The organism is Halobacillus litoralis (assembly GCF_020524085.2).
GTDB classification, from domain to species: Bacteria; Bacillota; Bacilli; order Bacillales; family Halobacillaceae; genus Halobacillus; species Halobacillus litoralis_E.
On the sequence record NZ_CP129016.1, the window covers coordinates 490,001 to 547,115 of the forward strand.

Annotated in this window: 56 protein-coding genes, 12 tRNA genes, 2 rRNA genes and 2 pseudogenes (2 of these 72 cut by a window edge); 19 read left to right on the forward strand and 53 right to left on the reverse strand. The window is 44.7% G+C overall.

Annotated features, from left to right (window positions below; translation table 11 throughout):
- The 15 genes from LC065_RS02510 to LC065_RS02580 all read right to left on the reverse strand — a co-directional run.
- A 23S ribosomal RNA gene (locus tag LC065_RS02510) occupies positions 1-75 on the reverse strand; it reaches 2,840 nt to the left of the window's first position.
- A 170-nt stretch (positions 76-245) separates the two neighbouring features.
- A 16S ribosomal RNA gene (locus LC065_RS02515) occupies positions 246-1,810 on the reverse strand.
- The 16S and 23S rRNA genes sit together here with 12 tRNA genes alongside, the layout of an rRNA operon.
- A 120-nt stretch (positions 1,811-1,930) precedes the next feature.
- Positions 1,931-2,007 (reverse strand) — tRNA-Ile (locus LC065_RS02520).
- 18 nt (positions 2,008-2,025) lie between these two features.
- Positions 2,026-2,099 (reverse strand) — tRNA-Gly (locus tag LC065_RS02525).
- A 31-nt stretch (positions 2,100-2,130) separates the two neighbouring features.
- Positions 2,131-2,207 (reverse strand) — tRNA-Pro (locus tag LC065_RS02530).
- Positions 2,208-2,211: 4 nt separating this feature from the next.
- Positions 2,212-2,288, reverse strand: a tRNA-Arg gene (locus LC065_RS02535).
- Positions 2,289-2,356: 68 nt separating this feature from the next.
- Positions 2,357-2,444: transfer RNA gene (locus tag LC065_RS02540), tRNA-Leu, on the reverse strand.
- A gap of 48 nt (positions 2,445-2,492) precedes the next feature.
- A tRNA-Leu gene (locus LC065_RS02545) sits at positions 2,493-2,575 on the reverse strand.
- Positions 2,576-2,583: 8 nt separating this feature from the next.
- Positions 2,584-2,659 (reverse strand) — tRNA-Lys (locus LC065_RS02550).
- 105 nt (positions 2,660-2,764) lie between these two features.
- Positions 2,765-2,839: transfer RNA gene (locus LC065_RS02555), tRNA-Gln, on the reverse strand.
- A gap of 7 nt (positions 2,840-2,846) precedes the next feature.
- Positions 2,847-2,923, reverse strand: a tRNA-Asp gene (locus LC065_RS02560).
- Between the two features lie 14 nt (positions 2,924-2,937).
- A tRNA-Glu gene (locus LC065_RS02565) sits at positions 2,938-3,009 on the reverse strand.
- A gap of 9 nt (positions 3,010-3,018) precedes the next feature.
- Positions 3,019-3,109 (reverse strand) — tRNA-Ser (locus tag LC065_RS02570).
- 4 nt (positions 3,110-3,113) lie between these two features.
- A tRNA-Asn gene (locus tag LC065_RS02575) sits at positions 3,114-3,188 on the reverse strand.
- Between the two features lie 174 nt (positions 3,189-3,362).
- Positions 3,363-3,806 (reverse strand): SprT family protein, encoded by a 444-nt coding sequence (locus LC065_RS02580; protein ID WP_226594150.1) that lies wholly within the window; start codon positions 3,804-3,806, stop codon positions 3,363-3,365.
- 75 nt (positions 3,807-3,881) lie between these two features.
- Between LC065_RS02580 and cmpA the strand changes: the two genes are divergently transcribed.
- Positions 3,882-3,992: a cortex morphogenetic protein CmpA gene (cmpA, locus tag LC065_RS02585; RefSeq protein WP_226594153.1), complete on the forward strand. Its 111-nt coding sequence runs from the start codon at positions 3,882-3,884 to the stop codon at positions 3,990-3,992.
- A 44-nt stretch (positions 3,993-4,036) separates the two neighbouring features.
- On the opposite strand, the gene LC065_RS02590 is transcribed toward cmpA, so the two are convergent.
- From LC065_RS02590 to acpS, 16 genes are all read right to left on the reverse strand, one after another.
- On the reverse strand, positions 4,037-6,178 hold the full coding sequence (locus LC065_RS02590) for a Tex family protein (RefSeq protein WP_306163936.1): 2,142 nt from the start codon (positions 6,176-6,178) through the stop codon (positions 4,037-4,039).
- A gap of 751 nt (positions 6,179-6,929) precedes the next feature.
- Positions 6,930-7,505, reverse strand: a complete 576-nt coding sequence (locus LC065_RS02595; protein WP_226594155.1) for a PP2C family serine/threonine-protein phosphatase — start codon at positions 7,503-7,505, stop codon at positions 6,930-6,932.
- 20 nt (positions 7,506-7,525) lie between these two features.
- Positions 7,526-8,305 (reverse strand): RNA polymerase sigma factor SigB, encoded by a 780-nt coding sequence (gene sigB, locus LC065_RS02600; RefSeq protein ID WP_226594158.1) that lies wholly within the window; start codon positions 8,303-8,305, stop codon positions 7,526-7,528.
- A complete protein-coding gene (gene rsbW, locus LC065_RS02605) occupies positions 8,277-8,753 on the reverse strand; it encodes an anti-sigma B factor RsbW (RefSeq protein ID WP_115825019.1) in 477 nt (158 codons plus the stop codon). The genes sigB and rsbW overlap by 29 nt, the downstream gene beginning before the upstream one ends.
- A gap of 2 nt (positions 8,754-8,755) precedes the next feature.
- On the reverse strand, positions 8,756-9,085 hold the full coding sequence (locus LC065_RS02610) for an STAS domain-containing protein (protein ID WP_089654564.1): 330 nt from the start codon (positions 9,083-9,085) through the stop codon (positions 8,756-8,758).
- Positions 9,086-9,149: 64 nt separating this feature from the next.
- Positions 9,150-10,160 carry a PP2C family protein-serine/threonine phosphatase gene (locus LC065_RS02615; RefSeq protein WP_226594160.1) on the reverse strand — a complete coding sequence of 337 codons (1,011 nt, stop codon included), beginning with the start codon at positions 10,158-10,160 and terminating at the stop codon, positions 9,150-9,152.
- Positions 10,161-10,176: 16 nt separating this feature from the next.
- The gene (locus LC065_RS02620; protein ID WP_226594163.1) at positions 10,177-10,578 is read right to left on the reverse strand and encodes an anti-sigma regulatory factor; all 402 of its coding nucleotides are present in this window, start codon (positions 10,576-10,578) and stop codon (positions 10,177-10,179) included.
- A gap of 2 nt (positions 10,579-10,580) precedes the next feature.
- Positions 10,581-10,937, reverse strand: coding sequence for an STAS domain-containing protein (locus LC065_RS02625; protein ID WP_306163737.1), 357 nt, complete (start codon positions 10,935-10,937; stop codon positions 10,581-10,583).
- Between the two features lie 4 nt (positions 10,938-10,941).
- A complete protein-coding gene (locus tag LC065_RS02630; RefSeq protein WP_089654560.1) occupies positions 10,942-11,811 on the reverse strand; it encodes an RsbT co-antagonist protein RsbRA in 870 nt (289 codons plus the stop codon).
- 298 nt (positions 11,812-12,109) lie between these two features.
- A complete protein-coding gene (locus LC065_RS02635; RefSeq protein ID WP_035511328.1) occupies positions 12,110-12,460 on the reverse strand; it encodes a type II toxin-antitoxin system PemK/MazF family toxin in 351 nt (116 codons plus the stop codon).
- A 5-nt stretch (positions 12,461-12,465) separates the two neighbouring features.
- On the reverse strand, positions 12,466-12,747 hold the full coding sequence (locus LC065_RS02640; protein ID WP_027956786.1) for a CopG family ribbon-helix-helix protein: 282 nt from the start codon (positions 12,745-12,747) through the stop codon (positions 12,466-12,468).
- A 159-nt stretch (positions 12,748-12,906) separates the two neighbouring features.
- The gene (alr, locus tag LC065_RS02645; protein WP_226594164.1) at positions 12,907-14,067 is read right to left on the reverse strand and encodes an alanine racemase; all 1,161 of its coding nucleotides are present in this window, start codon (positions 14,065-14,067) and stop codon (positions 12,907-12,909) included.
- A 211-nt stretch (positions 14,068-14,278) separates the two neighbouring features.
- Positions 14,279-15,301, reverse strand: coding sequence for a LolA family protein (locus tag LC065_RS02650; RefSeq protein WP_306163738.1), 1,023 nt, complete (start codon positions 15,299-15,301; stop codon positions 14,279-14,281).
- 53 nt (positions 15,302-15,354) lie between these two features.
- Positions 15,355-16,086, reverse strand: coding sequence for an NAD(P)H-hydrate dehydratase (locus tag LC065_RS02655; protein ID WP_306163739.1), 732 nt, complete (start codon positions 16,084-16,086; stop codon positions 15,355-15,357).
- A complete protein-coding gene (locus LC065_RS02660; protein WP_306163740.1) occupies positions 16,007-16,852 on the reverse strand; it encodes an NAD(P)H-hydrate epimerase in 846 nt (281 codons plus the stop codon). The genes LC065_RS02655 and LC065_RS02660 overlap by 80 nt, the downstream gene beginning before the upstream one ends.
- A gap of 75 nt (positions 16,853-16,927) precedes the next feature.
- On the reverse strand, positions 16,928-17,284 hold the full coding sequence (acpS, locus tag LC065_RS02665; protein WP_226594169.1) for a holo-ACP synthase: 357 nt from the start codon (positions 17,282-17,284) through the stop codon (positions 16,928-16,930).
- Positions 17,285-17,510: 226 nt separating this feature from the next.
- Here acpS and LC065_RS02670 point away from each other — a divergent pair, with 226 nt between their 5' ends.
- The gene (locus LC065_RS02670) at positions 17,511-18,278 is read left to right on the forward strand and encodes a rhomboid family intramembrane serine protease (protein WP_226594172.1); all 768 of its coding nucleotides are present in this window, start codon (positions 17,511-17,513) and stop codon (positions 18,276-18,278) included.
- Between the two features lie 197 nt (positions 18,279-18,475).
- Here the strand turns inward: LC065_RS02670 and LC065_RS02675 are convergent, their stop codons facing one another.
- On the reverse strand, positions 18,476-19,954 hold the full coding sequence (locus LC065_RS02675) for a degradosome RNA helicase CshA (RefSeq protein ID WP_206948338.1): 1,479 nt from the start codon (positions 19,952-19,954) through the stop codon (positions 18,476-18,478).
- 220 nt (positions 19,955-20,174) lie between these two features.
- Between LC065_RS02675 and LC065_RS02680 the strand changes: the two genes are divergently transcribed.
- Positions 20,175-21,089, forward strand: a complete 915-nt coding sequence (locus tag LC065_RS02680) for a DMT family transporter (RefSeq protein WP_226594174.1) — start codon at positions 20,175-20,177, stop codon at positions 21,087-21,089.
- A gap of 79 nt (positions 21,090-21,168) precedes the next feature.
- Positions 21,169-22,026 (forward strand): DegV family protein, encoded by an 858-nt coding sequence (locus tag LC065_RS02685; RefSeq protein WP_226594177.1) that lies wholly within the window; start codon positions 21,169-21,171, stop codon positions 22,024-22,026.
- Between the two features lie 36 nt (positions 22,027-22,062).
- Here the strand turns inward: LC065_RS02685 and LC065_RS02690 are convergent, their stop codons facing one another.
- The 5 genes from LC065_RS02690 to LC065_RS02710 all read right to left on the reverse strand — a co-directional run bounded on the left by LC065_RS02690 (position 22,063) and on the right by LC065_RS02710 (position 26,135).
- Positions 22,063-23,337: an MFS transporter gene (locus LC065_RS02690; RefSeq protein ID WP_306163741.1), complete on the reverse strand. Its 1,275-nt coding sequence runs from the start codon at positions 23,335-23,337 to the stop codon at positions 22,063-22,065.
- Positions 23,338-23,350: 13 nt separating this feature from the next.
- A complete protein-coding gene (locus tag LC065_RS02695; protein WP_226594183.1) occupies positions 23,351-24,043 on the reverse strand; it encodes an alpha/beta hydrolase in 693 nt (230 codons plus the stop codon).
- 241 nt (positions 24,044-24,284) lie between these two features.
- Positions 24,285-24,671: a YppG family protein gene (locus tag LC065_RS02700; RefSeq protein WP_226594186.1), complete on the reverse strand. Its 387-nt coding sequence runs from the start codon at positions 24,669-24,671 to the stop codon at positions 24,285-24,287.
- 137 nt (positions 24,672-24,808) lie between these two features.
- Positions 24,809-25,090, reverse strand: a complete 282-nt coding sequence (locus LC065_RS02705; protein ID WP_226594187.1) for a glutaredoxin family protein — start codon at positions 25,088-25,090, stop codon at positions 24,809-24,811.
- A 424-nt stretch (positions 25,091-25,514) separates the two neighbouring features.
- On the reverse strand, positions 25,515-26,135 hold the full coding sequence (locus LC065_RS02710) for an SDR family oxidoreductase (protein WP_226594189.1): 621 nt from the start codon (positions 26,133-26,135) through the stop codon (positions 25,515-25,517).
- Between the two features lie 140 nt (positions 26,136-26,275).
- Here LC065_RS02710 and LC065_RS02715 point away from each other — a divergent pair, with 140 nt between their 5' ends.
- Entirely contained in the window at positions 26,276-27,373 is a 1,098-nt protein-coding gene (locus LC065_RS02715; RefSeq protein ID WP_226594190.1) for an SDR family oxidoreductase, read from the forward strand.
- 78 nt (positions 27,374-27,451) lie between these two features.
- Here LC065_RS02715 and abc-f read toward each other — a convergent pair whose 3' ends face one another.
- The 5 genes from abc-f to LC065_RS02740 all read right to left on the reverse strand — a co-directional run bounded on the left by abc-f (position 27,452) and on the right by LC065_RS02740 (position 32,189).
- Positions 27,452-29,320 (reverse strand): ribosomal protection-like ABC-F family protein, encoded by a 1,869-nt coding sequence (gene abc-f / locus LC065_RS02720; RefSeq protein ID WP_226594191.1) that lies wholly within the window; start codon positions 29,318-29,320, stop codon positions 27,452-27,454.
- Between the two features lie 107 nt (positions 29,321-29,427).
- Entirely contained in the window at positions 29,428-29,535 is a 108-nt protein-coding gene (locus LC065_RS02725; RefSeq protein WP_306163742.1) for an RAxF-45 family protein, read from the reverse strand.
- A gap of 60 nt (positions 29,536-29,595) precedes the next feature.
- On the reverse strand, positions 29,596-30,060 hold the full coding sequence (locus LC065_RS02730; RefSeq protein WP_226594371.1) for a MarR family winged helix-turn-helix transcriptional regulator: 465 nt from the start codon (positions 30,058-30,060) through the stop codon (positions 29,596-29,598).
- Between the two features lie 94 nt (positions 30,061-30,154).
- Positions 30,155-31,078, reverse strand: a complete 924-nt coding sequence (locus LC065_RS02735) for a YegS/Rv2252/BmrU family lipid kinase (RefSeq protein ID WP_226594193.1) — start codon at positions 31,076-31,078, stop codon at positions 30,155-30,157.
- Positions 31,079-31,109: 31 nt separating this feature from the next.
- The gene (locus LC065_RS02740) at positions 31,110-32,189 is read right to left on the reverse strand and encodes a hypothetical protein (protein ID WP_226594194.1); all 1,080 of its coding nucleotides are present in this window, start codon (positions 32,187-32,189) and stop codon (positions 31,110-31,112) included.
- 190 nt (positions 32,190-32,379) lie between these two features.
- On the opposite strand from LC065_RS02740, the gene LC065_RS02745 reads away from it, so the two are divergent.
- The 7 genes and pseudogenes from LC065_RS02745 (at position 32,380) to LC065_RS02775 (ending at position 41,098) form a co-directional block, all read left to right on the forward strand.
- Entirely contained in the window at positions 32,380-32,832 is a 453-nt protein-coding gene (locus LC065_RS02745) for a MarR family winged helix-turn-helix transcriptional regulator (RefSeq protein ID WP_226594196.1), read from the forward strand.
- Positions 32,829-34,211, forward strand: coding sequence for an MATE family efflux transporter (locus LC065_RS02750; RefSeq protein ID WP_226594198.1), 1,383 nt, complete (start codon positions 32,829-32,831; stop codon positions 34,209-34,211). Before LC065_RS02745 ends, LC065_RS02750 begins: the two co-directional genes overlap by 4 nt.
- 343 nt (positions 34,212-34,554) lie before the next feature.
- Complete coding sequence (locus LC065_RS02755; protein WP_226594201.1) at positions 34,555-35,226, forward strand: hypothetical protein; 672 nt, start codon at positions 34,555-34,557, stop codon at positions 35,224-35,226.
- Positions 35,227-35,249: 23 nt separating this feature from the next.
- A complete protein-coding gene (locus tag LC065_RS02760) occupies positions 35,250-36,503 on the forward strand; it encodes an efflux RND transporter periplasmic adaptor subunit (protein ID WP_226594202.1) in 1,254 nt (417 codons plus the stop codon).
- A 185-nt stretch (positions 36,504-36,688) separates the two neighbouring features.
- A pseudogene (locus tag LC065_RS02765) lies at positions 36,689-37,702 on the forward strand (LLM class flavin-dependent oxidoreductase).
- Positions 37,703-38,401: 699 nt separating this feature from the next.
- Positions 38,402-39,349, forward strand: coding sequence for a BMP family lipoprotein (locus LC065_RS02770; protein WP_226594207.1), 948 nt, complete (start codon positions 38,402-38,404; stop codon positions 39,347-39,349).
- A 12-nt stretch (positions 39,350-39,361) separates the two neighbouring features.
- Positions 39,362-41,098: a methyl-accepting chemotaxis protein gene (locus LC065_RS02775; RefSeq protein WP_306163743.1), complete on the forward strand. Its 1,737-nt coding sequence runs from the start codon at positions 39,362-39,364 to the stop codon at positions 41,096-41,098.
- A gap of 16 nt (positions 41,099-41,114) precedes the next feature.
- Here the strand turns inward: LC065_RS02775 and LC065_RS02780 are convergent, their stop codons facing one another.
- Together LC065_RS02780 and LC065_RS02785 are read right to left on the reverse strand one after the other, a co-directional pair.
- Positions 41,115-41,366, reverse strand: a complete 252-nt coding sequence (locus LC065_RS02780; protein ID WP_226594210.1) for a DUF2164 domain-containing protein — start codon at positions 41,364-41,366, stop codon at positions 41,115-41,117.
- 21 nt (positions 41,367-41,387) lie between these two features.
- The gene (locus LC065_RS02785) at positions 41,388-41,990 is read right to left on the reverse strand and encodes a class I SAM-dependent methyltransferase (RefSeq protein WP_226594213.1); all 603 of its coding nucleotides are present in this window, start codon (positions 41,988-41,990) and stop codon (positions 41,388-41,390) included.
- 157 nt (positions 41,991-42,147) lie between these two features.
- Between LC065_RS02785 and LC065_RS02790 the strand changes: the two genes are divergently transcribed.
- The 5 genes from LC065_RS02790 to LC065_RS02810 are packed head-to-tail and all read left to right on the forward strand — an operon-like array spanning position 42,148 to position 46,606.
- Positions 42,148-43,374: an ABC transporter substrate-binding protein gene (locus LC065_RS02790; protein WP_306163744.1), complete on the forward strand. Its 1,227-nt coding sequence runs from the start codon at positions 42,148-42,150 to the stop codon at positions 43,372-43,374.
- Positions 43,355-44,206: an ABC transporter permease subunit gene (locus LC065_RS02795; RefSeq protein ID WP_226594217.1), complete on the forward strand. Its 852-nt coding sequence runs from the start codon at positions 43,355-43,357 to the stop codon at positions 44,204-44,206. Before LC065_RS02790 ends, LC065_RS02795 begins: the two co-directional genes overlap by 20 nt.
- Positions 44,203-45,003 (forward strand): ABC transporter permease, encoded by an 801-nt coding sequence (locus LC065_RS02800; RefSeq protein WP_226594219.1) that lies wholly within the window; start codon positions 44,203-44,205, stop codon positions 45,001-45,003. Before LC065_RS02795 ends, LC065_RS02800 begins: the two co-directional genes overlap by 4 nt.
- A complete protein-coding gene (locus tag LC065_RS02805; RefSeq protein ID WP_306163745.1) occupies positions 45,000-45,965 on the forward strand; it encodes an ABC transporter ATP-binding protein in 966 nt (321 codons plus the stop codon). The genes LC065_RS02800 and LC065_RS02805 overlap by 4 nt, the downstream gene beginning before the upstream one ends.
- Complete coding sequence (locus LC065_RS02810; protein WP_226594223.1) at positions 45,962-46,606, forward strand: TVP38/TMEM64 family protein; 645 nt, start codon at positions 45,962-45,964, stop codon at positions 46,604-46,606. Before LC065_RS02805 ends, LC065_RS02810 begins: the two co-directional genes overlap by 4 nt.
- Positions 46,607-47,224: 618 nt before the next feature.
- On the opposite strand, the gene LC065_RS02815 is transcribed toward LC065_RS02810, so the two are convergent.
- From LC065_RS02815 to LC065_RS02835, 5 genes and pseudogenes are all read right to left on the reverse strand, one after another.
- Complete coding sequence (locus LC065_RS02815; RefSeq protein WP_226594226.1) at positions 47,225-48,310, reverse strand: FAD-dependent oxidoreductase; 1,086 nt, start codon at positions 48,308-48,310, stop codon at positions 47,225-47,227.
- Positions 48,311-48,365: 55 nt separating this feature from the next.
- Positions 48,366-48,683, reverse strand: a complete 318-nt coding sequence (locus LC065_RS02820; protein ID WP_226594229.1) for a thioredoxin family protein — start codon at positions 48,681-48,683, stop codon at positions 48,366-48,368.
- Positions 48,684-48,755: 72 nt separating this feature from the next.
- Positions 48,756-49,572: pseudogene (locus LC065_RS02825) on the reverse strand (DUF368 domain-containing protein).
- A 253-nt stretch (positions 49,573-49,825) separates the two neighbouring features.
- Positions 49,826-51,340 (reverse strand): glycine betaine uptake BCCT transporter, encoded by a 1,515-nt coding sequence (locus LC065_RS02830; RefSeq protein ID WP_226594233.1) that lies wholly within the window; start codon positions 51,338-51,340, stop codon positions 49,826-49,828.
- A 201-nt stretch (positions 51,341-51,541) separates the two neighbouring features.
- Positions 51,542-52,108 (reverse strand): nucleotidyltransferase domain-containing protein, encoded by a 567-nt coding sequence (locus LC065_RS02835; protein ID WP_226594234.1) that lies wholly within the window; start codon positions 52,106-52,108, stop codon positions 51,542-51,544.
- 125 nt (positions 52,109-52,233) lie between these two features.
- On the opposite strand from LC065_RS02835, the gene LC065_RS02840 reads away from it, so the two are divergent.
- The gene (locus LC065_RS02840; RefSeq protein WP_226594235.1) at positions 52,234-52,785 is read left to right on the forward strand and encodes a GNAT family N-acetyltransferase; all 552 of its coding nucleotides are present in this window, start codon (positions 52,234-52,236) and stop codon (positions 52,783-52,785) included.
- 90 nt (positions 52,786-52,875) lie between these two features.
- A complete protein-coding gene (locus tag LC065_RS02845; protein WP_306163746.1) occupies positions 52,876-54,384 on the forward strand; it encodes a BCCT family transporter in 1,509 nt (502 codons plus the stop codon).
- A gap of 63 nt (positions 54,385-54,447) precedes the next feature.
- Here the strand turns inward: LC065_RS02845 and LC065_RS02850 are convergent, their stop codons facing one another.
- The 4 genes from LC065_RS02850 to LC065_RS02865 form a co-directional block, all read right to left on the reverse strand.
- Entirely contained in the window at positions 54,448-54,579 is a 132-nt protein-coding gene (locus LC065_RS02850; protein ID WP_264187950.1) for a hypothetical protein, read from the reverse strand.
- A gap of 21 nt (positions 54,580-54,600) precedes the next feature.
- Entirely contained in the window at positions 54,601-55,617 is a 1,017-nt protein-coding gene (locus tag LC065_RS02855) for an AimR family lysis-lysogeny pheromone receptor (RefSeq protein WP_226594238.1), read from the reverse strand.
- 728 nt (positions 55,618-56,345) lie between these two features.
- On the reverse strand, positions 56,346-56,957 hold the full coding sequence (locus LC065_RS02860) for a metal-dependent hydrolase (protein WP_226594239.1): 612 nt from the start codon (positions 56,955-56,957) through the stop codon (positions 56,346-56,348).
- 105 nt (positions 56,958-57,062) lie between these two features.
- Positions 57,063-57,115 carry the final stretch of an iron-sulfur cluster assembly accessory protein gene (locus tag LC065_RS02865; RefSeq protein ID WP_226594240.1) on the reverse strand. It continues 232 nt past the right edge of the window, so the window shows 53 of its 285 coding nt (coding positions 233-285); its start codon lies off the right edge, out of view; the stop codon is at positions 57,063-57,065.

Genomic DNA, 57,115 nt, shown 5'->3' on the forward strand with positions numbered 1-57,115 from the left:
CATATCGGTGTTAGTCCCGTCCTTCATCGGCTCCTAGTACCAAGGCATCCACCGTGCGCCCTTATTCACTTAACTATCTTCGTGAAAAGACGTTTACAATTTCAATTAGATGTCTTGTCATCAATTGTCTCATCGTTAGATGAAACAATGATTCCTTATCCAGTTTTCAAGGTTCACAAGTTGAAAGATCGTTTGATCTCTCAAAACTGAACAACCAACACAGTACGTTTCCGTTATATCCTTAGAAAGGAGGTGATCCAGCCGCACCTTCCGATACGGCTACCTTGTTACGACTTCACCCCAATCATTGGCCCCACCTTCGGCGGCTGGCTCCAAAAAGGTTACCTCACCGACTTCGGGTGTTGCCAACTCTCGTGGTGTGACGGGCGGTGTGTACAAGGCCCGGGAACGTATTCACCGCGGCATGCTGATCCGCGATTACTAGCGATTCCGGCTTCATGCAGGCGAGTTGCAGCCTGCAATCCGAACTGAGAATGGTTTTATGGGATTTGCTACACCTCGCGGCTTCGCTGCCCTTTGTACCATCCATTGTAGCACGTGTGTAGCCCAGGTCATAAGGGGCATGATGATTTGACGTCATCCCCCGCCTTCCTCCGGTTTGTCACCGGCAGTCACCTTAGAGTGCCCAACTGAATGCTGGCAACTAAGATTAGGGGTTGCGCTCGTTGCGGGACTTAACCCAACATCTCACGACACGAGCTGACGACAACCATGCACCACCTGTCACTTGGTCCCCGAAGGGAAAGTCCTATCTCTAGGATTGTCCAAGGATGTCAAGACCTATAGTAAGGTTCTTCGCGTTGCTTCGAATTAAACCACATGCTCCACCGCTTGTGCGGGCCCCGTCAATTCCTTTGAGTTTCAGCCTTGCGGCCGTACTCCAAGGCGGAGTGCTTAATGCGTTAACTTCAGCACTAAGGGGTGGAAGCCCCTAACACCTAGCACTCATCGTTTACGGCGTGGACTACTGGGGTATCTAATCCTGTTTGCTACCCACGCTTTCGCACCTCAGCGTCAGAAACAGACCAGAGAGTCGCCTTCGCCACTGGTGTTCCTCCACATATCTACGCATTTCACCGCTACACGTGGAATTCCACTCTCCTCTTCTGTCCTCAAGTTCCCCAGTTTCCAATGACCCTCCACGGTTGAGCCGTGGGCTTTCACATCAGACTTAAGGAACCGCCTGCGCGCGCTTTACGCCCAATAATTCCGGACAACGCTTGCCCCCTACGTATTACCGCGGCTGCTGGCACGTAGTTAGCCGGGGCTTCCTCGTTAGGTACCGTCAAGGTACCGCTCTATTCGCACGGTACTTGTTCTTCCCTAACAACAGAACTTTACGATCCGAAGACCTTCATCGTTCACGCGGCGTTGCTCCGTCAGACTTTCGTCCATTGCGGAAGATTCCCTACTGCTGCCTCCCGTAGGAGTCTGGGCCGTGTCTCAGTCCCAGTGTGGCCGATCACCCTCTCAGGTCGGCTACGCATCGTCGCCTTGGTGAGCCGTTACCTCACCAACTAGCTAATGCGCCGCGGGCCCATCTGTAAGTGATAGCGAGAAGCCATCTTTCAACTTTCCTTCATGCGAAAGAAAGTATTACCCGGCATTAGCCCCGGTTTCCCGGGGTTATTCCGATCTTACAGGCAGGTTGCCCACGTGTTACTCACCCGTCCGCCGCTCGTTCCACGAGCTTCACCCCGAAGGGATCCACTCGCTTCCCGCGCTCGACTTGCATGTATTAGGCACGCCGCCAGCGTTCGTCCTGAGCCAGGATCAAACTCTCCATAAAAGTTAAGTTTGACTTGCTCATTTGCACACCGAATGTGCTTTGTTTCAAATCTCTTCTATAAAGAAGAAATATTTTGACGTACTGGTTGGTTCGTTCAGTTTTCAAAGATCAAATGAATCATGGTGGGCCTGAGTGGACTTGAACCACCGACCTCACGCTTATCAGGCGTGCGCTCTAACCAACTGAGCTACAGGCCCCGATGACATTCAATAAAATGGAGCGGGTGAAGGGAATCGAACCCTCATCATCAGCTTGGAAGGCTGAGGTTTTACCACTAAACTACACCCGCAAGTGTATCATATTGTTATTTAGGATTTCGATGGTCGGGAAGACAGGATTCGAACCTGCGACCCCTTGGTCCCAAACCAAGTGCTCTACCAAGCTGAGCTACTTCCCGTTAATGGCGCGCCCGAGAGGAGTCGAACCCCTAACCTTCTGATCCGTAGTCAGACGCTCTATCCAATTGAGCTACGGGCGCATTAAAAAAGCGACATTTAATATGTTAACATCTTTTGTGTTTTGACGCAAGCACTTTTTTAAAAAAGTTGGTGCGGCCGAGAGGACTTGAACCTCCACGGGATTACCTCCCACTAGGCCCTCAACCTAGCGCGTCTGCCGATTCCGCCACGACCGCAAAATTGCTGTAGTAAACAATGGGATGCTGATCATGATAATTGGATAATGCGGGTGGAGGGACTTGAACCCCCCACGCCGTGAAGCACTAGATCCTAAATCTAGCGTGTCTGCCAATTCCACCACACCCGCATAATAAATGGTGAGCCATGAAGGATTCGAACCTTCGACCCTCTGATTAAAAGTCAGATGCTCTACCAGCTGAGCTAATGGCTCCTATTAAAGGAATCTGTAACACTCAATGATGATGTTGTTTTTTGAAGCACAAGAAACATCATATAACTTATTCAGCTTTTTGTCAACTCTTTTTTGAAAAGAAAATGGCTGGGCCAGCTGGATTCGAACCAGCGCATGACGGTACCAAAAACCGTTGCCTTACCGCTTGGCTATGGCCCAAAAAGAGTGGCGGTCCGGACGGGACTCGAACCCGCGACCTCCTGCGTGACAGGCAGGCATTCTAACCAACTGAACTACCGGACCTTTATAAGGTTAAGTGACCCGTACGGGATTCGAACCCGTGTTACCGCCGTGAAAGGGCGGTGTCTTAACCACTTGACCAACGGGCCAAAAATAAATGGCGGAGAAGGAGGGATTTGAACCCTCGCGCCGCTTACGCGACCTACACCCTTAGCAGGGGCGCCTCTTCAGCCACTTGAGTACTTCTCCGTAATGGCTCCAACGGTAGGATTCGAACCTACGACCGATCGGTTAACAGCCGATTGCTCTACCACTGAGCTACGTTGGAATAATTCGCAATGTCCGTTGCTGTTTATCAGCGACGTTTTATATCTTATAACATTTCGTCCGTGGTGTCAAACCTTTTTTGATGAATTTCTAAGTTGTTTTCATGCGTTTTTTGGCTTGTTTTGTTAGGACTTAATTAATTTAACATGTGTCCCATCGTTCGTCAATGGAAAATTTACTTCTTTTTTATATTCCCTTTACATTTCCCACATCCGAAACGTTTCGTGTCCACCCGTCTTTTCCGCTTGTATGTTTGTCCGCATTTTGTACAAACATAGTGGTGGAAGTTCCCACTTTTTTCAGAAGGTAATGCTGAACAATGTCGTGGAGACCCTGTCTTTTTCAATAGTGCCTTGAACTCAGGATCACGATGCCCAAAACCTTTCCCTTCAATATGAAGGTGATAATGACAAAGTTCATGTTTAATAATGCCTTCTAATTCGACACCATCTAATTCTACAATATATTTCGGATTGATTTCAATCACTTTTTTAGAAGGAATGTACCTTCCTCCTGTCGTACGAAGACGAGAATTGAAGTATACATCATGAGCAAAAGGCTTGTCAAAGTATTTTTTCGATAATTCATTGGTCCATTGCTGCAATTCCTGATCTGTCATAGGAACACCTCCCTTGTCCTTTGCATACTGTATCATAAGAATGAAAAAAGTTGAATATGAAGGAGCTGGGTACTTATGCCTTCCTGGTTGAAGAGCCAAATGACAAAAGCATTCTTGAACAAAGACAAATACCAGATCAAAATGCTGAACCAATGCTGGTATTACTATCAGCATCTATATAAATAAAAACTACCCAGAAAGTATTACTATCCAGGCAGTTTCGTTTAATATTACCCTTGATTAATCATGGTCAAAGCGATCCTCTGTTTTTGTACATCCACTTGATCGACCCAAACGGTAACGACGTCCCCTACCGCCACCACGTCCATTGGGTGTTTGACGAATTTATTAGCAAGCTTCGAGATATGGACAAGCCCATCCTGTTTGACTCCAATATCCACAAATGCACCGAAGTCTACAACGTTTCTAACGGTTCCTTCCAGTTCCATCCCCTGTTCTAAATCTTCCATAGAAAGAACATTTGTTTTCAACAATGGCTTAGGAAGGTCATCCCTCGGGTCCCGTCCAGGCTGGACGAGAGATTTTATAATATCCTGAAGCGTCAACTCACCAATGTTCAGTTGTTCCGCTACTGATGATGTGTCGACACTTTTCAGTTCTTCTGCCAGCTTGTCCGTTCCAATATCTTCTGTGGTAAAACCGAACTTCCTCAACAGTTCCCGTGTCGCTTTATAACTTTCCGGGTGGATCGGTGTGCGATCAAGAGGTTCCTTTCCATCTAGTATTCTTAAAAAGCCGATACTTTGCTCAAATGTCTTTGCACCTAAGCGAGGAATATCTTTGAGTTCGGATCTTTTCGTAAACTTCCCTAACTCTTCTCTCTTTTTCACGACATTATTGGCAACCGTTTTACTTAACCCTGATACATACTGCAACAGAGATGAAGAAGCGGTGTTCACATTCACTCCCACTTGGTTTACCGCCGTCTCAACAACGAACGTCAGTGATTCGTTCAGTTTTTTCTGAGTGACATCGTGCTGGTATTGCCCAACCCCGATGGATTTAGGGTCAATCTTTACGAGTTCTGCTAATGGGTCATGGACACGACGAGCGATGGATACCGCACTACGCTCTTCTACTTGAAAGTCCGGGAATTCTTCACGTGCAAGCTTCGAAGCTGAGTACACACTCGCCCCTGCTTCATTCACAATCATATAAGAAGCCTTCAACTGATGTTTTTGGATCATATCTGCGATGAACTGTTCCGTTTCTCTGGAAGCTGTGCCATTCCCGATGGCCATCAGCTCAATGTCATACGCATCCATGAAGCCAAGAATCTTTTTCTCCGCCCCTGCCGTATCATTTCTTGGTGCTGTTGGATAGACGACGCCAATATCCAGCACTTTCCCTGTTTCGTCCACGACGGCAAGTTTACAACCGGTACGGTAGGCAGGGTCTACTCCAAGAACCACTTTTCCTTTCAATGGGGGTTGCAGCAAAAGGTTTCGCAAATTACTGGAGAAAACTTCAATCGCCTGTTCCTCAGCCTGTTCAGATAATGCTCCTCGGATCTCTCTTTCAACAGATGGCTGAATTAAACGCTTATAACTGTCCTGGATCGCTTCTTCCAAGATGGAACGGATCTTCCCGACCGTATGGCGTTTAATAACGCTCCTCTCCAAATATTGAACAATCGCCTCTTCAGGAGGCTGAACGGAAACTTTAATAATTTCTTCTTTTTCCCCACGGTTAAGTGCAAGAACACGGTGGGATACGATCGACCGAACGGGTTCTTGATAGTCATAATACATTTCAAAAATGCCTTTTTCATCTTGATCTGCTTTCTTTTCCGATGAAGCGATGACACCTTTATCGTGCGTCTGCTTTCTAATCTTTTCTCGATATGTAGGGTCATCTGAAATCCATTCGGCAATGATATCATTCACCCCTGCCCGGACATCTTCAACCGTATTCACCTCGTGTTCATCAGAAAAGAAGGCTTCCGCTTCCTTCTCAAAGTCGATGTTCTGCTGTTCCCAGACTTGAGTCGCGAGAGGTTCCAATCCTTTCTCTTTGGCTACCGTCGCTCTTGTGCGCCGCTTTTGTTTATAAGGGCGGTACAGGTCTTCCACCTTTTGAAGTTTTTCAGCGGATTCAATGTCGCGGCGTAAGTCTTCGGTCAGTTTGCCCTGTTCATCAATGAGGCGAATAACTTCTTCCTTACGCTGAACAAGGTTCGTTACATAGTTCCACTGATCTTCAATTTCTTTGATTTGCACTTCATCCAATCCGCCTGTCAGTTCTTTTCGATAACGGGCGATAAACGGTACTGTATTTCCTTCTTCGAGCAATTCAATGACTTGTTTGATTGTCTGATCCTTCAATTTCGTCTGTTTAGCTACGAGCTTCATAAGCTCTGTATTTTTATTGGTTTCACTCAACTAAATGACCTCCTTCAATGACGTCTCATCCATTGTATCAAATAATAAAAGAGAATACTTAAAGACTCCCGCGTACCAATTATGTATTAGCTCCCTTTTCTTGAAGACCCAGTTTCAAGATACCCGGGGTTCATTGCCCGAGTTGATCGTCAGGGGTGGCTGGGAAGCTACTCGCTTTCCTGTGGGGGAGTGCCGAGCTTCCTCGGGCTAACGCCCTGAGGGATCTCGCCTATCTCCTTTCTCCCACGGGAGTCTCGCAGCTTCCCAACCACCCCAATCGTTTAAGAGAGAAACGAACCCCTGTACCGAGAGTGATTGCCTCTTACCCTCTCTCCTAAGTAGGGATAAAGCGCTCTATATCAAGCTTTAATTTCTGGCTGTCTGTAAGTGGAAAAGTTTATATGATTCATTTCGCTTCATCATTCAAGCTGATCTTTTAGAAGTGGTTTCGAGAATCATCTTGGGCAAAGGGGCGGAGGGGAATGGCGAGACTCCTGCGGGAAAAAGTGCTTGGTGAGACCCCACAAGACGCAGTCCGAGGAGGCTCACCGCGCTCCCGCGGAAAGCGAGCTGTTCCCCGCAGCCCCCATCCACTTAACAAAAGTCTCGAAACTGAATCTTCAAGAAACCTGCCATATACTTCCATAAATAAAATTATGATAATGGTCCATATAAAAACAATAAAACCCTCCATTCTACCTCTCGGTTGGAATGAAGGGTTTTAATTATATGCCATGGCAATCAGGGTGATATCATCATCACGAGATTGACCGTATAATTCTTTGTAATGTTGAGTAATTTGCTCAACGTCTTTGGAATGAGTAAACTTTGAAGACAGACGACGGTCATTGACTCCGTCCGAGAACATAAGGAATACCATCCCTTCTTGCACAGTACCGTGAGAAATTCTCAGCCTTCGTGGATAACCTGATAAGTAACCAGCCAACGGAATGTTGCGGTTGCGCTTCCCATCCGGGTCCACGGTAATAACACCGATGTTACCTATCGATGAATAGGAATAAGTACGAGTGTTAAAGTCGATCCTTAAAATCCCCAGGACGACTCCACGTTTCCCTACCAATACCTCGTTGCATTTTTTTATGAGAGCTTCTAAAGTCAAATCTGGATGTTCCTCTATCACTTCCATCACTGCCTTGGATGACTCACGGGCCATTTCACCACTCCCGAGACCGTCGGCGAGGGCACAAAGGAATGCAGCCTCCGTTTCCTTGTAGAAATAGCTGTCACCGCAATAGTAATTCCCTTTTTTGGCTTTTTGGAAAATAGATAAATCCACCCGTTTATTCTCCTTTTCCACTAGAATACCTCGACAGATTCAGACTGCAAGGCTTCTCTCAGCTTCCTCAAGGCCCGTCTTTGCAAACGGGATACGTGCATCTGGGAGATTCCCAGTCGTTCGCCTGTATCTTTCTGACTCATGTTTTCAAAGTACGTACATTGTAAGATTTCCTGTTCACGTTCGCTAAGAATTGGAAGTATTTTTTCTAAGAGCATTCTCTGATCGATGTTGGAATATCCATCTTCCTGGTTTCCAATCAAATCAAGGATAGTGACGGTACTTCCGTCAGAATCTGCTTCGATCTTACGGTCCACAGACAGAGCTTTATAGCTTTTACCCATTTCCATCGTCTCAAGGATATCCTCTTCAGATACTTCCAACTCATCTGCGATTTCTTTCACGGATGGAGAACGTTGCAATGAATTCGTCAGCTCTTCTGAAACCTTTTTGATCTTCGGACCGAGCTCCTTGATTCTACGTGGGACATGGACGCTCCATGTTTTGTCACGAATGAAGCGTTTGATTTCCCCGATGATCGTTGGAATGGCAAATGACTCAAAAGACTTGCCGAACTCTGGGTCATACCTTCTGATTGCCGCTAACAGTCCAAGCATGCCAACTTGAACCAAGTCTTCATGAATGGTGCTGTTTTTTGAGTATTTACGCGCAATGGATTCTACAAGATCCTTATAAACGAGGACAACCTTCTCCTGGACTGCTTCATCTCGTGGATTTTCTTGTAGATAGGCGATCCATTCGTAAACTTCCTCATTGTGGTGTTGTGATTTGGTCGCCATCTTGACCCACCCCGGTTTCATGGAGATATTTTGTCATAAGGACAATGACTCCATATTTGCTATTGATTTCAACTTTGTCCATCAGAGCATCAATGAGAAACAGGCCAAAGCCTCCTTCGCGCAGTTCTTCGATATCATCATCTTGTTTATAAGGTCCGATATCTTCCTTGATTTCGCCAAGGTTAAAGCTTCCTCCATGGTCAGCAACCATAACTTCAAGCCTGTCCTGATAAACACCAAAACCGATCGTGATTTCGCCTTCACCCGTTTCTTTATACGCATGTTTCACCGCATTGGTGATCGCCTCTGAAATGGCTACCTTCAAATCTTCAATATCTTCATAAGTGAATCCCATTCGGTTGGCAATCCCTGAGATACTCAGACGGACGACACCGATGTATTCCGCTTTGGCAGGTACCTTCACTTCAACAAAATCAAATGGTTCCATGTTTACATACCACCTTGCACTGTAGACTCGATGTTAATAATTTCTGTTAATCCTGTAATCTTAAAGAGGCGGTAAACACGGTCCTGCATATGAACAAGGCGCATCTCAGATTCATGCTCCTTTGTTGATTTCAAAGCACTGATGAACACACCAAGACCTGTAGAATCCATGTAATTCACGTCCTGGAAATCCACTTCTACAACTTGGCCTTTTTCCTTCGTCAGCGGCAGCAATGTATCTTTTAACTTGGGTGCTGTGAATGCATCCACTTCTCCGGTAAGGACGACATTTGAAACACCTTCATTGTTCGTAACATCTATTGATAAATTCATCGTAATCCCTCCCAATGTTTCCTGAAAAACATACTACATGTTTAATACCCTGTATAAACAGTGGCTAAACGTTTCTTCGTAAAATAATTAATGTGAAGTCATCTCTCAACTGAAAGTCCTGCAGACGCTCGAAATGTTTATACACCTGGTCCACAATTCCCTGTGCCGGAAGGTGGGAATATTGTTTGATGACATGTAAAATTTCTTCCTGATCAATGAATCGGTCCCCTTGCCGACATTCGGTTACACCATCGGTCAGAAGGATGATCATATCTCCTTTTTCCACTCTCTTTTCATACTGCTTATACGTGACCTCAGGAGATACGCCGAGTACAAGTCCCGGGGCATCGATTTCCTCAAACTCATCCCGATCTTTATGGTAATAGTAACCTGGTTCATGGCCGGCGGAAGAAAAATTGAACGTATGCTCATTCGAATTATACAAGCCATAGAACATCGTAATAAACATGCTTGCATCCACGTTCCGCTCCACTACACGGTTCAAACTGCCCAGAATGACACTAGGGTCTGTTCGCATTCCTGAAAAACTGTCCATCGAGTATTTGATCATCGACATACAGAGAGCAGCAGGGACACCTTTACCTATGACATCGGCAACAGCGATCCCAAGACTTCCTTTTCCATCATGGACGAAGTGGTGATAGTCCCCGTTCATTTGCTTAGCAGGAACACTCAAAGCTCCAACATCAATCTCAGACAAATCCGGTTTCACTGTCGACAATAAAGTTTTTTGCATATTGGCAGCGACGGAAATTTCCGATTTGAGCTCAAGCTGCTTTTCCCGCAACGTCTGATACTCCTGATACGCCAATCCATAAGAGATCATAGTTTCTAGAAGAAAGTTCATTGATGCCTGAATATACTCAGGCATATCCGGGTATATTTCTTGTAGCGATTGGATGTGAACATTGATAATCTCTTCAGGAGATATGTTCTGCTGCATAGAGTGCTTACTGAACTGTTCCGCTTGATATAGAGCTTGCTCATCCTGGGTCTTAATATACTCTTGTAATAATTCTTTATAATTTTCTAAGTCGAGCTTCAATGTGTTCATCTCATAATTACCTCCTTTAACGGAGCCATTTGACGACAGTGATTTCCGTACCTTCACCTTCTGCTGATACAATATCAAAGTCATCCATTAACCGTTTCACCCCTGGAAGCCCTGCTCCGAGCCCTCCTGATGTGGTGAACCCATCTTCCATAACTTGGCTGATATCTTTTATACCAGGACCTTCATCTGTAGCTACGATCCGAATTCCCTTTTTGTTCATGTCCTCGAGAGCTTCGAAACAGACTCTACCTGTTCCTGCATATAAATAAATATTCCGTGCCAGTTCAGAAATGGCCGTGGCAATCCTTGCTTGATCGACAGTCCCGAAGCCGATCTTTCTGGATATATCTCGTCCAAGTTGCCTGGCTCCGACGATGTCCCATTCCTTCTTAATATTGACACAGGATTGGAAGTCCATATTCACTCCTCCAATTCATGGCGAAGTTTGATCAATCCTTGTTCTAGATCTAACGCTGTCGGGACATCTTGCATGTGTATACCTAGGTCAATAAGAGTCATCGCAACTGCCGGCTGGATCCCTGTCAAGACAACTTTGGCCCCCATTAAATCCGACATCGTCACAACGTCTCCCAACACTTTGGCAATGAAAGAATCGATAATATCAACTGATGTCAGATCAATGACGACACCTGTCGCTCCGCTTTCATGTATCTTGCTCAAAAGATCTTCATGGAACTGGATGGCGGTCTGATCATCCAAGTCGATTTGTATGGAAATGAGTAAATAGTTATGAAGCTTTAAAATAGGTATCCTCATGTTTTCACTCCCTATCTAGTGAATCAATTAATTTTTCGATGTCTTCATCGTTGTTCTGGGTTTCTTCAATACGACGATTTGTTAATTCTAATGCTGTTTGGAACCCTTTCCGCAATGAACTCTTCGTAGGGAACTTACCTAAATCGATTCCAAGGTTTACAATCGTCTGTGCAATTTCAGGACGGATTCCGACCAAAATGCACCGGGAACCGATCAGCCGTACAGCCTCAGCCGCCTGGATTATGTGATGGGCAACCATCGTATCCACAACCGGAACACCTGTAATATCGATCAAAACAACTTCGGCGTTATGTTTGATCACTCCATCCAGCAGGTTTTCCATGATTAACTTGGCCCGCTCAGTGTCGATGGTTCCGATCAGAGGCATGATCGTAATGTTCTCCATCACAGGGATCAAAGGGGCGGAAAGCTCTTGTAAAGCTACTCTCTGTAAGGAAACGATATGCTCCCAGCTTCCCGAATACTCGTTGACAAGACGGTTGATGATCGGGTCGACCCAGCCATCTACTTTCCGAAGAACCTCAGAAAAGTAATCCGAATCGATTTTATCCGATTGTTTGAGGATGAAATCCGTCACCACACGACGAAACACCTGCATCCCATCCGTTAAATAACTCAACGGCCAGCCGAGATTGATCAAGCGCTCAGAGAAATCGTCCAAGTCAGAGGATAATCCCTGCTTCTCAATACTGGAAAAAATCACATTGACAAATTCACGGTTCGTACTTTCGAACATTTCATCAGAAATCGTCGATGTATAATCATTCTTCTTATGTGTGTTAACTTCCTCCAACCACATTTTGACAATGTCATCACTATGTTCTACTACAACATTTTTCAGTCTTTCGTCCATTATCTAAACCTCCGCCTCATAACCCTCTATTGTTCGTCCTTATACTATTTAAATATAATTTTATCAGAAAAAGAGATCCTTTTACACCATTTGCCCTCGTTCTCATCGCAAGGACGCTTATCATGAGTATCTTTTCCCATATACTCTGTAAAATGACATGTCCACCTTTTAAAAAATCCGTTAATAAAAAACATGCCATCAACAATACCCTGTATAAGCCCATTATAAACTACAAAAGCAAAAAAATAAAGTTACCTGGAAAAGGTAACTTTATTTTCATTCACGACGCACTTTCCGATTAAAAGTCGATCAAACCGAGGCTGATCTGCAAGGCTTTGTTTACCTGCTGCATCATCGGTTCGTCAAGTTGTGTAATCTTATCGGTCAAACGCTGTTTGTCAATCGTTCTGATTTGTTCCAGTAGGATCACAGAATTTCGCTCGAACCCATATTTTTCTGCATTAATTTCGACATGTGTTGGAAGTTTGGCTTTTTGTATTTGCGCTGTAATCGCGGCTACGATCACGGTAGGGCTAAAACGATTACCAATATCATTTTGAAGGACGAGTACAGGACGAACCCCGCCTTGTTCTGATCCCACAACTGGGGACAAATCAGCGAAATAAACGTCACCTCGTTTGACTATCACTGGCTTCACACCCCGCTCACTAGTTGCTCCAGGGTGTGTTCGGCCTCCTCTTCAGCTTGAAACGCTTCTGAAGCGATATTTAAATTGATTTTCGCCATTTCCATGTAGCCTCTACGCATGGATTCTCTGATATGTCGCTGTTTCTTCTCACGCAAATACATTTTCGTTGCTTGACACATGAAATCGCTCCGATCACTGTTATCGAGTTGAATGAAGCCATCCACTTCATTGAGTAGGTTATCCGGAATCCGGATGACAATCTCCTGCATGCTATCGGACAAAACCATACACCTCCACCATCTTCTCTCAAAAGAAACCAGTCAATTAGTCCACTCTAATCTTATCAAACGGGAGTGTCCATTGCAAAGGAGTGTTGGAATTTTTTCGTGAATTATGAAAGCTTTTATCCTTACATCGGGAGAATTGTCCGAAAACGGGAAGCTTACTCACAACAAAGAGTTTCTCACCTCTACCGTTCTCCCATCTTCTTGAAAAACCCTCGGCACCCTTTGGCTGATCATGCAGGGTATCTCATAATTGATTGTTTCGAGATGCTCTGCTATTTCATCGGCTGAAATTTCTTGATCCCCTTGTTTACCAATTAAGGTAACCTTTGTCCCTATAGGATATTCCTGATCCAGCCGAATCATGAATTGATCCATGCAAATTCTTCCGACAATCGGCTGTCGTTTCCCGTCGACAAGAACCTCCGCACCTTGAAGCTTACGGATCCAGCCATCCGCATAACCAAGCGGTATAGTGCCGATCCACTCTTCTTTTTCCGATGTGTAGGTAGCCCCGTAACTAATGGATTCTCCGGCCTTTATTTTTTTGACATGGATCAGCCGGCTCGACAAGGAAAAAGCAGGCTTCAAGTCGATTGGTCGTTCCTTTTTGACATGGGGAGAAGGATAAAGTCCATACATGCTGATCCCGAAACGAACAAAATGATCCATCCGCTCAGGAACCCTCATACTTGTCGCACTGTTACTTGTATGAATTTCGACATCTTCTGCCCAATTCCTCTTAAAATAAGAAAACAATTCGTTCCAGCGCTTTTGTTGTTCATTAAAATACTCGGATTCTTCCTCATCCGCTGTAGCGAAGTGCGTGAACAAAGCTTCCAATTGAAACTGAGGAGTTTCAGCTAGAACAGCTAGAACCCCCTCTAGTTCTGTCACCGTTCTCACACCGATCCGCCCCATCCCTGTATCGATTTTCAAATGAAGTTTCAAAGGGTTAGAACTCCGTAGACCGGCCGCTTCCTTCAGCCAATCTTTTTGGAACACCGTCAAAGCAATGTTGTTCTCACCAGCGACGGCCGCATCCTGTGGACGTGTCCAGCCCATGACAAGAATCGGGGCCTCAATTCCTGCTCTTCTCAGTTTCAAAGCTTCATCCAAGAGTGCGACGGCAAGACTCTTCGCGCCCGCTTTCAAGGCAGCCCTTGCGACTTGTATATCCCCATGTCCATAGGCATCCGCTTTGACTACCGCGCAAATGTCTGTATTTTTTTCTAATCGTTGTTTTAATTGCTGTATATTATACTCAATTGCCGTCAATTCAACCTCTGCAATTGAATCTCTGTAATACGTATCCCATGCCACAATGACCGCTCCTCTCTCTATATCTTTTTATTATTGAATGAGGAAGAAGCCAGTGTCAAATATCATAGAAAAAGCAGGAATATTGAATAGATTTGATGATTGACTATAAAGAAAGCACATACTTTCGTGAGTCAGGGGGATAAATCTCGGGGCGGCCGAGTGGTGCAAGACCAAAAAATAAAGCAGACCGTTAAGCCTGCTCCTTCCAAGTTTATTTCACCATCGCAGCCGTGTTGATCGAGCTTGCGACAGCAACCATTTCATCCTGTGTCAGTTCGTTGCTTGCGAGTTGATAGGTCGTTCCATTATGATTCCATTCCAAACGGTTGTGTTCGAAGGCTGCAAAAACTCCATCCCAAAGCTGGACAGGTTCACCATTCACCTGTACAGAATATTGAGCGCTTGCCGCTTGAACTTCCGCTTTTTCCTGAACCAATGTGAAATCCTTATCACCTGCATAGGTCATAATGAATCGTTTTCCATCTTCGGTCTTCACTTCACGTTCGTCTGCAAGTTCAGCACCGAACGTCTCTTGTGGGTAGAGGACCTCTTCAAGCTCTTCCCCTTCCATGTTCGCAACGGGGGCTTCTGTCGGAGCCATGGCCATGTTCTTATCGACATCAAAGTCTTCTTTCTTCATTGAATCGTCTTTCGAGAAGTTAGCAAATTGAACTTCTACAAGAGCATTCATGTCCTGATCGAACACTTTCACCATAACAGGATGGTACGTCTTCTTATCAAAATAAATTTCATGGAACGGCAGGGTCTTATTATTTTGATAGTTTGTCTTCGTCTTGAATACAAAGTAGTTTTCGGAAGCATTGAATTCTGCATCCGGATCCGCTTTGATATCATTCAAGAGCGAAGCATAAAGATAAGGCTGGCTTGTGTTTTGAGGCCATTCGCTTTGGAACTTGAAGCTCTTGTTCAAGGCAGGTGTCAAAACATATACGCCGCTGTCATTTTTCAAGATGATCTGGCTTCCTTTTTCATCCTGATCATTTTGAAGTTTCACGCGGTAAAAATCATCTTTTTTATGCCACACTTGAATGTTGTATTTCTGTTCTTCCTTCCCTGTACGCATCTTCATATTCGCTTCGGTCTTATATCCAGCCATTTCTTCCGACTGTTTTTCAAGCTTTTTGACGACATCTTCTTTCGACTGTGAGCCACAAGCTGTCAAAGCACCTAAGACGAACAGGCTGAACAACAGGATCAGAAAACGTCTTTGCATAAGACTCAACTCCTTTGTCTCTACTTAAGGACAAAGGGAACGTATGATATGGATCAAGAAGAAAATGTACGGAACGTCCGGGATAAACCTTCAATGACGTCAGAGGCGAGTAGGTCAACCTTCGAATGTCCATCCTGCACGAGTAAATCAGCCGTCATTCCATGAAGGAAACAGCCATTGCTTAAAGCATCCATCACTTCTACCTGCATCAGCATGCTTAGCAGAATACCAGAGAGAACATCACCGCTCCCACCTTTGGCGAGGCCTGCATTGCCTGAGATATCCACCCGCTGTTCACCATCAGGACCTGTAATGATCGTCGAAGGTCCTTTCAGAACGAGGTACACACCGTGCTTTTCAGCGAATTCTTTTGAATGGGAAAAAGGAGAGTTTAAGACCTCTTTGATGGAGAGGCCCGTCAAGTGGGCAAACTCACCAGGATGAGGTGTTAATACGGTTGGAGCTTCCCTCTTTTCCAACTCTGGAAGGAGACCTTCTAAAAGGTACAACCCATCGGCATCCACGAGTAACGGGGTTTCTTTTTCATGAACCAGCCGCTCCACCACCGTTTTCTGCGTAGCGGTTCGACCTAACCCCATACCGACAGCGATGCCATCGTACCCTTCCAGATCAGGGACTTGTCCTCCCTCTTTTCCTTCTACAAAAGTTGCTTCCTGCACATAGGGAGATATCGAAGGGATCGCTTCAGGATCCGTGGATACCGCAATCAAGCCTGCTCCGCTTCGCAAAGCTGCTTTCGCTGTCATCGCTACAGAACCAGGCATCAAGCGAGACCCTCCTATGATCAACCCTTTTCCGTGCGACCCTTTTATGCGAATGAGCAGCCCGATCAGGCAAGGTCCTTTTTACATCAGCTTCACCCCAAAGCCTCCTTCGGTAATCAGGAAGTCGTTTGGGTGGGAGCCCGATTTCCACGACCGACCATTCGCCGTAGTATGGCTGTGTGTGCTGCAAAAAGGCACTCTGCTTCGGCGCTTCGATGATCGAGGTGTAATGGGCTTGAAAAGCCTCAACACCCTCTCCACCTTCATCAGCCGGAACACCCGAAGGCAGATCGACAGCAAGCCTCAGGATTGATTTCTCGTTACAGAGACGGACAACATCCGCGTAGGGCTCTCTCAGCCGCCCGTTCACTCCGATCCCAAGCATCGCATCGATGCATACATCTGCACGACATAGAGAAGTATTCAAGTCTTCCGAACTCTTCAATAGTCTGTACGGGTGACCAGAAGCTTGGAATATCCTCTTGTGTGCTTCTGCATCTCCAGTGATCTTTGCGTCCGGAACGACTTGCCAAGCCTCCACATCGTATCCAAGGTTCAACAACGTCCTAGCAATGACGAATCCATCCCCGCCATTATTGCCAGCACCTATCAGGACGACAATCGCATGCTCTTTTTGAATGTGGCGGAGCAAGTCATACGTAACCGCTCTCCCTGCATTCTCCATGAGCATCTTCCCATCTAGTCCAGCGGCTTCCATGGCCACTCGATCCCGTTCGTACATTTCTTGTGCGGTAACAATATCCAATTCGTTCCCTCCTACCCGCATTACAATGTTATGAGACAACCTATGTAATTATGTCTGCCCTCCTATACCTCCCTATCACTCTTCCAAAACCACCTGAGCAATGGCATGCTCCGAACTATGACTGATCGACACCCACAGATGATAGCGGTCGTAGCCTTTCGCCCTCATCATAGGGGCACCCGTCGTTTCATTTGATAATATTTCAACATCATGGAAACCAAGCTTGCCGATTCCTGTACCTGTCGCTTTCGCAAAAGCTTCTTTCGCTGCGAACCGCCCAGCCAAGTACTCCACCTTTCTTTTCTCATTCAACATTTCGTACCGATGATGTTCCTCTTCAGTCAGTATTCGTTGAACAAAGCGCTCTCTTCGCTTTATACTTTGTTTAATACGATCCAATTCAATAATATCTACACCGATGCCTTTAATCACGATTCATCTTCCTTTTCATTAACAATCTATGAACAGTATACCCGAATCTTTTCACGGTAAAAAAGAATACGAGGAAGCGGCAAGGATTACATTATAATAGGAGACCTACGGACACTATGAACGTTCCCTTCAACAAAAGGACCATATCGTCGCTTCTGGGGAAATGAATGCGTTCAGGGAACGACATACACCTACCTTAATCTTGAACGTAAAAAGGAGATTAGTCATGTTTGTACGAACGGAGAGTTTCAAAGAATTTTTACGATTTTATCCGATTGTTTCATTTCTCGTCGGCCTTCATTTCGTCTTATGGCTGTTGATGGATTTTCTTCAGCTGGGTTTTGCGGTTGAATTGAAGGAATGGGGCATTGGAATGAATGCCCTGGTTTTGAACGGCGAGTATTGGCGCCTTGTCACTCCGATTTTCTTACACGGAGATTTCACCCACGCCCTGTTCAACTCCTTTTCCCTCGTCCTCTTCGGACCAGCCCTTGAGCAGATGTTAGGAAAAGGAAAGTTTATATTGATGTATTTATTTGCCGGCATCATCGGAAACCTCGGCACATTTATCGTTAATCCAGATGCCTATTATTGGCACCTCGGAGCCTCAGGAGCTATCTTCGGTATCTTCGGGGTTTACCTATTTATGGTCATGAACCGGAAACAGTTGATCGATACAGCCAATTCGCAAATCATTCTTGCCATTTTTGCTATCGGTTTATTTATGACTTTTGCACGGCCAAACATTAATATTTTCGGTCACTTATTCGGACTGATTGGTGGGTTCGCCATTGCCCCCGCTATCCTGAAAAATGCACGCCGCTACTCTTTATGGCAAGTACGCACCCGTCATTCGCGTTCCGACAGTGATGACATTTCTTTCAATCCGAATCGATGGCAGAAAAGAAGATATGGAGGAAAGAACGCAGGGAAGTACATTCTCTGGGGAATCATTATTTTTCTGGCTTTGTTCGCCCTTGTAAACCGCATGTAACGGCTTCACCTTCCGGGGTGAAGTCTTTTTTATATCACCTAACAGAATTGTCCACCGATAAAAACACTAAAGTCACTGGTAAATACTCAAAACCCAACGATAAATGACCACGCCGCCGTACACGTCTATGACCTATCAACACTAGCAAAAAAAAGATCAGCCCTCTTATGAGGACTGACCTTTTTCAATAACCTTTATTAGCTGCGGCCCTTGTTCTGGTAATTGCCGCGCTTGCTTCCGCCTTTGCCGCTGAAGTTGCGGTTGCGGGATTTATTCTTGCTGTTGAAGTTGCGCTTGCCGCCTCCACCTTTGCGGTAGCCACCTTTTTTCTTGCTCTTATCACGCTGAGCGTTCTTCACACTGATTGGTTGAACAGAGGACAAACGAACAGGTACTTCACTGCGCTCTTTTGTCATCATTTTCAGCGCAGCCGCTATAAGGTCTGTTGACTCATACTGTTCAAGCAGTTCATTAGCTGCCTGTTTGTAGTTTTTCAAGTCGTTGTTTGTGATTGTTTCTGCCAGCTTCTCGACAGCCACTTTTTGCTGACCGCGAGCCGCCTCTTCAGAAGAAGGTACTTTCAGACGTTCCACTTTCTTCTTCGTAAGTTTTTCAATCAGGTGAAGCTGATCTTTTTCACGAGGTGTGACGAAAGAAATGGATTTCCCTTTACGACCGGCACGTCCAGTACGTCCAATACGGTGAACGTAGCTCTCTGGATCCTGCGGAATGTCAAAGTTGTACACGTGAGATACATCGGAAATGTCCAAACCACGTGCGGCAACGTCTGTTGCAACAAGGATCTCGATGCGTCCGCGTTTGAACTTGTTCAATGTGGACATACGCTTTCCTTGTGTCAAGTCACCATGAATGCCTTCCGCACTGAATCCTCGTGCTTGAAGACCGTCGGCTACCTCGTCGACACGACGTTTGGTACGACCGAAGACGATCGCCAAGGCAGGATCATGGATATCCAGCAAACGCGTCAGGGTATCGAATTTGTGTTTTTCCGGAATCTCAACGAAGAACTGCTCGATGTTTTCAACCGTCATTTCTTTCGCTTTGACTTTCACTTCTTCCGGGTTGTTCATCAATGTTGTAGCAATATCGCGGATTTCTTTCGGCATTGTTGCTGAGAAAAGCAAAGTCTGGCGCTCTTCAGGAAGTGCCTTCAGAATATCACGGATATCCTCGATAAAGCCCATGTTGAGCATTTCATCCGCTTCATCAAGTACAGCTGTGTGAACATCTTCCAGCTTGATTGTTTTACGACGGATGTGGTCGAGCAAACGTCCTGGTGTTGCTACGACGATATGGTTGTTTTTCAGGGCGCGGATTTGACGCTCCATGTTCGATCCACCGTAAATTGGCAGGACACGAATGCCTTTTCCTTTACCTAATCGGTTAAGCTCCTCTGCTACTTGAATAGCCAATTCCCTTGTCGGGGCGATGACAAGTCCTTGAACGGCTTTCACTTGCTTGTTGATTTTTTCGAGCATCGGAATACCGAATGCAGCCGTTTTTCCCGTACCTGTCTGAGCTTGACCAATGACATCTTTCCCTTCTAGTCCTAGAGGGATCGTCTGTTCTTGTATTGGTGTTGTTTCTTCAAAACCCATAACGTCTAATGATTTTAGGATAGGTTTTGATAATCCTAGTGATTGAAATGTTGTCACAGTAATTTCATACTCCTTTATTGTTTAAATCTTCTACCTATATACATGTAAAAAAAGCCTTCTGCCACAGGAAACGGGAGAGGCTTCTCTGGTATCTGCCTGATAGATTCATTCATCATAACACATATAACATAGTTAATTCTACACATTTCGGCTATGCTTTTCAAACGTAATAATGATAAAATGAGGAAAAACTGACGTACACCAGAGGAGGGCTCGCTTGGAAAAGCCTCCAGTTCAACCATATATAATTTTGTTCATTGGCGTCCTTTCCATTTCCACTTCCGCGATTTTCGTCAAGCTCGCCGGAGATGCGCCAGCTGCGATGATCGCTTTTTACCGCCTGGCCATTGCAGTCGGAATAATGGCTCCTTATGTATTATGGAAACATTTCGATGAAATAAAACAAACGAATAAAAAAGATTGGATACTCGCGATATTATCGGGTGTATTCCTCGCCTTCCACTTTATTTTATGGTTTGAGTCATTGAGTTATACAACCGTGGCCAGTTCTGTCGTCCTCGTCGCTCTCCAGCCGGTTTTTGCTTTTATGGGGACCTATCTCTTCTTCAAAGAGCGATTCACCATCGGAGCCATACTCAGTCTTATCATCACATTGACTGGGAGCGTAATCATCGGGTGGGGCGACTTTCAAATCAGCGGTACGGCTTTGTTCGGTGATCTGCTTGCCCTTCTTGGTGCTGTTACCGTCACCGGTTATTTCCTGCTTGGTCAGAACTTACGCAAACGTCAGTCCATCATGACCTATACGTTCATCGCTTATGGGATGGCAGCGGGCACACTTCTTCTCTATAACCTGGCGCTCGGTTATTCATTTACCGGTTACGACGGTGATCAGTGGCTTATCTTTTTAGGTCTGGCGATCATCCCGACCTTCTTCGGTCATACGCTGTTCAACTGGACATTAAAGTGGCTCAGCACCTCAACGATTTCCATGGCTGTACTTGTCGAACCGGTCGGGGCTTCTATTTTAGCCTATTGGATTTTGGATGAGGGAATCTCTTGGACGCAATGGCTCGGGGGATCGATTGTGATTTTCGGGCTGATGATGTTCATTCTGAGTACGATGAAAAAGGTAAAACCCAAATTCACTCATGAAACAGAACGTCGATAGTCCGCTAAATTTGATATAATACGGAATAAGAAGGGGACCCCCCTATTAATACGATGAATTTAAGAGAGCAGGTGAAGGAATGACGATACAACTGATCATAGATGGAGGCGGAGATCTGCCTCTTGGAATGATGGAAAAACACAGCATCCACTATGTCCCATTAAACTTACACTTCGGAGATGAACATTATAAGACCGGTGAAACGATCGATCTGCCTACCTTTTACGAAAAATTAAAGCAGTCCGAGGAACTCCCTCGTTCTTCTTCTCCAAGCCCGAATGATTTCTATGAAAAATACAAACAAATGGACGCAGATGACGAAATTCTCGTGCTTGCCCTCACTCAAGGATTGAGCAGCACATATGAGAGTGCTGTCATGGGAAGAGACATGCTCCTTGAGGAAGAACCGAATCGTAAAATCGCTGTCCTCAATACAAAAACAGCTTCCTGTGGTATAGCATTGCTGGTGCATGAAGCAACAGCACGCATGGAAGAAGGATACGACTTCGAGGAGCTCGTCTCCCATATGGAGGAGCGAATTGAGAAGACTACGACGCTCTTCATATTGAAGACGTTAGAAAATGTCATCAAAGGCGGACGACTTGATAAAGTCAAAGGCGCCATCGCCAAAACATTGAGTATCAAACTCCTCATGAAAGCGAGCGATGAGGAAGGCTCAGTGGAAGTCACTGAAAAAGTACGCGGCAACAAGAAATCTTTGCGCCGCTTCGTTGAACAAATCGGTGAGTATGCGTCCAACCTTGAAGACCGAGTCATTGCGATGTCCCACTGTAACGATGAGGAACGAGGGAAGAAAGTAATGAATTCAATCAAAGAACGGTATAATTTCAAAGACTCTCTCTTTATGGAGACCGGCCCCCTAATTTCCACGTATGCAGGTGAAGGCGGGCTCGTCATCGCATTCTTTAAAGACTAAAAAAACGTCAGAGGTTTGTAACCTCTGACGTTTTTCTTATGTGTGATAATCCTCATATTTTGGTTGAGGTGACAATAACGCAAGAACACCTGCTGTCACAGGGAAGAGAATCGTCAGCAGAATGACTTCATGGTAACCTCCCAGCCAGTCAAAGAACAAACCGAACGGCAGTGGACCAAGCGCTGATCCTACCACCATGACTGTTTGGGCAAGTCCTTTGATACTACCAAGATGTTCCCGTCCAAAATAATTCGGCCAGACGATATTCAATACGATTCGCTCAAAGCCATTGACAAAGCCCCAGAATACACCAAAAGCAACCGCCATCCACCATGAATTTGTGAACAAAAGGATGATCAACGTTAAGATGTGGCCAAAGAACGTGATGGCCAAAATATAATGCACCTTGAAACGATCAACCAGATAACCACTGACAAATGTAACAGGAAACCCAACAACGGCCATTAAAGTCAGTACCATTGCTGCTACCCCTGTATCCAGTCCTCTTAAATCCATGATTGATACCATATGGAAGGTTACCGCCGTGTTTACGAGAGCCGGGACGATGACACAAAACAAAATAAACCAAAAGGCTCTCGTCGCCATGGCCTCTTTCAATGTCCAACTCTTTTCATTGACCTCAACGTTCGGGTTTTTCATTTCTTCTCCTTTGACCGGTTTCGGTGTCCCGTCCGGCACTTCCCCGATGTGCTCAGGTTTGTTGCGGACGAAGATGAAGGCCATTGGAACAAAAAGAACCAACAGTGCGCATCCCCATAAGCCCCAGGTCACCCTCCAGCCAAAAAATTCAATCAGCCATGTATTCAGCGGTGGCAGCAAAGCTGAACTGGCAAATCCACCGATCGCCATAATGCTGAGCGCTCGCCCCCTTCTCCTTATGAACCATTGGGGCACAAGAGTGTTCGGAATCAACGTCATCGACCCCTGCCCAAATAAACGAATCATAAAGAAACCGAAAAACATCATAATCGGCCCGACCAGAAAAGCATTCCAAAACAAAGCGAATGCTAAACAGGAACCTATCGTAACCATCATCGCCCGCTGCCCGAAACGATCAATGAAGCGCCCCATCATAAATAATGTGATCCCCGCTACCAATGTCGCCGCTGAATAAATCCCAGAGACCAACGACCGTGAATACTCGAAATCTTCTATGTAATAATCAATAAAAATGGAGATGGAATAGGTTTGACCAGGTCCTGAAAAGAATACACTCAAGCCTGCAATCACAACAACAACCCATCCATAATAAAAAGGTGTCTGGATGGGTTGTCCACGATTATTATTCATGTTTCTCTTCCCCCTATGGTTGACTTACAAAATCCATCACTTTATCAAATAATTCGTCGCTGTCATCCCCATGACAAATCAAGTGCTTCGACTTTTTCAAGAAAATGACCTCTTTTTCTTCTGACGGAATTTCTTCCTCCAAATACAAAGCTGCTTTCTTTGGCACCATTCCATCCAGCTCGCCTTGAATGATGAGCACAGGACAGCGGACCTGCTGTAAATAAGGCCGTGTGAATTGCACGCACTTCATAAATTCGAAAGTAGAAAAAAGGTACGTATCCTTCATTTTTTTCTGGTACCTGAGAAAAAGCTCATTATCCGCAAGCACACCGTTCCAGGCATCCGCGACCATTCCAAGAATATCTTTATACATCTGCGGGAGACTGACATATTTCCCGGCCGCCGATAGAAGGACCAAACGATCCAAATGATACTTCGCAGTTAAGTAGGCAGCGATCATTCCCCCCATGGAAAAGCCGATAATGTAAATAGTGTCGTGTCTTTTCATGAGGTCCAGCAGAGCGAGCTCTGCTGTAGCAATCCATTCTTGATAATAGTGTCCTTCAAGGTCCAAGTCCTCCCCGTGCCCCGGAAGCGTAGGATTGGCAATTTCCCAATCCGTCCGTGCTTCCAGAAAGTCGACGAGGGGCTGGACTTCATCCGGACTCCCTGTGTATCCGTGAATACATAAACACCCGATACTCATGTTCCTACGCCTCCACCCGATCATTTATTTCGTTATGCGAAACATTATAACACAATCATTTTCCAACTTTTACACAAAAAAGGACCCTTGTTTCACGAAAAAAGAAGCGCCCTGAATTACCTCTTAGAATTCGCAAGGGAGAGGGTCCCCCTTCTGTTCATCGAAAAAAAAAGAACAGCTGCATGTTTCTTTACATGAACTTTGTCTAAAGAAAATGCGCGCTAAATGAATAGCGCGCGGTTTACTTGATGCCTTTAACGAATGTCCCGATCCCTTTAACAATTGGACTGACATCCTTTACGGTCTTTACAACCTGACCGGTGGTCGACATCATTTTATCGAAGTCAATCTGGCCGTCTTCTTTTTGAAAATAACTCATGACACCTTTGGACATGTTACCGACGTTGAATGAAGAATTCTGATTCCCGGTCTCAGTATAACCTGTATAGTCGTAACTATTCATATATGGATTTTGGAATCCATACATGGCTTGATTGTACGGGGCATACCCCCAGACATTTCCCTGGTTATTGGACATTTGCTGATAATTCACCTGATCGTAAGGAAGACTGGCAGGATACCGATACCAGCCATTATTATAATAATAGTAAGGATTATATGGGTACATGAATGTTCCACCTTTAATGTATGATACTTCAGCCTATGAAAAAGCACCTGAAAAAGTGAAACGAAAGCGATTGATCGTTGGATTATTGATGACTTTGGACAAAAAAAACAAGTGATGATCATCACTTGTCGAAACCATTAGGAAAAGTTCATGGAGTCAGCCCTTATATACTGAGGATTTTCTTTTATTCTCAGCTTCTGTTTCATTTTACGTTCTTGATAACCGAGAATTTTTTCTCCATCTATAAATACAGCGGGTGTACCGTAAATGTTGTTTCTTTGCAGTTCTCTGAAATGGTCACGGTTCTCTGATACATTCCGCTCTTCATAATCAATTTCCCAATCTTCCAATGTTCCTAGTACCTTCTCACAATAGTGACAGTTCCGACTTGTGTACACGATCACTTCCGGGTTACCCAAAGCTCCCCCTCCTTGTGTCTATTGCAATTCTGTCTAGAAACTTAATACCCGTTTTCACAACAGCTAAACCTATTTCCTCATTAAAATTACTCATTTTTCGTCACGGTTCTGTCATTTTCATCACACCCCTTTTACATAAACGCTCCCTATACTTGAAGACTCGATTTCGAGATGCTTTTGGGTTTCGTTGCCGAGGTTGAGCGTCAGGGGTGGCTGGGAATGGTGAGACTCCTGCGGGAAAAAAGTGCAGGGTGAGACCCCACAGGACGCAGTCCGAGGAGGCTCACCGCGCTCCCGCGGAAAGCGAGCTATTCCCCGCAGCCCCTATCCACTCAACAACAGTCTCGAAACTGAGTCTTCAAGAAACCTGCCACAAACTTTAATAAATGATTAAAAAAAGAAGGAGCGCGAGGCTCCTTCTTTTTTATAGTTCTTCAATTGGGGTGTCGCCACTGATGAGGTCGTAGCTTTGGTGGATGGAACCTTCTACAGAGAGAAGATGGACAAGTGTTGCAGCAACATCTTCTCGTGGAATCTCTCCTTGATCTGTACGTTCCTGCAACGTCACCTTCCCTGTGCCTGCATCGTTGGTCAAACCGCCGGGACGGACAATCGTATAATCCAAATCGGTACTCTTCAAGTATTCATCCGCACGTCGTTTCGCATAAAGATAAAACTTGAAGTCGTCGGGCGCTTCTTCTGCACGGTCTGCTCCGATGGAACTTAACATCATGTACCGCTTCACGCCATTGGCTTCTGCATGCTCCGCTGCCTTGATTGCCCCTTCCTGGTCGATGACAATGGTCATGTCTGCGCCTGTATCAGGCCCGGACCCTGCCGCGAAGATGACGGCATCCATTCCTTTGAAAGCATGTTCAAAGTCCCTCATCAAATCCGCATGTATCGTTTCAACGCCTTTTTCTTCAAATTGAGAAATCTGATCTTTCTTACGAACCATTGCATAGGGGGTGTGTTCGGTTTCTACGAGTTTATCGACTATGTGTTTTCCTACTTTTCCATTAGCTCCAATAACGAGAACTTTCATTTGATAACCTCCCAAAAAATCTGTACCTCCCCTATGTTTTCCCCTCCTTTTTTAAGATAAACAAGTGAATAGGTAAAAGAAGGAAGTTCAATGTTCCATCACGAAAAGGTAATCAAACGGATTACGGAGGCGATATGATCATGTCTAACACGTATTTGTTTACTGGTTTTCCAGGATATTTAGCTACCGCCTTAATTGAAGACCTTTTTAGAAGCAGGAATTCCATAGAGAAAATTTACCTTCTTCACCTTCCCTCTATGGAACAACATGCGAAAAATCAGATCGAGGCGTGGGAAAAATGCCAAGAGGTCAATACAGAAAAAATAGAACTCGTTCAAGGGGACATTACTCAAGAGGGGTTAGGAATGTCATCCACGACATCCACGCTCTTACTACAAGAAGTGACCCACGTTTTCCACCTTGCTGCTCTTTATGATTTAGCTGTTCCTCTTATGCCGGCATGGAAGGTCAATGTACAAGGCACAAGAGAAGTGAACCGCTGGCTTTCCCAATGCCTGCATTTGGAACGTTATATTTATTTCAGCACCGCCTATGTTTCAGGAAAACGGGAAGGAGTCGTTTACGAAACAGACCTCACCCATGAGAATGGTTTTAAAAATCATTATGAATACACGAAACACGAGGCAGAAAATCTCGTTCATCGGATGTGCAAAGATATTCCGACGACAATCATCCGCCCCGGGATTGTTGTCGGGCATACAAAGTCGGGTGCCACTGCTAAATTCGATGGGCCTTATTTTATATTGAATTTAGTAGATGCTTTACGAAACATTCCTGTTCTCCCTTACTTCGGAAAAGGAACAGCACGCGTCAACCTTGTGCCGCAGGATTATGTCATCGAAGCGACAAACTACCTTGCCCATCACCCCGAAAGCGATGGAAAGACGTACCATCTCACAGACCCCAATCCTTACACAGCAAAAGAGATCTACGAGCAGCTCAGTTATGTGTATGCGGACAAACACCCTCGTTTCACCTTGCCGCTTGGGCTTGCTAACCAATCATTGAAGTTTCGTCCTTTACGGAAAGTTTTAGGGATTCAAAGGGAAGCTCTTGATTACTTTCTCTGTAGTGCAGACTACGACAACCGTCAGTCAGAAGTAGACCTCGCTGCCTCAGACATCTTTTGTCCCGATTTTTTCTCCTATACCGACGCCCTCGTGGACTATTACCGTGAGAAAAGAGGCGATCCTTCTAAACATATTTCCATCCTATAGGTATGGGTTCGATGATATCGGTCACCTAAAAGGGTAGGAAACTTTTTCGTTTCCTACCCTTTTCTAAGAATGGATAGATCAACACTGCGCTTCCATCCAATGTTCGTATAGAGATTCTAAGTCTTTTTCCAACTCATCTTTACGGTGTTGGAGTTCCATTAACTTTTCTACATCCTCACCATTTTGCATCTGTTGATCGATCGTCGAGATCTCTTGTTCAAGACGACCGATTTCCTTCTCCCAATCGATGGTTGGTTTTTCTTTCACTGGCGCCGTTTCTGGTTTGGCTGTTTTTTTATGTTTTACCACCGGCTCTTCTGACCGCGCTTCTAAAAGGGCGTGCCAATGTTCCTTCGTTTCTTCATACGTACCGATATATCGGTGAAGTTTCCCATCCACAAGAAAAGCGGTGTGAGTAAAACACTGATCCAGGAAATGCCTGTCGTGGGAAACTCCGATGACCGTTCCTGTGAATTGATTGAGCGCTTCTTCAAGAACTTCCTGGGATTCCACATCAAGGTGGTTGGTCGGCTCATCCAGGATCAGGACCTGAATATCCTGATGCATGAAAATTGCAAGCTTCAAACGCATCTGTTCTCCACCACTTAGGTGGCGGATTTTACGAAAGACGTCGTATCCATAAAACATGAACCCCGCAAGCCTGTGTCGCGATTCCCCTTCCGTCACCCGGATGTGATCTCTGAAGTGGTCGATCATCCGCTGATCGCGATCGGCTCCCTGCAGAGGATTTTGCGGAAGATAACCGACTTTTATGGAAGGTGCTCGTTTGATCTTGCCTCCGCTTGGTGTTTCTTTTTCCAATAAAATTTTTAAGAGTGTGGATTTCCCACTTCCGTTAGCTCCGACAACCGCAATCCTGTCCTGATAACGGACGTGGAGGTCGATACCGTTCAGGATTGTTTTGCTTCCATAATGCTTCTTCAGCGATTCAATAGTGAATACATCTTTCCCTGTCCGGCCATCTGCTTCAAGGGAAAGGTTCATTTTTTTAGGATCGATCACCGGCTTATCGATCTTCTCCATCCGTTCTAACGCTTTTTCCATACTTTTTGCTTTTTTGAAAAGCTTAGGGTTCGGTGGTGTGGCTTCATTCGCCCATTGCCTCAATCTCCGTATGGCCTCTTTCATCTTTTTAATCTTCTTCTGTTGTTCTTCATACTGATGAAATTCAGCAAGCAATTTTTCTTCTTTTTGCTTCTCAAAAGCGGTGTAGTTACCTTTGTACGTATCCACTTCTCCGGATTCTAAATCCATAATGTCTGTCACGATGTGGTCAAGGAAGGCACGGTCATGAGAGATGACACAAATGGTCCCGTCGTAGGCTTGCAAATAAGCTTCCAGCCATTCGATCGCTCGTAGATCTAGATGGTTCGTCGGTTCATCAAGCAAAAGAACGTCGGGGTCTTCCAGTAACAACTTGGCAAGACCAAGTTTCGTCTTTTCTCCACCACTCAAGCTTGAAAATGAATGATCCAGCAAATGATGGATATTCAACCCCTTCGCTACTTGTTTAATGGAGGCGTCCATTTCGTATCCACCACGCTGAGTAAAGCGCTCCTGTATTTCCCCATATGCGGCAATAGCTTTCTCCATTTTATCAGGGTTTGTCATATCTTCTTCTAATTCTTTCATCTGTTCAGCCAATGAGACGAGCTCGGTAAAAGCAAGTTCCAAGTACTCTCTCCCCGTCCCCGTCCAATCAGATGGAATCTGTTTCAAATACCCGATGGTCGCTCCCTTTTGAATGAAAAGATCGCCATCATCCAGCGCTTCCTCTTTTGTTATGATTCGGAAAAGGGTCGATTTTCCGCTGCCATTACGACCGACAAGCCCAACACGCTGTCCGGATTTAATTTCCATATCCAAAGCTTCGAATAATACTTCGCCACCGACAATTTTATATATATTCTTTAATGTAATGATCATTGAAAATTCCTCCTAAAGACTTTTTGAAGACACAAAAAAAGCCAGAGGTCCCGTTACCTCTGACTTTTATCTGCGAATAATCAGGTATGAGACGCTACATTGCTTCACTATTCAGATGCCATTTTGGACATACGTATCCCGTTGACAGCTGAATCATGAATAATTGCACGGCGTAGATAGTTGATTTGATAGTCAAGCACGTGCATCTGTAACATCTTCATACCCTCCTTTGTCTTTAGAATTACTTTTATTATATCGGATTGTCAGAAAAGTCGCTACTCTTTTTTAGATTCTGCAGACTTCCCAAGTTTCTTCAATAATTCAATGGCATCCTTCTTCTCTTCATCCGTCAGCCCATCCATGATTGATTCAATCTCTTTCCAATGGTCAGGGAAGATGCCGTTCAACAGGTCCCGTCCTTTTTCGGTAATGGACGCATAAGTAATACGTCGGTCGTTTGGACAAGGCACGCGTTTCAAGTATTCCTTTTTCTCAAGCTTGTCCACCACATAAGTGATACTTCCGCTTGCAAGCAGAATTTTTTCTCCGATCTTCTGCAGTGGCTGATCTCCCTGGTGATACAAGAGCTCAAGCACTCCGAATTCTGTCGGATTCAATTCATATCGTTGGATATCGTCCTTCACTAAATCTGCGATGGTGCGCTGAGCTTTTGTTAATACGACAAAAAGCTTCAACGAAGGATCTTGTTTTTTCTTGCGGTACAGTTCTTGTTCGTTCATCACGTTCGCCCATCCTTTACAAAAGATAAAGATAGTATAAGTTTAACAAATTCTAACTGTCAAACCATCCCTTTTCCGCAAATTCACGGTTTCCTTAAGGGTTGTCCATATTCTTCAGCGCATTCGGTCCTCCGCTTAAGAAGGTAAAATGACCCGGCAGAACCTCCAATTTTTCCGGTGTCTTCCCTTTGATTTCTCCATCCATATCCACATCCTGCTTAAATTCAACATCGATGTTCACCTTCTCCCCTTGATAGTGGGAAATCTCTTGAAATTCACTCTGATCGGTTTGTGGACGACCCATCGTCATGATTTCACGGAATAACGTCAAGTTTGAATTTTTTACAATCAGCACGTCAAACTTCCCATCTTGTAAGTTGATGGTAGGGACAGGGACACGCCTCGTCCCGATGAATTGTCCATTCATAATAAGGATCATCACCGCCTGACCATCCACTTCTTCATCGTCTACAGTCATTTTATAATGAAAAGGTGTGGCTTGATTCATCGTTTTCAGTGCACTCATGAAATAGCTGAGCACACCGAACCGGTTCTTTTGGGTTTCATCAATGTTAAAGGAGGTTTGTGTCACAAGCCCAATGCCCCAGAAGTTTATAAAATAATCGTCCTCTGTCTTCCCTGCATCCACAGAAACCTCTTCCCCTGCAATGATGGATGCAGCCGCTTGATTGAGCCGCTGAGGTGTATCCAACACCCGGCTGAAATCGTTACACGTGCCTCCTGGCAACACACCGATCACCGGACGTTTTTCCATCGGTGCCAGACAATTGATGACTTCATGCAAGGTACCGTCCCCGCCGAAGATGAAAAAAACATCGACCTCGGGGCCGTAATGCCGGCAGTTTCCATATAAATCATCCAACGATAGCGTTTGGATGACCTTTAACTCTTTCACCTCTTTACTCAAGGTCGGCAATACTTGCGAAAGAGCTGTCTCTATCTCTGTTTCGTCCTTTTTTCCATTATAGATAAAGATTCCACTTTGATAACGAGGCATAGAATCCCTTCCTTCCTCTTATCATAATTGACTAAATCTCTCCCTTTGAAACCAGTCGTGCTTTATTTAAAGTTTCGAGAAACCTTTCCGGCTCATCGACGTTCAGAAAAATATGATTTACTTTACGTTTGAAACCAAATAAACGATACCCCTCCACCGCTTCGTTCAATCTTATTTCTAACTGGGGAGGAACCTTTTCAAATCCAGCAAGCATCATGGTGAAGGAATGGCTTTCCTCAGACGATGTCCCCCCATCATGCCAACAGACCTCCTTCACTTTTTCCAACGGGACCGTCATGTGAAAGCGAAGCCCTTTTTGAAAATGAAGATGATTATTCTGGATGATAACAGGACTTTTACGAATCGCTTGGTAGTCAGCAATTAGAAAGACGAGCGCATAAAAATCAAGGAGGGTCGCAATCCAGGCAATGGTGTGGCTGTACTGCATAAGCATGACGTGGACAGCAATGATTTCAATGAGCATCGCATGGACAAGCATGAGAAAAACACCGAAGTACTCACTCTTTTTGTGGTAACTGAAGATTTGGTCACCTTCCGGCTTATGATCCAGTTGTGGAAAGAAAGCATAGCGGATCGCTGATGCATCTGTCGCTATCACTCCGATCAGCCTTTCCAACTTGGGATAGCCTCCAAACGTTTGCTTGTTCGCTGTAGAAATTCTTGAAAGTAAATGCGGATTTGTGTGGATGGAAGCTTTGAAACTCCGCTTCCATGCCTTCAGGTTCTTGATGAAAATAACAAGGAGGTAAAATTCCAGGAGGACGAAACCTGCCTCAACGAGGATAATGGAAACGTTCATGTATTGCAGGTGTTCTTTAGCATACGCGGGGACAATCCAGTGGACGAAACCCGCTCCTAAAAGCCAAAGAGGGGCAAGCAATGACAATGTCGGCTTTCTCCGGAGAACAAATAAGAAAAGCACGACCGGAAGAACAATCATGATGTCAATGACCGTCGCTAACACAAGAAGCGGCGGCACTTCACCCGTCACTTCCATCTTCTGAATGGAAAAGTTTGAAAGTAGTAAGGCAGCAATAAACAGTCCGCCTCCATAAAACGACTTCGGATGCGTTTTTAATGATTGAACCATAACGACCACCCCCATCTTTTTCCTTCATTTTACTATACAGCAGCAGATGGGATTGAGTTTAATGGTAAAAAGTTCATGCAGCCAATGAAAAGTTCATAGGACTGCCTTAACTCCTTGCCTGTAAAACACTTTCGTTTACTTCTAAGCGAAGTCGTATTATACTATAATTTGTTTAGGGGGCTAAGTAAATATGAAGCAAAACATAGATCAAAATTTAGGTTACAACATCAATATGGTCGCACATTTCTTACAAAATATATATAACCAGCGATTAGGAGAGTTCGGGTTGACCCACTCGCAGGCGAAGGTCATCTACTTCCTGGCCAAGGCAGGCGAGCAATCCCAAACGGACCTGCAAAAACAGCTGCATATCAAAGCATCATCAATGAACGGCTTGATTGAAACACTGTTGAAGCATGAACGCATCATTAAAAGGTCCTGCCAAAAAGACAAAAGGACAAAGCTTGTGAAGCTTACAGATAAAGGTTTAGAGTTGTATGCTACCATTCTAAAAATTGTGGCTGATATTGAAGAAGAAGCAAACCAGGGGCTGTCGAAAGAAGAACAACAAGTCATGATTTCATGGCTGAAGAAGATGCAAGCCAACTTGAAACCTAAAACATCAAGGAGCGAAGACAAATGAAACAACAAAGTGAGCGGTTAGGGACCCAACCCATCCCGAAATTATTAACGAACTTATCCGTGCCTGCCATGATCGGCATGTTCGTCATGGCTCTGTACAATGTCGTTGACACGCTTTTCATCGCACGCGGCGTCGGGATATTAGGCGTCTCCGGTGTCAGCATCGGCTTCCCGGTGATGATGATCATCATGGCCATTGCCGCAGCCGTCGGTATTGGTGGTGCCTCGGTCATCTCAAGACGATTAGGGGAAAACAAGCAGGAAGAAGCCAACCAAGTTTTCGGAAACATCCTTTTTACAATCGTCGTCGTCTCAAGCTTCGGCTTCATCGGAGCCTTCACCTTTCTTGAGCCTTTGCTGAAACTGTTCGGAGCAACCGATAACATTATGCCTTATGCAACCGATTATTTGTTCCCGATCATGCTTGGATCATTCTTCTTCTCTTTCGCCTTTACAACGAACAGCATCATCCGTTCAGAAGGAAACTCCAAGTTTGCAATGATTACAATGATCATTCCGGCGGTTTTGAACATGATCCTCGATCCGATCTTCATTTTCGGATTGGATATGGGCGTGCAGGGGGCTTCAGTGGCCACCGTTATTTCCCAGGCGACCGTAACGATCGTCGTCTTGAATTACTTCTTAAAAGGGAAATCTTCACTCGCGGTCAAGGTTTCCTACTTGAAGCCACAATGGTCTGTCATCCGCGAAGTGTTAACCATTGGGATGCCTGCTTTCATCCGACAAGTATCGGGGAGCGGGATGATGATCGCGATCAACTTGATGCTCATTAAATTCGGCGGTGAATTTGAAGTCGGCGTCTTCGGAATTGTCCAGAAGCTAGCGATGTTCACCATCATGCCAATGATCGGTGTTCTTCAAGGCATGCAGCCCATTATTGGCTATAATTACGGAGCCCAAAATTATGACCGCCTGAAAGAAACGGTCCTGCTGGGTATGAAAGTCGTTACAATAATCTCTGCAGGCATTTTCATCTTGATGATGGCCTTCCCTGAAGGTTTGATGAACATCTTCACAGGAGATGAAGCGACCATCGAGACAGGAGCATACGCCATCAGAATCATTTTTGCTCTCGCTATTCTGATCGGGGCCCAGGTCGTCAGCGGCGGGCTTTATCAAGCATTGGGAATGGCAAAACCTGCGCTGATCCTGTCTATGGCACGACAAGTGCTGTTCTTAATTCCGCTCGTATTGATTTTGCCGAACTTCTTTGGAGTGACAGGCGTGTGGCTCGCCTTCCCTCTTGCTGATCTGTTCGCTTTCGTTCTATCCATGATCTTCCTTTATAAAGATCGAGCTCTATTTTTCAAAGCGAAAAACCAAGACCCGCCCTACCAGGCCGCGCCTTCTCAAGGCTGAATAAAAAGCACGGTGCATCCAGCACCGTGCTTTATTTTTGGCTCTGTATGATTAAAGAAGATGTCAGGATTGTTGAAGACTCAGTTTAGAGACTTCCATTGAGTGGATGGGGACTACGGGGAATAGCTCGCTTTCCAGCCACCCCTGACGCTCAACCAGGGCAATGAACCCCGGTTATCTCGAAACTGAGTCTTTCACAATCCAGAGCTTATATGAAAAGACATATCGGGGTTTATCCACCTAACTTTTTCCAAACAGTTTACGAGGTAATTATAGCAACAACTGACAATTTCCGTTAGAATAAGACAGAGAGTTTTATTTTCTATATTAAAGGATGGAACGCATGACATACTCGATTCATTTAATAAAGCTATTTACAAGCCGGGAAGACCATTTGTTCAAACTGAACGAAGCGGAACGGCTCAAAAACGTTTGGAATCTATTATTCTTTTTACTAGGTTTGACGATTCTTACATATGTCTGGACAGCATGGCTTGGTCTAGGTACGGATGCAATTTCTGCCAACATGTCTGACCTGAACAGAGTCGAATATGAAATGAGGAAAGCCTGGTTCTTAATTGGACGCGCTGGTTTCGCCATCCTTTTATTCTTGTTCACGCTTTTCATTTCATCGTTCTTTTTCTGGTTGTTCAACAACGTTTCTTATAAAAAACTCTTCATTCTGCAGATGAATGTATTGCTGATCATGCTGATCGAACGGATTACCTGGATCCCGCTAATGGTTTATGCCGGGGTTGATTGGTACGTATCCCCCTTTTCTTTTGGAGTGATCGCCTCTTATTTTACCAGCATTGATTGGGTTATTTACTTATGCGGAGCCATCTCCATCTTTCAGCTTTTCATCATCTGGTATCAGGTGAAGTGCATCTCCTGGCTTTCCAAAACGAAAATTGGCTGGATCTGGGTCGGTGTTGTTTTTTGGCACATGTTGTTGTGGGCAGGGACCGCCGCCCTATCTAAATTCGATTTGTATCTCCTTTATTTACTCAGATAAGAAAGCAGCAGGTGTAAAGATCTATGAAAAAAATCAATGTTAAAGGCAGAATCCTTGGAATTTTGATTGTCGCCTTCGTTACGACCAATGCTTTCCTCATCTTCTTTGATGAAGGAGAACAAGTGGATCGCAAGTCTTATATCAAGGAATGGTCCAAGACAATCACCTATGATTTATTTAAAAAAATGGATACAAAAGCCGTGTTCACATCAGAAGAAACAGAGCCGGTGTATTTCAATGAAGATGTTGGATCATTCAACGAATTTCTCGTAAACGAAGGAGACACCGTAAGTGAGGGCGATGATCTCTACACGTACGATGTCTTAAACTATTATCAGGAAGAAGCTCGTCTTGAATCCGAAGTGAGCCGGTTAGAAGAAGAAATTGACGCAATTGAAGATCTTATAGACGAAGTGGAAAGCTATCGCGTACCTGATCCTCCCGAAACAAACAATAACTCAAATCCATTCAATAATAATTCCAATACAAGTGACGCTCCCCCTCCTTCCTACGTAGAGACCGAGTACATGAAAGAAGAGAAGGTTGCCGAACAAGAAGCAGAACTGGCTAAGCAAGAAGCTATGCTCCAAATGGTGGAAGACCAACTGGACCAGCTTCAGGACGAGGGTGATCAGATTACGGTTACAAGCGCTTTTTCAGGAACGGTCAGCGAAATTTCAGAAGACCTTGAAGCCCCACTTCTGACATTGGAATCTACGAACCTAGTATTAGAAGGAACTATCCCTGAACAGGAACGGAAAGAAATCGAAGAAGAAATGGTCGTTGAAATTCATGTACCTGAAATGGAATATGAAACGACAGGTACATTAGCTTCTGTTGACGACTATCCAGAAGAAGTCGAGGTCCATCGCTCAAGCCGCTATCCTTTCACAGTTTCCCTGGAAAACCCTTCAGAGGAACTGCTGGCTGGCTATCATGCGGATTTAAAAATCATTACAGATGAAGCTTTAGGTGTAGTCACCGCTGTTGAAAAAGCGTTGGAGACCGAAGAAAACCTTTATGCATGGGTGATGAATGAAGAAGGTATTCTAGAACGCCGTGACATCGAAACAGGTATTGAAGAACAAGAACTCGTTGAAATCATTTCAGGCCTTGAAGATGGTGAATGGCTTGCCGTAGAGCCAAAAGATGAATTCAGAAATGAAGCGATCTTCTTCACACCACTACATACCGATGATCTTAGAGTACGCCAGATGTTCAAAATGGAACGTCAGTCTATGCTCACTTACGGTTTACTAGGCATCCTATCCAGATAACTCTAGAGAAAAACCGGCTGTCCCCCAGACAGCCGGTTTTTCTTTGTTCGTAAAATTCATTAAGAAATATGGCGGGTTTAGAGAAAAGAAGGAAAAGAATTGTTTTACATTTGCATCTATACGTAGCACATGGGACGATAGTAGTTAGATAGAATGACAACGAAAGAAGTAAAAGGGGTATAAAAATGAAATTAAGTGTATTGGATCAATCCCCTATTTTAACCGGGACAGACCCAAAAGAAGCTTTACAACAAACAACAGAACTCGCAAAGTGGACGGATAAGCTGGGATATCACCGTTTCTGGGTGTCTGAACATCATAGTACAAGCAGCCTCGCCGGGTCTGCACCTGAGATACTCGCGGCCCATCTGGCTGCTCATACAGAAAACATTAGAATTGGCACAGGTGGCGTATTACTTCCCCACTACAGTTCCTATAAAGTTGCGGAAGCCTTTCGTATTCTCGAAACCCTCCACCCTGACCGCATTGATCTAGGGGTGGGGCGTGCTCCTGGAGGGATGCCCAACGTCAATTTAGCATTGAACCGCGGAAAACTGCCAAGCATTGAAGACTATCCATCCCAAGTAGAAGAGTTAATGGCATATTTACACGGCTAGGACCCACACGGGATGGACATTTATGCAACACCGAAAGGAGAAACAGCACCACCCGTATGGATGCTTGGATCAAGCGGGACAAGTGCACGCTTGGCTGCAGACTTAGGAGTCTCTTACTCCTTCGCTCATTTCATCAATGGACGCGGAGGAATACGGGCAATGGATCGTTACCAAGATTACTTCACAACCTCTATGCAGCAAAGTAGTCCAATTGGTAATGTCTCTGTATTTGTCGTTTGCGCAGAAACGGATGAGTATGCAGAATACCTTGCTGCGAGTCTGGATCTTGCTCTTCTACAAATTGAACAAGGTGGAAAACGGACACATTTCCCTACTCCTGATGAAGCGCTCAGCCATAAGTACACCATTTTTGAAGAGGAACGAATTCAAGACAACCGAAATCGGATGATTGTCGGCTCTGTTGAAAAAGTAAAAGAAGAGATTGAACAACTGGCGGAGAGCTATAACGTAGATGAAGTGATCGTCAACACGATCGTCACTCCGTTTGAAGATCGTTTACGCTCCTATGAGCTCTTAGCCGATGCTTTTCAATTAAGCCACTCCAAAACCACGATGACCTGACGTCATCGTGGTTTTTTCTATTCCCCTATTATTCAACTAAATGGCAGGATTGTGGAAGACTCAGTTTCGAGATGTTTCCGGGGTTCGTTGCCCGGGTTGAGCGCCAGGGGGGGCTGGGAAGCTACTCGCTTTCCTGTGGGGGAGTGGCGAGCTTCCTCGGGCTACCGCCCTGCGGGATCTCGCCTATCTCCTTTCTCCCACGGGAGTCTCGCAGCTTCCCAACCACCCCTTTCAATTATGCGTAAAACGAACCCCTTTGCTCAAAGGGACTGCCTTCCACTTTCCCGCTTTTATAAGCATAAAGCCTTAAAAAGCCTTCTCTATCAAGCTTTCATAATCCAAATACACATAGGGTAGAAGTTTAACGCCCACACTTCTATCAAGCTTGAAAGCTTCTTATTTCAGAAGTGGTTTCGAGACGCTTATAAAGTCAAGGGGCGTAGGGAAACGGTGAGACTCCTATGGGACGTGTGGGACAGGTGAGACCCCGGAAGGCGTAGCCTGAGGAGGCTCACCGCCCGCCCCATGGAAAGCGAACTGTTTCCCGGAGCCCCTAAACACACATAAATCTCGAAACTGAGTCTTCCACAATCGGGAGCTTTTGTGGTGTGAGGATATTAAGTCTTCCTTCCTATTTAAATTGTCCTGGTTGTTACCGATATTTATAGATGTCAGACATCATAACAAGGAGTGGTGATATTGCAACGTCTATACATACCCTTCGTCCTCCTTTCCTTACTTGTAGGAATGGTTGGATGTGCGAACAATGAAATGCAAGCGAATACAGAAGATACGATCAGCGCTGGCCTTATCGTCACAGACAGCGGACTCGGTGATGATTCTTTCAGTGATTCAGCTTTTCAAGGACTCGAACAAGCCCGTGATGAGTTAGGCATCACTTTCGATTATCGGGAACCGTTCGATCAGGATTATAAAAAGAATGCCCAAGAGCTGTTGGAACAAGACCATGACGTCATCATCGGACTAGGCTATAATTCGCAGGAAGCTATTGAAAAATTAGCGAAAGAAAACCCGGATCAGTCATTCGTGATGATTGATGCTGTATCTGAACTTGAGAATGTCACGTCTATCACCTTTAAGGAAGATGAAGGAAGTTATTTAATCGGCCTTATAGCTGGAATGAAAACAAAAACAGATACCGTCGGATTTATTGGCGGGGAAAAAATTCCGGTCGTAGAACGTTTTGAAGAAGGATTCAAAGCAGGTGTGAAAGAAGCAAATGCAGATGCACAGATCCTTTCTGAGTATGCAGGAACGTTCGATGATGATGAGCAAGGTGCTTCCATTACGAACGACATGGTGGAAAAAGGTGCTGATTTCGTCTTTCCTGCAGCAGGCTTTACAGGGATCGGAGTTTTGAAAGAAGCTCAGAAACAAGGAATCTACGCGTTTGGTGTGGATAGCGACCAGTTTTTCGTAGCTGAAGAAGCCGTCGTCTCATCCATGCTTAAAAACGTGAATGTCGCTCTTTACGATGTGATGAAACTCTTGAGTGATGGACAAAAGCTGGATGGAGGCACACAAACGCTCGGTATTGAAGAAAATGGCGTAGGTCTTGCTCCAATCCGCTTAATTGAATTAAATCAAGAGGAACAAAATCTATTAAATGAAGCGACAGGAAAGTAAGGGGGAAACGTGATGACCATCGGAAAAAGATTATATACAATGACACTGATTCCACTACTTTTATGCCTGGCCCTCATCAGTTTCATCGTTTTTCAAATGATGGATTTACAACGCTCGTCCAATCAAGATGTCCAAATTTTACTTGAAGGTAAGGAACTGCATGGCCAGCTTGTCAGTGTGGAACAGGCATTGACCACCTACGGTTATAACCCATCCGAAGCCTCTCGGAGCGAAGCAGAAGTTCTGATTGAACAGACCGGCAGCATCTTCAAGGATATGGAAGCGCTGATTGTAACGGAAACTCAGGAGCAATGGTACAACCAGGCACAGTCGAAATTTGAGAATTGGACAGAGATTGCTTCAGAGGCACTGGCAAGTAACGATACCAATGAAGTGCAGCGTCAATCCGCCCGCACCGGCGGCATCATTAATGATATCTACATGCTTCAAAAAGAAGCCCAATCCTGGTATGACGCTCAAATGATGAACCAAAAGCAGACCATTCAAAACTTGATTTTGTTCACCATCATTGCGGCGGCCGTCCTCGTAGTTTCTACGATTCTGTCAACGACAAGACTGACGAAACATATCGCTCGCCCGATTCGTGATCTCGCTGTTCAAGCATCGGAAGTGGCCAATGGAAACTTGAAAACTTCTATTGATGTGAGCGATAAAGAGAAAGACGAAATTGGGCAATTGAAGCGATCTTTCCGTACGATGATCGATAACTTAGAAGGAACGGTCCAATCTGTTCATCACATTGGACAAAATGTACAGGATTTCAGTTCCCGACTTCATAAGGAGATGGGCGGCCTTTCGGAAATATCGAGTCAAGTAGCCAATTCAACCGATGAACTTGCCCAAGGGAGCCAATCCATTTCTGAAGATGTTCAAGATGTAGCCAATCTAATGGATGATCTCCACCAAGGCTTTGAAATGAACCGTGAACAAGGCCAATCATCCAGTAAATCCAGTCAGCAAGCGCTCGCTTATGTGGATGAAGGGCAGACGAGCATTACAGACCAACGGGCGCTTATGGATCGAAGTGCTGCGTCGATTGCAAACGTTGAAAAATCCGTCAATCACTTCATCCAATATACGGATCAAATCGAATCCACCGTCAAACTGGTCAATGATATTGCAGAACAAACGAATCTTCTTGCTCTAAACGCTGCCATTGAAGCAGCACGAGCCGGTGAACATGGTAAAGGCTTCGCTGTTGTCGCAGAAGAAGTGCGTAAACTTGCTGATCAGTCCACTTCAGCAACAGGCCACATCACTGAGATGGTGACGCAAATTAGAGAGGGCGTTCAAGTCATCGAACAGGAAATGCAGGAGACCATCCAAATTTCTGAACTGCAAAACCATTCTGTCAATACGTCGAAGACCGCTTTTGAAAAAATAAGCGCTCAAGTGAAGTCCATCGATGAACAGCTGGAATCTCTAGTCAATGGTTTGGATGAATCCAAAGATAAAAGTGCGAATGTTTACGTTTCCGTAGAGAATGTGAGCAGTATCGTGGAAGAAACAGCGGCAGGCACAGAAGAAATCTCTGCATCTACTGTCGAGCAGCAAGCAGCCTTCCAGCAGATGATCAAAGAAACCGACCGCCTTGAAAATATGGTAGCTGACTTAAACGAGCAGTTAGAACATTTTGAATGGAATCAACAAGTGGAAAAACACCAAATAGAAAAAGATATGGAAGTAGATTTCGAAGATGATGAAAAAACATACTCCGCTTCAGCTTAATGAAGCGGTGTTTTTTTCACCTGCGGGTCGGTTTGCCAGCGGGGCGTTCGAGGGAACGAAGATCTTCATCGACATTCATAACCTTCTGTTCCACCATCTGTCTAGCATCTGCTACTCCTTTGTTATAAAAGAAGGGACCCATCTCTTCCGCCAACTTATGTACCCATTGTTCAGCAGCAAGGTCCCCGATCACCTCTCCCCGTTCTAATTCAAAGTATTCCTTGATTTGATCTACCATATATTCTCTTTCTTCTTTTTTTAATTTCATATGCCTGCCCCCCTTCTTTCCTTATCCTATCATATCTTTTTTCATTCCTGTCACACAGGCCGCATCGTTAGGTTTTTCTGATTTGTAATGGATACATACCTGTTGGAACCCTGCTTTTATAAGAAGGTTTTGCATTTGACCACCCAGCACTTCCGTCGTGTCATCGGTGGCTTCCTCTTCATGCGGAACAATCGTTAGCGCGATTTTCCCCCTTTCACTTAGCAAGGTTCGCAAATGACGCAGAATCTCTACGGGGCGCTCCCAAAATGTGATGTTGTTGACGGCATAGATTTTGTCCAAAGGTTTATGAAAATGAAGCAGCTGACAAGCTTCTCCGTGAATAATACCGATCTGCTTAGAATACGTTTGATCGTTTAACTTCTTTAAAACCATTTCAACCATCGCTTCAGACGGATCAATTCCATACAACGCCTCCGGTTCCAAGGCAGCTATTTTTTTCAAAGCTTCCCCTGAACCAAATCCGACCTCTAAAACACGATCTCCCTTTCCTACATCCAGGAATGACAAGGTCCAATCATTCAACTCCTTGTTTTCTCTTTCCATAAACATTCCAGCAAACTTGCCCGCTACTCCTTCTGGTTTTGCGAATTGATCGTAAATCACATTTCCTTCCCCCTTTCCCCTCCCATTACCCTTATATTTTTAGGTTCACGCATTACGAAAGTAGTATTAGTTTTTTTCTGTTCCGTTTGTTTGTATGATAAATGACAGAGGGATTTATGCAGTACCCATATAATGAGCATCATAGGGGGAGATTCGCTTGAAGAAGTTTATACCATTTTTCCTGCTGGCAATCGTGTTTATGACAGCTTGCAGTGAAACATCTACAAATAAAAACGATTGGACAGAAGCTCCGTGGAAAGAAATCGAAGCAGCAGCAGAAGGAACAGAAGTCCGCCTGTACATGTGGGGAGGCGATGAAGGAATTAATGCCTACATTGATGACTATGTCACACCACAACTCGAAGACCAATATGGGGTTTCTCTGAAACGTATCCCTCTCGACACGCCGGAAATTTTACAAAAGCTCCAAACGGAGAAACAAGCGAATAAACAAGACGGATCGATTGATGTGATATGGATCAATGGAGAGAATTTCAAAAACGCAAAAGAAAACGAATTGCTGGTCGGTTCTTTTACAGATGTGCTTCCTAATTTCAATGATTATTACAATACCGAAGACCCAGCTTTCCAAAGAGATTTCGGGACGAAGATAGAAGGGATGGAAGCCCCCTGGGGCAAGGTCCAATTCGTGTTTCATTATAATTCAGAAAAAGTTGAAAACCCTCCCGCTACATTCGAAGAATTACAAACGTGGGTGGCTGAGAACCCCGGCAAATTCACCTACCCGAGAGCGGAAGAATTCACTGGCAATGCCTTCCTGAGACACGTTTTATATGCTCAAGCAGAAAAACCTTCAGATGTTTATGAGCAGCCATTGAAAGAGAACAACATCACTCCAACTGCCGAACGGACATGGTCGTACCTTAATGAAATGGAGAAAAACCTATGGCGCTCAGGGGATCATTATCCTAACAGCCTGACAGAGTTAGACCGATTGTACAGTCAGGGGGAAGTGTGGATGACGATGGGATATAACGAATCGCGGGCTGAATCACTGATTAAAGAAGGCGTATTCCCTGAATCTACACGTTCGTTCGTCATGGAACTAGGATCGATCGGAAATACACATTTCCTCTCCATCCCCTTCAACAGCCCCAACCAACCCGGTGCGTTGACCGCCATCAACTTCATGCTTTCTCCAGAAGCCCAACTGGAAAAATATAAACCGGATGACTGGGGCGAGAATACACCGATCAGCTTTGATCAATTGCCTGAAAATGTTAAAGAGGAATTCAAAGCTGTGGAACGCGGGAAGAGCGTGTTATCAACAGAAGAACTTGAAGAAAGCTTCCTGCCAGAATCAGAAGCCGACTATGTCGATTGGATGAAGGAACAGTGGTTCAATGAAGTTGTTCAAAAATAGAACCTTTCTTCTCTTTCTTCCTGTGATCAGCTTTTTGGTTATCCCCTTCTATGGGTTCATACACGCGGTCATCCAAAGCATAGATGGAGAAGGGTTAGCACATTATAAAGAAATTCTAAATTCAGAACGGTTTCTTTCTTCTGTCTGGTTTAGCATTCGAACGGCAGGAACAGCTACCATCGCTTCCATCATCCTCGGCCTTGGTTTCACAAAAGCGTTTCATCCATTCTTAGCCCGCACCTCTAAAAGGCTCATGGTTTGGGTTCCGATGCTTTTTCCTCATTTCGTTTGGGGATATATGGTGATTCTCCTACTCTCGGAAACAGGTTGGATATCGCAAGCCTTTGCAGCTGCCGGATGGATGGAAAATACATCAAACTTTCCTGTATGGACTCGTGATCCGCAAGGGATAGGAATCATCATCACCTATATATGGAAAGAAGTCCCTCTTGTCATACTGCTGCTTTTTCCTGTGTTTACGTCTATCCGCCCTGAGTATTACGCTCTTGTAGACAGCCTTGGAGGAAATGCCTGGCACCGATTTACTACAATCGATCTGCCACACCTCTTCCCTGTTCTCGTGGAATCATTTTTGATCATCTTCTCCTTCACTCTGGCGGCCTATGAGGTTCCAGCTCTCATCGGCACCACTTTTCCGGAGATGATATCCGTGCTCGGGTATGAATGGTTCTATGGAAGTTCATGGGACGATCGCCCATTGGCCTTTGCCGCCATGGTCTTGACTAGTTTATTCCTCTTGGCGCTGACATTGGTAAGCTATTATGGATTAAGCCGGCCCAGATGGAGAGCGATGAGGGGGGATCGGCCATGAATCGTAAAAAAACGTTGTTTCTTATTTTGACTTTGCTTTTTTTCGTCGTTCCGCTAACCGCTTTGCTATTGCAAAGCTTTAGTGCTCCCTGGCGCTTTCATACGGGACAAGGCATAGACTGGGGATGGCAAGGGTACTCCATCCTCTTTGGGAATCCACAGTTGTGGGAAGCGACGTTCATCTCCATCGGAATAGGGTTTGCTGTACTTTTCATAAATGCCGCAATCGGTTTGTTTACAGGAAAAGCGCTGGCCTCCTATGCTTACCGTGGAAAAGCATGGTTGGAGGCTCTGCTTTTATCACCGATTTTGATACCATCCCTGGCCATTGCCATGGGCCTGCATTTATTCATGATTCGTATCGGTCTTGCAGACACCATCTGGGGTGTAATGCTTATCCATTTGGTGCCGACCGTCCCATACAGTATCAAAATTTTTCATAACAGTTATCAGCAAATGGGTAAAGCAATGATGGAGCAGCCTCACATTCTTGGAGCAGGATTTTGGACACAGGTCTTCACAGTAGAACTCCCTTTACTCAGACCTGCGATCCGGAGCCTCACTTTTTTAACGATTGTGATCAGCTTAAGTCAGTATGCCCTTACCGCCATTATTGGTGGCGGTCGGGTGGTGACATTGCCATTGGTCTTTTTCCCTTTTCTCGATAATGCGAACACATCAATCATGGCGGCATTCTCAATCTGGTTCGCACTCATACCGATTTTCATGTACATCATCATTGAAGCTTTGATGATGTTTCTCCCCTACTCTCGATTGCCATGGAGGAATCATCGATGACACAGACGAAATTAGAAATGAAAAACATCATAAAGACCTTTAACCAAGATACGATTCTGAAGGACCTGACTTTTCATCTTAAGAAGGGTGAAATCATAAGTATTGTCGGGCCTTCAGGCAGTGGAAAAACCACACTGCTTCGTATACTCGCAGGACTGGAAAAGCCGACAGATGGTGAAATTATCATGAATGGAAAAGACATTACAAAACAGAAGGCGAACCGGCGTAGCATCAGTCTCGTTTTCCAACAGCCTCTGCTTTTTCCACATATGACCGTAAAAGAAAATATCGCTTATGGAGCAAAAGTTTCAAAGAAATATAAAGAAGAAAAAATCGATACTTTACTGGAAGCGATTGGTATGGTGCGTTACCGTGACCATTACCCTTCCGAGATTTCCGGAGGACAGCAGCAGCGGACGGCCCTCGCCCGTGCGATGGCTACAGAACCTGAAGTGATTCTGTTCGACGAACCCTTCAGTAGTCTGGACCCATCTCTAAGACAGGATTTGAGATACTGGGTGCGTGACTTTCTTGCCTCGAGAGAAACGACTGCGGTGTTCGTTACACATGATATGGAAGAAGCCATGATCATGGGTGATCAAATCGCTGTATTTGAAGAAGGGAAATTCCAACAGATCGGCACAGCTGAAACGTTACACAAGTCTCCTGCAAATATCAGGGTGGCTTCCTTTTTAAGGGGGCATCTCATTTTGAATGATCACGAATTCACCCCTTTACATGCCGTTCGAGTTGGAACCCATAAAACATCAGGAAATGGAGTCAGCTTCCACGCCACTGTCGAGCATATCACTTATCAGCACGGCCGGCCGGTAGCCCATTTATATGTCCACGAGCTTGAGAAGAAAATATCCATCCCAGTCGATGAAACGTTCCCTACCCGGGAAGTCCAAGTTACCATTCCGAACGGTTCCATACAGACCTTCAGCGGGGAGATTCTATGAACAAGAAAAACATATTACGGACAGCTTTGTTCCTCGGTCTTTTTATTGCTCTTGCCTGGTTTATACGCTCACGCTTCGACGTAAGTGCGGATAATATCCGTTCCTATATTCTATCGTTCGGTGCTATAGGACCACTCATTTTTATGGGACTGTATGCCATCGGCCCCGTTGTCGTTTTTCCTACCTCTGTCCTTTCGCTCGCTGCGGCTTTCGCCTATGGAATCTGGCCCGGTATGTTATATATCGTCATCGGAGCTACAGGAGCTGGGGTGACTGGATATATCATGGGGAGATTTTTCGGAGACTCTGTACTCAAGTTCCATCAGTCGAAATGGGCGGGGAACATCTATGAGCGGATGCAGGGACAAGGTTTTCTCTATGTGTTCATCCTGCGTCTTATTCCACTCGTCGGATTCGACATATTAAGTTATCTAGCAGGAATGACGAGGGTGAAGTTTCTCTCTTTCGTTCTGGCTACGGTGATCGGTATGCTTCCCGGAACGTTCGCTTACAGCCTGGTCGGAACCAGTCTTGCGAGCGGAGACCGTACACTGATTCTCATCGCCTTCAGTGTCTTCACCATCCTCCTTGTCACAACTTACCTCTTCCGCAACAAAGTACGAACCTGGCTGAAACTATAAGGACTATCCAACTATTTGGCAGGATTGTGTAAGGCTAAGTTTCGAGATGTTCTCGGGGTTCGTTGCCCGGGGTGAGCGTAAGGGGTGGCTGGGAAGCTACTCGCTTTCCTGTGGGGGGAGTGCCGAGCTTCCCCGGGCTGCGCCCTGCGGGATCTCGCCTATCTCCTTTCTCCCACGGGAGTCTCGCACCTTCCCAACCACCCCATTCGATATGTACGTGAAACGAACCCCTTACCGAGTATAAGAATTTTTAACAAATCATGATCTATAGTCATAAAGCGCTCTATAATATGCTTTTTTATTTATAATTGCGGTGGAATATGCATATTGCTTTGTTTTCCTTGCAAGATAAAAGCTCCCTTTTCCGCAAGTGGTTTCGAGACACTGATATGACAAAGGGGCGTAGGGGAATGGCGAGACTCCTGCGGGAAGAGAGTGCTTGGTGAGACCCCACAGGACGCAGTCCGAGGAGGCTCACCGCGCTCCCGCGGAAAGCGAGCTGTTCCCCGCAGCCCCATCCACTCAACAAAAGTCTCGAAACTGAGTTTTCAAGTAAAGGGAGCTTTAGTCAAAAAGAAAGAGTCTTGGATAGCGACGTAGGGCCGCTATCCAAGACTCTTATTGTTTATATTTAGCCATGAACTCCCGATCAATCTTGTTCTTTAACTGCCACGCCTTCTTATTATGCGAACTGACAGGTCCATACACAAGAAAACCTTTCTTCCCACCTGTTGATAAAATGTACATGGCATTTTTCTGAGGAACGAACGAGTCCAATGATAAGCCGGAAAGGTAATTTTTTAAGTTCTCCCAAAGAACCGGACCCTGTCTCACTGCATACACACCACTTTTCGGAAGGTTCGGATGATCAATCATTGTGACACAATCCCCTGCCCCAAAGATGTAATCATAGTCACGGAATTGCAGGGTTGACCGTACAAGTGCAAAGGAGCGCTCATCTATGGCGAGCGACGACTTTTCAAAAATCGGATCTCCAATCGCCCCTCCCAGCCAAAGCACACCCGTATGGCGAACTCGATTACCGCTGTCCGTTTTGACGAATTCTTCAAAAACTTCTTCGACATGTTCGTCCTGCCAGACGCGTATCCCTTTTTTCTCCAGTAACTTTTTCAACCTTGCTGAGACGTACTTTGGTCCATCCGCCAGTATTCGATCAGACGTGATCAGACGGACTTGACCAGGGATTTTGTGTTTATCCTTATAAGCTTGGATTGACATCGCAAGCTCCGTTCCAGCCGCACCACCTCCGACAATCAGTGGTTTGGTGGTTTTTCTCAACGTTCTAATCTGCTCTGTAAATTCGTAATTCGGCTTAATTGTCCGCGCAGCTGAGTCCTCAAACGATAAGGGTAAACTTTTAGATCCAATATCAAAACTGACGACATCAAAAGGGTACACAGACCCATCTTCACATACGATCTTTTTTTGCTGAGGTTTTATGAAGGATGCTTTTTTTGGTATCCAATGGACGTTGGAAGCATTCGCTAACTGACGAATATCCACACGAATATCCTCTTCAGAATAAAGGCCTTCCGTGTACCCTGAAAACATCCCTGAATAATACTGATAAGGCGAAGGTGTAATCATACAAACATCGACCTGTCTCCAATTTTCACTCCGCAATTGTCTTAGAATTTCAAGGTGGGCATGACCAGCACCGACGAGCAGTAACCTTTTTGACAAGAGAGCACCTCCTTACAGAAAACGTCCACATGGCATGACCATGTGGACGCGTTTTTTACAGACTTGCTTGCAAAAACTCCTCTACTTCTTCTGGAGTTTTAGCATTCGCACTATGAAGGTGGGCTTTTTTGTTTCCATCTTTAAAAATCAGGATGCTTGGAATCCCCATCACTTCATACTTTTCTGCAATCTCTGGAAGTTCATCGCGATTAACATTATACCAATCGTACCCTTTATATTCTTCTAGGATGTCTCCGATAAACATATCCATGCGGCGGCAATCCGGGCACCAGTCAGCTTCGAATTTCACGATGACTGGACGGTCGCTTCCAATTGTTTCGTTGAACTTATCCGTTGTATGAATGGCTTCCATCAAACTCAATCTCCTTTATAAATAACTACTTCTTATCATACCCAAAATGTATGAATTTGTCTTTCATCAGGCTTACTTGTACTCCACTCTTCCTAGTAGCCAAGCAGCAAGTAATCCCCCAAGGAGTGCAGCGATACTGACAAGCATCATCGCTCCCGCTTCTGGCAATCCAGGAAAAATAACGAATACAGAACCAATGACTAGACCGATGATGACCGCAAAGGTTCCAGATGTATAATTTTCAAGAAAAAATTTCACAATCTTACTCATTACCACGATTCCACAAACGATTCCTGCGCCCACTACAGCGATGATGTCAATTCGGAAGTCAGAAATCCCTGAAGTTACGGTCGTATATACCCCAATAATTAATAAGATAAATGAGCCGCTGATTCCAGGTAGAATCATAGCACTGCTGGCAATCCATCCAGAGAAAAACAACAAAATGTATCCAGCCAACGATAAGTTTTGCATCGGTTCAGACTCTGCTGTCTGGAAAAATGCCATGGAGGCGACTATGACGGCTCCTATAAGCAGCAATAAGAAGTGTTTCGCTTTAAAATTATGTTTTACATCTGCTTTATGTGTTAAATACGGCAGCACTCCGATGATCAGGCCAAGAAAGAAAAACTGCGTCGGGCCCGGGTAGTGTTCAAATAACCACTCAATTAAGTTGGCCATCAAGCCAATGGCGATCACCACTCCAATTCCAAGCGGCAATAAGAATTTCAAATGTGTCTTCCATTCCTTACTAAAAAAACCGTTAATGGCTTCGATCAGACGGTCGTAAATACCGAGAACGACAGCAATTGTCCCCCCCACTTACACCTGGAACGACGTCACTCGCTCCCATCAGCATGCCACGGTAAATATTTCTCCATTCCCACATATCTTTGGCTCCTTTTATATCTAACCCTTTTCCTTATTATTCTATCAGATTTCTCTAAGGTTTTATGATACATTTTCATGAAAAGAAACACAATGAGTACAGCACTAAATTCAATCCCCTGTGATCGAGGCTCTTTCAATAGATAGGATTTCCTCAAAATCTATCAATCTTACTATGGACACAACTTTTCCAAAACAGAAAATTGGATGGAAGAAGGAACTCCCACGTCGTAACGCGAAAGTTCCTTCTTAGATTAAGCAGATGTTTTTTCTTCTTTTTCCTTCCCTCGATCAAGCGCGATTTTATCTGCACGAATGGCTTTATATAAGGATACGACCATTAAGATCATAATGAAAGAGAATGGAAAGGCTGCGGATATAAGCGCGTTCTGCAGCGCCTGCAAACCACCGGAATATAACAACACAGCGGCCATGGACGACTGGATAATTCCCCATACGAACTTAACCATTGTAGGTGGTGTAAGAGATCCGTTGGTCGTCTGCATCCCTAATACAAAGGTTGCAGAGTCTGCGGATGTAATGAAGAACGTTCCAATCAATACCATCGCGATGATCGACAAGATCAATCCGAGCGGGTAATTATCGAATGTACCAAACATCACTTGCTCCGTAGCTAGATCGGAAAGTCCTCCTTGATCTTGTTGGACTTGGATGGCCGATGAACCGAAAGTGGAGAACCATAGAAAACCTACAGCAGACGGTACAAGTAGCACACCTGATAAAAATTCGCGGATTGTACGTCCTTTAGATACACGTGCGATAAAGATTCCAACAAACGGGGACCAAGCAATCCACCATGCCCAGTAAAAGACCGTCCAGTTGTTGATCCATGTACGGTTTTCTTCACTGTTCGGTGCAAGACGGAAGCTCATGGTCGGCAAGTTTTGTAAGTAAGCACCGATCGTGTCTGTAAACATGTTCATAATGAAGAGCGTCGGACCTACAATCAACATAATAGCAAGCAAAGCTATAGCTAAAATCATATTCGTATTACTTAAATAGCGAATTCCTTTGCTCAATCCAGAATAAGCGGAAATCATGAACAAAACAGTAACAACACCTATGATAATCAACTGAATACCGAACGAATCCTCCAAAGGTGTCAAGAATGTCAATCCACCATTGATTTGTGCTGCACCAAATCCAAGAGTCGTCGCTACACCGACAATGGTCGCAAATACGGCGATAATATCGACAACTTTCCCCCACGGTCCATTCATTTTATCCCCGAATAAGGGCTCAAGTGTGGAGCTGATTAAAGCCGGTGCACCTCGACGGAACTTGAAATACGCAAGGACTAGAGCAACGATTGCGTAGATTCCCCATGCATGGACTCCCCAGTGGAAGTACACGAATCGCATGGATTCATTAAGAGCGGCCGCTGTTCCCGTCTCTGCAGTCGGAGCATTATTAGCATAAAAGTAGATTGGTTCTGCCGCTCCCCAGAAGACGAGCCCGATTCCCATCCCGGCACTGAAAAGCATCGCAAACCATGTCGCGTAGTTGTAATCAGGCTTGTCCGTGGGCTTTCCAAGTTTCATTTTTCCATAAGGACTGAAAATCATATAAAGGCAGAAAATCACAAAACCAGTAACAATCAATAAGTAGTACCAACCAAAGTGAACAGAAATATAAGATTGAATACTTCCTGTAATACTTTCTAGATTTTTTGGGGCAACCGCACCCCAAGCGACTGAAAATAGTGCAATGGCTAATGTAACCCAAAAAACAGATGTGACTTTTTTCATTGTAAACTCCTTTCCAGAACTTGTACGTATTTTCGGTACAGGGGAATGATTATTCGAGGGGTAGCATCCGATGGTGTATGTTTAACGAATACCCAAACAAAGAAAAAATAAACAATTCGTCGAATTTTCCCTACATAAAATATAGCCCAAAAGACGGATGTCTCCTGGGCTTTTATCATTTTAAAAGTTTCTTATAAGGGTTCAATAGAGTAAGGTCTCGAGCCATGGATGTTCAGGCTGGTGATGCATGAGCGCCTGTTTCAACCACTCTTTCTGATGTTCATTCAAGTAAGGAAAGACGTGAAGGAAGTCCTCTTCGTCTTTCTCTGTAGTGTCGGTTGATTTATAGAGAAGAACAATTTCAGGGTTTAAATACGGGTGTCCATGTTCTGACTGCAGGTGCATACGATTAATATCAAATGTAATGGAGGCATCTCTTCTGAACTGCCACCGGTGCCTGTTTTTTTCATTGAGGAGAATTTCGAACCTATGACCCTCTTGAGAAAAAGCATGGATTTCATGGACAGGAAGGGTGAGGGGTTCCCCTTCCCAACGTTTGAGTTCCTTCTGTTTGACGACATGCAAATCCCACGATTTCAATACTTGGTATAATTCGTGCTGATCTTCACGGAAAATGGCGACTTCCACATCTTCATGATGCCTTGTTTCTTCTCCGATATAAAGGTCGATAGCCCATCCCCCCGCAAACATCCATTCTCCCTCAAACTCACTTAACCACTGCCGTACTTCTGTACATTTTTCAAACATGTGAATCCTCCTCATTATCATCTTGTCCGAGTTTAAAACCTCTTAACCCAATCCTTCTTCAACTCTTTCTTTTGGAAAAGTTTTCTTATACGATAGGGGATATATACATACACGGGGGAATGGATATGCTCAAAGGAAATCTTGTTGAACTCCGTCCTGTTTCAAAGGACGACTTGAAACACTTATTTAAGTGGGCGAATGATGAAGAAATAGCGAATCTTGCACATGGGAGCGACTCAGCCTATCAAAATAACAACCCACAAGAAGATCTAGAAGCATTCTATGATAAAAATCTTACTGCGCAACCTCTATGGGAAAGTGGACGTGTTTTCATTGTCTATACGATCAGTACAGGAGTGCCTATTGGGAAATGCAGCTACAGCAACTTGAATCCCGTGACAAGGGCAGCAGAAATCGGTTTGAGCATCGGGGAAAGAGAATATTGGGGGCATGGATATGGAAGGGACATCATTCAAACCTTGTTGAAACACCTCTTTCACACCCTGAACCTCGAACGTGTTCAACTGGACACGTGGAGCGGTAACACACAAGCGCTAAGACTTTACGAAAAAACAGGCTTCCAGACAGAAGGCCGGCTCCGTAAAAATGAATATGTGGAAGGCACTCATTATGACACGATCCTTATGGGGATGCTTCGATCCGAATTCAACGCGTAAATGTTTTTCTCAGGAAAATGTAGGGAATAAACAAACCGATCATCAAATTCATGTTCATCTATTACTTATGATTCATGAAAGGAGTCCACGATGAAAGATCAAATCAAAAACCCTGTTTTCCTCATTTCTGCAACCGTCATCACTGTCCTCGTCATCGTAGGAGCAATTAACCCAGAAGGCTTCGGTACAGTCGCCGGTACCTTATTTGATTTCACTACGATTAATTTCGGCTGGTTTTATCTCATTTCCGTCTTCGGCTTTGTCATTTTCATGGCTGCTCTCGGACTGAGTAAATACGGAAAGATTAAAATCGGGCCTCAAGATTCAAAGCCTGAATTTCCTTTCTTCACTTGGATTGGCATGCTCTTCTCTGCCGGATTCGGGGTAGGACTTGTATTCTGGGGAGTGGCAGAACCGATGAGTCACTTCTTTGAAACGCCATTCTCAGATTTGGATGCCCAAACTGAGGATGCTGCGCGTGTCGCTATGGGATACTCTTTTTTCCACTGGGGAATTAACCAATGGTCCGTTTTCGCCATTGTCGGCCTGCTTATTGGCTTTTTGCAATTCAGAAAGGATAAGAACGGCCTCGTATCTACTGCTCTTGAACCCGTGCTCGGGAAATCAAAGCCCGTGAAGTACACCATCGACTCATTAGCCGTCATCGCTACAGTAATGGGAATCGCCACATCCTTAGGACTCGGTATCCTCCAAATGAACGGTGGGTTGAACGCCGTATTCGGCATTCCAAATAGTACATCGATCCAGCTTATCATAACAGGCGTACTGCTCGTCTTATACTTAACCTCATCCAGCACTGGATTAGAAAAAGGGATCAAATGGCTCAGTAACTTGAACCTGGCCCTATGCTTAGTTTTACTTTTATTTGTCTTCTTCGCCGGTCCGACTGTCTTTATTTTAAATAGTTTCACCTTAGGGATCGGAGATTATATTACCAACTTTGTGGGGTACAGTCTTAGATTGACCCCCTATGAAGGCGGGAGTTGGCTCCGGGATTGGACGATTTTCTATTGGGCATGGGTCATTGCATGGTCTCCATTCGTAGGGGCATTCGTTGCACGAGTTTCCCGAGGTCGAACAATAAGGGAGTTCATATTCGGTGTCCTTATCGTACCACCGCTGATCGCTTGTTTGTGGATCGCCGTTTTCGGTGGTACAGCCTTGAACAGTGACTTGAACAATGGAACGCAGATTGCTGAAGCCGTCAATAATGATGTGACGGTCGCTCTCTTTGAAGCTTTTGAATACCTGCCTCTTACAGGTATTTTATCTTTCTTATCGATTTTGTTGATTGCTACGTTCTTGATCACATCTGCGGACTCAGCTACTTATATTTTGGCAAGTATGACGACGAATGGCAGTCTGACCCCTGCCCTTGCTATTAAAGTGATCTGGGGTGTCCTGATGGCAGCCATTGCCGGTGTGTTACTGGTCGCAGGTGGGTTGGATGCTTTGCAGACAGCTTCTCTCGTTTCTGCTCTTCCGTTTACAGTAATCATCATTCTCTTCGTGTATGCCTTTACGAAGATGATACGAAAAGAGCCGCTGCCCGAACGACGCAGAAAAAAGAACGAATAGACGAGAACGAAAAAGGTGTCCTATTCCAATACCGGAAGGACACCTTTACTATTTCCTATACTTTTAACGTTCTGGATTTTGTATACTCCAATAACCTCCATCAATCGGATCGTGGGCGGTCTTACTCTCTCCTATCCCCCATGAGCCTGCAAGCGTCAGTAAAAGAACAACAAACAATCCGGTTAACCTTTTCATAAAAGAAACCCCCATTTATTTTTATATTCTTTCTAAATACGCTAGCGGTAATTGGGCAAAGAAGTAATCCCCTTGTTCTTGAATAAAACGGTGATAGGAATGCCTCAGCATCTCCCTGTTCCCTGTAGCCAGACCCAAATAACTTTCTTGAAAAGGAGTGAGTGATGGGAAGGAATGCAGGATCTGCTGTGTTTTCTCATAATCTCCCCGCGCTAAAGCAAGGTGAGCCTGCTCTACTGGATCCGTAGTAGATATCCCTTCTGTTCTCTGATGAAAGGAAGATATAAAAGGGAGCGAGCGGTTTTTTACCGTTTGCAAAAAACGTAAATGCCCATGTTTTTGAGCAATTTCCATGGACTTTAGTAACGATTCCATAGAAGATTCATAGCCATTAAAAAGCTGGCATAAGGCCAAATCATGATGCATGCGGCTCTTTCTTCTAGAAGAAACTTCTGTGTTGATCATTTTATATGCATAACGGCTTGCAAGAATAGAGTTATTGGTCTTCCAATAATGATAAAAAAGCAACTCTTGATAACGTTGATTCAAATAATAATACATCAAAGGCTCGTCTACTTGCTGAAGCGCCTGATCGCATTCATCCAAGTACTTATCCAATGCTGTAAATACTTTCAAGTCCTGATAAGAATAAACAAGGGTGAACAAATGAAGACATCGTAACGATGGATGCATAAAATGGAGATCTTTTAGCTCATCTAAGTAATTTTTGTTTTTATCTCTACCCGTTTGAGACAGGATCACTCGATACAAATGACCCACCTCTTTATTTATGTAAGGAGATTCTGTTATGACAGACAGCTCTTCAAAAAAATCATTCATATAAAAAAATTCCATGCAGACAATTTGTTCATCAATGGTTCTAGGGAAATGAGAGAGGATGTAGTCTTTCGTCCGCAAGACAGCATCCCTTCTAGGATACTTCCTTAAATAATCCAGGTAAACGTCATATAAAGAGGAAGTGCGACTCATTTGAAGCTTTCGCAATGGGCTCGGTTCAATTAGTTGATCATCTGCCACAACACTCACCCTCCTTATCTATCTTTATTCTATTTTATTGAATTTTCGAAAATATGTCTATACAATACTTAAAGATATTGAAATATTTATGGATTATATTTCCTTTTAAACCTCACTTCTTATTCCATAAACGCTCCCTATACTTGAAGACTCAGTTTCGAGAATTTTGTTGAGCGGATGGGGGCTGCGAGGAATAGCTCGCTTTCCGCGGGAGCGCGGTGAGCCTCCTCGGACTGCGTCCTGTGGGGTCCCACCATGCACTTTTTTCCCGCAGGAGTCTCGCCATTCCCCTCCGCCCCTTCGCCATATAAGTATCTCGAAACCACTTCTGGAATAAGCTGCTTTTACACGTTGTCATTCGAACGGAATGGAATTCCAAGGACGCCATTCAGCATCCTGAAAGCTTGTGATAGAGCGCTTTATACTAATCACACCAGGATAGTGGAAGAGCTTTCAACCTAGTACAGGGGTTCGTTTCTCACTTACATCGAAAGGGGTGGTTGGGAAGCTGCGAGACTCCCGCGGGAATGGATGGACTGGCAAGACCCCACAGTGCGAAGCACGAGGAGGCTTGCCGTCATCCCCGCAGGAAAGCGAGTAGCTTCCCGACCACCCCTGACGCCCAACATAGCAACGAACCCCGGAAACATCTCAAAACTGAATCTTCCACAATCCTGCCATATTGTTTAATAAATGGGTATAAAAAAAGACACTACTAGAATGTAGTGTCAGAAAATGTTTGAGGTGAGGTACCATACGTTCCACAGAAGCAGGCTGTACACAATGAGACGCTCACTGTTGGATCCTGTTCGGAAAGTAAAAATGAACTGTAAATACTTCTTTGAAAAAGGATAAGCTAACGGGATGCCTTTTTTCGTTATGTAATCACCAAACAAATGCGAAATCACCCCTAAAATCAAGCCACCAATATACATGCGGGGAATGGCGAAGGCTTGCTCAAGGATAATTCCGTAACCGATAAGTAAACCGACAAACAACACGGAATGAGTCATTTTTCTATGTCCGCGAATCATGATGAGGATGGGGAGAAGCAGCATGACGAAAATTTTCAGTTGTTCTCGATAGGTATCCAAATACTCTGGTACAAACAAATAACAGAGAAAAGCGACGGTAAAGACCGTCATAAGTCCCCGCCAAAACTTGTGGCCGAGGGTAGATGTTGGTGTGTCGATGTCCGGCAAAAGCGAGCCGAAAAGGACGAACACAAAAAATAAAACCGTTTGGAGAGGCTGTTCAGGCATCCACTCGAACGTAGGGAGTAATGTCATAGCTCCCACCCCGAAAGTAAAGCCCACAACCTGGTGTCCTGATGCCATCATGATGGATAGTGATCCTCTTTTCTAATATGTATATTTCATTAAGGAGGTCCCTATATTCGGGGCGTCCTCCTATGAAAATAAACCCACAAAACTGTGGGCATCTATTCAACAGTCTTTTTCGGGAAGCCCAAGCATTTGAAACTTCGGCCCTTCCATTG

What these genes read in the sequence shown, in the direction of transcription:
- sigB (WP_226594158.1), bottom strand. Translation starts at nt 8,305, where the DNA reads ATGGCGACCAAATCACAACACCACAATGAGGAAGTTTACGAATGGATC.
- LC065_RS02590 (WP_306163936.1), bottom strand. Translation starts at nt 6,178, where the DNA reads ATGAAGCTCGTAGCTAAACAGACGAAATTGAAGGATCAGACAATCAAA.
- LC065_RS02775 (WP_306163743.1), top strand. Translation starts at nt 39,362, where the DNA reads ATGACCATCGGAAAAAGATTATATACAATGACACTGATTCCACTACTT.
- LC065_RS02620 (WP_226594163.1), bottom strand. Translation starts at nt 10,578, where the DNA reads ATGGACTTCCAATCCTGTGTCAATATTAAGAAGGAATGGGACATCGTC.
- LC065_RS02750 (WP_226594198.1), top strand. Translation starts at nt 32,829, where the DNA reads ATGAAACAACAAAGTGAGCGGTTAGGGACCCAACCCATCCCGAAATTA.
- LC065_RS02835 (WP_226594234.1), bottom strand. Translation starts at nt 52,108, where the DNA reads ATGTTTGAAAAATGTACAGAAGTACGGCAGTGGTTAAGTGAGTTTGAG.
- LC065_RS02625 (WP_306163737.1), bottom strand. Translation starts at nt 10,937, where the DNA reads ATGAGGATACCTATTTTAAAGCTTCATAACTATTTACTCATTTCCATA.
- LC065_RS02670 (WP_226594172.1), top strand. Translation starts at nt 17,511, where the DNA reads ATGTTTGTACGAACGGAGAGTTTCAAAGAATTTTTACGATTTTATCCG.
- LC065_RS02745 (WP_226594196.1), top strand. Translation starts at nt 32,380, where the DNA reads ATGAAGCAAAACATAGATCAAAATTTAGGTTACAACATCAATATGGTC.
- abc-f (WP_226594191.1), bottom strand. Translation starts at nt 29,320, where the DNA reads ATGATCATTACATTAAAGAATATATATAAAATTGTCGGTGGCGAAGTA.
- LC065_RS02820 (WP_226594229.1), bottom strand. Translation starts at nt 48,683, where the DNA reads ATGGAAGCCATTCATACAACGGATAAGTTCAACGAAACAATTGGAAGC.
- LC065_RS02690 (WP_306163741.1), bottom strand. Translation starts at nt 23,337, where the DNA reads ATGAATAATAATCGTGGACAACCCATCCAGACACCTTTTTATTATGGA.
- LC065_RS02725 (WP_306163742.1), bottom strand. Translation starts at nt 29,535, where the DNA reads ATGTTACAGATGCACGTGCTTGACTATCAAATCAACTATCTACGCCGT.
- LC065_RS02850 (WP_264187950.1), bottom strand. Translation starts at nt 54,579, where the DNA reads ATGAAAAGGTTAACCGGATTGTTTGTTGTTCTTTTACTGACGCTTGCA.
- LC065_RS02695 (WP_226594183.1), bottom strand. Translation starts at nt 24,043, where the DNA reads ATGAGTATCGGGTGTTTATGTATTCACGGATACACAGGGAGTCCGGAT.
- LC065_RS02715 (WP_226594190.1), top strand. Translation starts at nt 26,276, where the DNA reads ATGTCTAACACGTATTTGTTTACTGGTTTTCCAGGATATTTAGCTACC.
- LC065_RS02810 (WP_226594223.1), top strand. Translation starts at nt 45,962, where the DNA reads ATGAACAAGAAAAACATATTACGGACAGCTTTGTTCCTCGGTCTTTTT.
- LC065_RS02735 (WP_226594193.1), bottom strand. Translation starts at nt 31,078, where the DNA reads ATGCCTCGTTATCAAAGTGGAATCTTTATCTATAATGGAAAAAAGGAC.
- LC065_RS02630 (WP_089654560.1), bottom strand. Translation starts at nt 11,811, where the DNA reads ATGGACGAAAGACTGAAAAATGTTGTAGTAGAACATAGTGATGACATT.
- rsbW (WP_115825019.1), bottom strand. Translation starts at nt 8,753, where the DNA reads ATGGAACCATTTGATTTTGTTGAAGTGAAGGTACCTGCCAAAGCGGAA.
- LC065_RS02840 (WP_226594235.1), top strand. Translation starts at nt 52,234, where the DNA reads ATGCTCAAAGGAAATCTTGTTGAACTCCGTCCTGTTTCAAAGGACGAC.
- LC065_RS02755 (WP_226594201.1), top strand. Translation starts at nt 34,555, where the DNA reads ATGACATACTCGATTCATTTAATAAAGCTATTTACAAGCCGGGAAGAC.
- LC065_RS02650 (WP_306163738.1), bottom strand. Translation starts at nt 15,301, where the DNA reads ATGCAAAGACGTTTTCTGATCCTGTTGTTCAGCCTGTTCGTCTTAGGT.
- LC065_RS02685 (WP_226594177.1), top strand. Translation starts at nt 21,169, where the DNA reads ATGACGATACAACTGATCATAGATGGAGGCGGAGATCTGCCTCTTGGA.
- LC065_RS02760 (WP_226594202.1), top strand. Translation starts at nt 35,250, where the DNA reads ATGAAAAAAATCAATGTTAAAGGCAGAATCCTTGGAATTTTGATTGTC.
- LC065_RS02805 (WP_306163745.1), top strand. Translation starts at nt 45,000, where the DNA reads ATGACACAGACGAAATTAGAAATGAAAAACATCATAAAGACCTTTAAC.
- LC065_RS02860 (WP_226594239.1), bottom strand. Translation starts at nt 56,957, where the DNA reads ATGATGGCATCAGGACACCAGGTTGTGGGCTTTACTTTCGGGGTGGGA.
- LC065_RS02610 (WP_089654564.1), bottom strand. Translation starts at nt 9,085, where the DNA reads ATGAATTTATCAATAGATGTTACGAACAATGAAGGTGTTTCAAATGTC.
- LC065_RS02700 (WP_226594186.1), bottom strand. Translation starts at nt 24,671, where the DNA reads ATGTACCCATATAATCCTTACTATTATTATAATAATGGCTGGTATCGG.
- LC065_RS02800 (WP_226594219.1), top strand. Translation starts at nt 44,203, where the DNA reads ATGAATCGTAAAAAAACGTTGTTTCTTATTTTGACTTTGCTTTTTTTC.
- LC065_RS02710 (WP_226594189.1), bottom strand. Translation starts at nt 26,135, where the DNA reads ATGAAAGTTCTCGTTATTGGAGCTAATGGAAAAGTAGGAAAACACATA.
- LC065_RS02795 (WP_226594217.1), top strand. Translation starts at nt 43,355, where the DNA reads ATGAAGTTGTTCAAAAATAGAACCTTTCTTCTCTTTCTTCCTGTGATC.
- LC065_RS02730 (WP_226594371.1), bottom strand. Translation starts at nt 30,060, where the DNA reads ATGAACGAACAAGAACTGTACCGCAAGAAAAAACAAGATCCTTCGTTG.
- cmpA (WP_226594153.1), top strand. Translation starts at nt 3,882, where the DNA reads ATGCCTTCCTGGTTGAAGAGCCAAATGACAAAAGCATTCTTGAACAAA.
- LC065_RS02780 (WP_226594210.1), bottom strand. Translation starts at nt 41,366, where the DNA reads ATGAAATTAAAAAAAGAAGAAAGAGAATATATGGTAGATCAAATCAAG.
- LC065_RS02740 (WP_226594194.1), bottom strand. Translation starts at nt 32,189, where the DNA reads ATGGTTCAATCATTAAAAACGCATCCGAAGTCGTTTTATGGAGGCGGA.
- LC065_RS02580 (WP_226594150.1), bottom strand. Translation starts at nt 3,806, where the DNA reads ATGACAGATCAGGAATTGCAGCAATGGACCAATGAATTATCGAAAAAA.
- LC065_RS02830 (WP_226594233.1), bottom strand. Translation starts at nt 51,340, where the DNA reads ATGAAAAAAGTCACATCTGTTTTTTGGGTTACATTAGCCATTGCACTA.
- LC065_RS02615 (WP_226594160.1), bottom strand. Translation starts at nt 10,160, where the DNA reads ATGAACACATTGAAGCTCGACTTAGAAAATTATAAAGAATTATTACAA.
- LC065_RS02655 (WP_306163739.1), bottom strand. Translation starts at nt 16,086, where the DNA reads ATGCCTGGTTCTGTAGCGATGACAGCGAAAGCAGCTTTGCGAAGCGGA.
- LC065_RS02845 (WP_306163746.1), top strand. Translation starts at nt 52,876, where the DNA reads ATGAAAGATCAAATCAAAAACCCTGTTTTCCTCATTTCTGCAACCGTC.
- LC065_RS02640 (WP_027956786.1), bottom strand. Translation starts at nt 12,747, where the DNA reads ATGGTTTTGTCCGATAGCATGCAGGAGATTGTCATCCGGATTCCGGAT.